This is a genomic window from Micromonospora sp. C31 (assembly GCF_018070575.1).
Classification (GTDB): Bacteria; Actinomycetota; Actinomycetes; order Mycobacteriales; family Micromonosporaceae; genus Micromonospora.
This window is the reverse complement of record NZ_JAGPXN010000002.1, coordinates 1-55,249: the sequence shown is the minus strand read 5'-3', so window position 1 is coordinate 55,249 and position 55,249 is coordinate 1. Positions and strand designations below refer to the sequence as shown.

54 protein-coding genes and 1 tRNA gene (1 of these 55 cut by a window edge) are annotated in these 55,249 nt (G+C 73.2%); 20 read left to right on the top strand and 35 right to left on the bottom strand.

Going from position 1 to position 55,249, the window contains the following annotated elements; translation table 11 throughout:
- Positions 1-344 carry the 3' portion of a putative glycolipid-binding domain-containing protein gene (locus tag KBX06_RS05100; protein ID WP_210833300.1) on the top strand. Its footprint begins 277 nt before the window's first position, so 344 of the gene's 621 nt are visible here — the last part of the coding sequence; its start codon lies beyond the left edge, outside the window; the stop codon is at positions 342-344.
- Between the two features lie 180 nt (positions 345-524).
- Here KBX06_RS05100 and KBX06_RS05095 read toward each other — a convergent pair whose 3' ends face one another.
- The 3 genes from KBX06_RS05095 to KBX06_RS05085 form a co-directional block, all read right to left on the bottom strand.
- Positions 525-1,616 carry a PLP-dependent cysteine synthase family protein gene (locus tag KBX06_RS05095; RefSeq protein WP_210833024.1) on the bottom strand — a complete coding sequence of 364 codons (1,092 nt, stop codon included), beginning with the start codon at positions 1,614-1,616 and terminating at the stop codon, positions 525-527.
- 22 nt (positions 1,617-1,638) lie between these two features.
- Positions 1,639-2,466, bottom strand: a complete 828-nt coding sequence (locus KBX06_RS05090; protein ID WP_210833023.1) for an SDR family oxidoreductase — start codon at positions 2,464-2,466, stop codon at positions 1,639-1,641.
- 104 nt (positions 2,467-2,570) lie between these two features.
- Entirely contained in the window at positions 2,571-3,029 is a 459-nt protein-coding gene (locus KBX06_RS05085; RefSeq protein ID WP_210833022.1) for an Lrp/AsnC family transcriptional regulator, read from the bottom strand.
- A 268-nt stretch (positions 3,030-3,297) separates the two neighbouring features.
- On the opposite strand from KBX06_RS05085, the gene KBX06_RS05080 reads away from it, so the two are divergent.
- On the top strand, positions 3,298-3,564 hold the full coding sequence (locus KBX06_RS05080) for a BldC family transcriptional regulator (protein WP_210833021.1): 267 nt from the start codon (positions 3,298-3,300) through the stop codon (positions 3,562-3,564).
- Positions 3,565-3,631: 67 nt separating this feature from the next.
- On the opposite strand, the gene KBX06_RS05075 is transcribed toward KBX06_RS05080, so the two are convergent.
- Entirely contained in the window at positions 3,632-4,261 is a 630-nt protein-coding gene (locus KBX06_RS05075; RefSeq protein WP_210833020.1) for a UbiX family flavin prenyltransferase, read from the bottom strand.
- Between the two features lie 192 nt (positions 4,262-4,453).
- Between KBX06_RS05075 and KBX06_RS05070 the strand changes: the two genes are divergently transcribed.
- A complete protein-coding gene (locus tag KBX06_RS05070; protein WP_210833019.1) occupies positions 4,454-5,458 on the top strand; it encodes a terpene synthase in 1,005 nt (334 codons plus the stop codon).
- 61 nt (positions 5,459-5,519) lie between these two features.
- Here the strand turns inward: KBX06_RS05070 and mqnP are convergent, their stop codons facing one another.
- Entirely contained in the window at positions 5,520-6,431 is a 912-nt protein-coding gene (mqnP, locus tag KBX06_RS05065) for a menaquinone biosynthesis prenyltransferase MqnP (protein WP_210833018.1), read from the bottom strand.
- Positions 6,431-7,891 carry a menaquinone biosynthesis decarboxylase gene (locus KBX06_RS05060; protein WP_210833017.1) on the bottom strand — a complete coding sequence of 487 codons (1,461 nt, stop codon included), beginning with the start codon at positions 7,889-7,891 and terminating at the stop codon, positions 6,431-6,433. The genes mqnP and KBX06_RS05060 overlap by 1 nt, the downstream gene beginning before the upstream one ends.
- Before the next feature lie 245 nt (positions 7,892-8,136).
- Here KBX06_RS05060 and KBX06_RS05055 point away from each other — a divergent pair, with 245 nt between their 5' ends.
- Positions 8,137-9,486 (top strand): hypothetical protein, encoded by a 1,350-nt coding sequence (locus KBX06_RS05055; protein WP_210833016.1) that lies wholly within the window; start codon positions 8,137-8,139, stop codon positions 9,484-9,486.
- A 141-nt stretch (positions 9,487-9,627) separates the two neighbouring features.
- Here the strand turns inward: KBX06_RS05055 and KBX06_RS05050 are convergent, their stop codons facing one another.
- The gene (locus KBX06_RS05050) at positions 9,628-10,197 is read right to left on the bottom strand and encodes a carboxymuconolactone decarboxylase family protein (RefSeq protein WP_210833015.1); all 570 of its coding nucleotides are present in this window, start codon (positions 10,195-10,197) and stop codon (positions 9,628-9,630) included.
- A gap of 102 nt (positions 10,198-10,299) precedes the next feature.
- On the opposite strand from KBX06_RS05050, the gene KBX06_RS05045 reads away from it, so the two are divergent.
- The 3 genes from KBX06_RS05045 (at position 10,300) to KBX06_RS05035 (ending at position 12,915) form a co-directional block, all read left to right on the top strand.
- Positions 10,300-10,776: a MarR family winged helix-turn-helix transcriptional regulator gene (locus KBX06_RS05045; RefSeq protein ID WP_210833014.1), complete on the top strand. Its 477-nt coding sequence runs from the start codon at positions 10,300-10,302 to the stop codon at positions 10,774-10,776.
- Positions 10,777-11,218: 442 nt separating this feature from the next.
- Positions 11,219-11,587, top strand: a complete 369-nt coding sequence (locus KBX06_RS05040) for a hypothetical protein (RefSeq protein ID WP_210833013.1) — start codon at positions 11,219-11,221, stop codon at positions 11,585-11,587.
- Positions 11,587-12,915: a hypothetical protein gene (locus KBX06_RS05035; RefSeq protein WP_210833012.1), complete on the top strand. Its 1,329-nt coding sequence runs from the start codon at positions 11,587-11,589 to the stop codon at positions 12,913-12,915. Before KBX06_RS05040 ends, KBX06_RS05035 begins: the two co-directional genes overlap by 1 nt.
- Before the next feature lie 48 nt (positions 12,916-12,963).
- Here the strand turns inward: KBX06_RS05035 and ccsB are convergent, their stop codons facing one another.
- The 6 genes from ccsB to hemL all read right to left on the bottom strand — a co-directional run bounded on the left by ccsB (position 12,964) and on the right by hemL (position 19,110).
- Positions 12,964-13,941, bottom strand: coding sequence for a c-type cytochrome biogenesis protein CcsB (ccsB, locus tag KBX06_RS05030; protein WP_210833011.1), 978 nt, complete (start codon positions 13,939-13,941; stop codon positions 12,964-12,966).
- Positions 13,941-15,596: a cytochrome c biogenesis protein ResB gene (locus tag KBX06_RS05025; protein ID WP_210833010.1), complete on the bottom strand. Its 1,656-nt coding sequence runs from the start codon at positions 15,594-15,596 to the stop codon at positions 13,941-13,943. Before KBX06_RS05025 ends, ccsB begins: the two co-directional genes overlap by 1 nt.
- Positions 15,596-16,486 (bottom strand): cytochrome c biogenesis CcdA family protein, encoded by an 891-nt coding sequence (locus KBX06_RS05020; protein ID WP_210833009.1) that lies wholly within the window; start codon positions 16,484-16,486, stop codon positions 15,596-15,598. Before KBX06_RS05020 ends, KBX06_RS05025 begins: the two co-directional genes overlap by 1 nt.
- Positions 16,486-17,061, bottom strand: a complete 576-nt coding sequence (locus tag KBX06_RS05015; protein ID WP_210833008.1) for a TlpA disulfide reductase family protein — start codon at positions 17,059-17,061, stop codon at positions 16,486-16,488. Before KBX06_RS05015 ends, KBX06_RS05020 begins: the two co-directional genes overlap by 1 nt.
- Positions 17,061-17,708: a histidine phosphatase family protein gene (locus KBX06_RS05010; RefSeq protein ID WP_210833007.1), complete on the bottom strand. Its 648-nt coding sequence runs from the start codon at positions 17,706-17,708 to the stop codon at positions 17,061-17,063. Before KBX06_RS05010 ends, KBX06_RS05015 begins: the two co-directional genes overlap by 1 nt.
- A gap of 64 nt (positions 17,709-17,772) precedes the next feature.
- Positions 17,773-19,110 carry a glutamate-1-semialdehyde 2,1-aminomutase gene (gene hemL, locus KBX06_RS05005; RefSeq protein ID WP_210833006.1) on the bottom strand — a complete coding sequence of 446 codons (1,338 nt, stop codon included), beginning with the start codon at positions 19,108-19,110 and terminating at the stop codon, positions 17,773-17,775.
- 324 nt (positions 19,111-19,434) lie between these two features.
- On the opposite strand from hemL, the gene KBX06_RS05000 reads away from it, so the two are divergent.
- Positions 19,435-19,770: an STAS domain-containing protein gene (locus tag KBX06_RS05000; RefSeq protein WP_210833005.1), complete on the top strand. Its 336-nt coding sequence runs from the start codon at positions 19,435-19,437 to the stop codon at positions 19,768-19,770.
- Positions 19,771-20,052: 282 nt separating this feature from the next.
- Here KBX06_RS05000 and KBX06_RS04995 read toward each other — a convergent pair whose 3' ends face one another.
- Together KBX06_RS04995 and KBX06_RS04990 are read right to left on the bottom strand one after the other, a co-directional pair.
- Positions 20,053-20,607, bottom strand: coding sequence for a two-component system response regulator (locus KBX06_RS04995; protein WP_210833004.1), 555 nt, complete (start codon positions 20,605-20,607; stop codon positions 20,053-20,055).
- The gene (locus tag KBX06_RS04990) at positions 20,604-24,971 is read right to left on the bottom strand and encodes a HAMP domain-containing protein (protein WP_210833003.1); all 4,368 of its coding nucleotides are present in this window, start codon (positions 24,969-24,971) and stop codon (positions 20,604-20,606) included. The genes KBX06_RS04995 and KBX06_RS04990 overlap by 4 nt, the downstream gene beginning before the upstream one ends.
- 298 nt (positions 24,972-25,269) lie before the next feature.
- On the opposite strand from KBX06_RS04990, the gene KBX06_RS04985 reads away from it, so the two are divergent.
- Positions 25,270-27,345: a SpoIIE family protein phosphatase gene (locus KBX06_RS04985; RefSeq protein WP_210833002.1), complete on the top strand. Its 2,076-nt coding sequence runs from the start codon at positions 25,270-25,272 to the stop codon at positions 27,343-27,345.
- Positions 27,346-27,409: 64 nt separating this feature from the next.
- On the opposite strand, the gene KBX06_RS04980 is transcribed toward KBX06_RS04985, so the two are convergent.
- The gene (locus KBX06_RS04980) at positions 27,410-28,759 is read right to left on the bottom strand and encodes an FAD-binding oxidoreductase (protein ID WP_210833001.1); all 1,350 of its coding nucleotides are present in this window, start codon (positions 28,757-28,759) and stop codon (positions 27,410-27,412) included.
- A 90-nt stretch (positions 28,760-28,849) separates the two neighbouring features.
- Here KBX06_RS04980 and KBX06_RS04975 point away from each other — a divergent pair, with 90 nt between their 5' ends.
- Positions 28,850-30,946 carry a S9 family peptidase gene (locus KBX06_RS04975; RefSeq protein ID WP_210833000.1) on the top strand — a complete coding sequence of 699 codons (2,097 nt, stop codon included), beginning with the start codon at positions 28,850-28,852 and terminating at the stop codon, positions 30,944-30,946.
- A 65-nt stretch (positions 30,947-31,011) separates the two neighbouring features.
- On the opposite strand, the gene KBX06_RS04970 is transcribed toward KBX06_RS04975, so the two are convergent.
- Entirely contained in the window at positions 31,012-31,953 is a 942-nt protein-coding gene (locus KBX06_RS04970) for a threonine/serine dehydratase (protein WP_210832999.1), read from the bottom strand.
- A gap of 105 nt (positions 31,954-32,058) precedes the next feature.
- Between KBX06_RS04970 and KBX06_RS04965 the strand changes: the two genes are divergently transcribed.
- Positions 32,059-32,247 (top strand): hypothetical protein, encoded by a 189-nt coding sequence (locus KBX06_RS04965; RefSeq protein ID WP_210833335.1) that lies wholly within the window; start codon positions 32,059-32,061, stop codon positions 32,245-32,247.
- A 49-nt stretch (positions 32,248-32,296) separates the two neighbouring features.
- Here KBX06_RS04965 and KBX06_RS04960 read toward each other — a convergent pair whose 3' ends face one another.
- The 10 genes from KBX06_RS04960 to KBX06_RS04915 all read right to left on the bottom strand — a co-directional run bounded on the left by KBX06_RS04960 (position 32,297) and on the right by KBX06_RS04915 (position 41,410).
- Positions 32,297-33,817, bottom strand: a complete 1,521-nt coding sequence (locus KBX06_RS04960) for an FtsX-like permease family protein (protein ID WP_210832998.1) — start codon at positions 33,815-33,817, stop codon at positions 32,297-32,299.
- Complete coding sequence (locus KBX06_RS04955; RefSeq protein WP_210832997.1) at positions 33,814-34,515, bottom strand: ABC transporter ATP-binding protein; 702 nt, start codon at positions 34,513-34,515, stop codon at positions 33,814-33,816. Before KBX06_RS04955 ends, KBX06_RS04960 begins: the two co-directional genes overlap by 4 nt.
- On the bottom strand, positions 34,512-35,048 hold the full coding sequence (locus KBX06_RS04950; RefSeq protein WP_210832996.1) for a PadR family transcriptional regulator: 537 nt from the start codon (positions 35,046-35,048) through the stop codon (positions 34,512-34,514). The genes KBX06_RS04955 and KBX06_RS04950 overlap by 4 nt, the downstream gene beginning before the upstream one ends.
- A 128-nt stretch (positions 35,049-35,176) precedes the next feature.
- Complete coding sequence (locus KBX06_RS04945) at positions 35,177-35,752, bottom strand: TIGR03086 family metal-binding protein (protein WP_210832995.1); 576 nt, start codon at positions 35,750-35,752, stop codon at positions 35,177-35,179.
- Positions 35,753-35,811: 59 nt separating this feature from the next.
- Positions 35,812-37,350: a SpoIIE family protein phosphatase gene (locus KBX06_RS04940; RefSeq protein WP_210832994.1), complete on the bottom strand. Its 1,539-nt coding sequence runs from the start codon at positions 37,348-37,350 to the stop codon at positions 35,812-35,814.
- A gap of 2 nt (positions 37,351-37,352) precedes the next feature.
- On the bottom strand, positions 37,353-38,717 hold the full coding sequence (locus tag KBX06_RS04935; RefSeq protein ID WP_247685257.1) for a sensor histidine kinase: 1,365 nt from the start codon (positions 38,715-38,717) through the stop codon (positions 37,353-37,355).
- Positions 38,708-39,736: a SpoIIE family protein phosphatase gene (locus KBX06_RS04930; RefSeq protein ID WP_374225571.1), complete on the bottom strand. Its 1,029-nt coding sequence runs from the start codon at positions 39,734-39,736 to the stop codon at positions 38,708-38,710. The genes KBX06_RS04935 and KBX06_RS04930 overlap by 10 nt, the downstream gene beginning before the upstream one ends.
- Positions 39,724-40,143, bottom strand: a complete 420-nt coding sequence (locus KBX06_RS04925; RefSeq protein WP_210832992.1) for an ATP-binding protein — start codon at positions 40,141-40,143, stop codon at positions 39,724-39,726. The genes KBX06_RS04930 and KBX06_RS04925 overlap by 13 nt, the downstream gene beginning before the upstream one ends.
- Positions 40,140-40,553: an STAS domain-containing protein gene (locus tag KBX06_RS04920; protein WP_210832991.1), complete on the bottom strand. Its 414-nt coding sequence runs from the start codon at positions 40,551-40,553 to the stop codon at positions 40,140-40,142. The genes KBX06_RS04925 and KBX06_RS04920 overlap by 4 nt, the downstream gene beginning before the upstream one ends.
- Positions 40,553-41,410 carry an STAS domain-containing protein gene (locus KBX06_RS04915; RefSeq protein WP_210832990.1) on the bottom strand — a complete coding sequence of 286 codons (858 nt, stop codon included), beginning with the start codon at positions 41,408-41,410 and terminating at the stop codon, positions 40,553-40,555. Before KBX06_RS04915 ends, KBX06_RS04920 begins: the two co-directional genes overlap by 1 nt.
- Before the next feature lie 162 nt (positions 41,411-41,572).
- Between KBX06_RS04915 and KBX06_RS04910 the strand changes: the two genes are divergently transcribed.
- Positions 41,573-41,929 carry an STAS domain-containing protein gene (locus KBX06_RS04910; protein ID WP_092381119.1) on the top strand — a complete coding sequence of 119 codons (357 nt, stop codon included), beginning with the start codon at positions 41,573-41,575 and terminating at the stop codon, positions 41,927-41,929.
- 10 nt (positions 41,930-41,939) lie between these two features.
- Here the strand turns inward: KBX06_RS04910 and KBX06_RS04905 are convergent, their stop codons facing one another.
- Complete coding sequence (locus tag KBX06_RS04905) at positions 41,940-43,277, bottom strand: MFS transporter (RefSeq protein WP_210832989.1); 1,338 nt, start codon at positions 43,275-43,277, stop codon at positions 41,940-41,942.
- A 50-nt stretch (positions 43,278-43,327) separates the two neighbouring features.
- Between KBX06_RS04905 and KBX06_RS04900 the strand changes: the two genes are divergently transcribed.
- From KBX06_RS04900 to KBX06_RS04885, 4 genes are all read left to right on the top strand, one after another.
- Complete coding sequence (locus KBX06_RS04900) at positions 43,328-44,011, top strand: FadR/GntR family transcriptional regulator (RefSeq protein ID WP_210832988.1); 684 nt, start codon at positions 43,328-43,330, stop codon at positions 44,009-44,011.
- A gap of 39 nt (positions 44,012-44,050) precedes the next feature.
- The gene (gene mscL / locus KBX06_RS04895; protein WP_210832987.1) at positions 44,051-44,524 is read left to right on the top strand and encodes a large conductance mechanosensitive channel protein MscL; all 474 of its coding nucleotides are present in this window, start codon (positions 44,051-44,053) and stop codon (positions 44,522-44,524) included.
- 81 nt (positions 44,525-44,605) lie between these two features.
- On the top strand, positions 44,606-44,848 hold the full coding sequence (locus KBX06_RS04890; protein WP_210832986.1) for a hypothetical protein: 243 nt from the start codon (positions 44,606-44,608) through the stop codon (positions 44,846-44,848).
- Between the two features lie 126 nt (positions 44,849-44,974).
- Positions 44,975-45,349, top strand: a complete 375-nt coding sequence (locus KBX06_RS04885) for a hypothetical protein (protein WP_210832985.1) — start codon at positions 44,975-44,977, stop codon at positions 45,347-45,349.
- Here the strand turns inward: KBX06_RS04885 and KBX06_RS04880 are convergent.
- Positions 45,291-46,577 (bottom strand): benzoate/H(+) symporter BenE family transporter, encoded by a 1,287-nt coding sequence (locus tag KBX06_RS04880; protein ID WP_210832984.1) that lies wholly within the window; start codon positions 46,575-46,577, stop codon positions 45,291-45,293. The genes KBX06_RS04885 and KBX06_RS04880 overlap by 59 nt on opposite strands.
- A 149-nt stretch (positions 46,578-46,726) precedes the next feature.
- Between KBX06_RS04880 and KBX06_RS04875 the strand changes: the two genes are divergently transcribed.
- The gene (locus tag KBX06_RS04875; RefSeq protein WP_247685256.1) at positions 46,727-47,194 is read left to right on the top strand and encodes a helix-turn-helix domain-containing protein; all 468 of its coding nucleotides are present in this window, start codon (positions 46,727-46,729) and stop codon (positions 47,192-47,194) included.
- A gap of 43 nt (positions 47,195-47,237) precedes the next feature.
- Here the strand turns inward: KBX06_RS04875 and KBX06_RS04870 are convergent, their stop codons facing one another.
- Positions 47,238-48,275 carry a LuxR family transcriptional regulator gene (locus tag KBX06_RS04870; protein ID WP_210832982.1) on the bottom strand — a complete coding sequence of 346 codons (1,038 nt, stop codon included), beginning with the start codon at positions 48,273-48,275 and terminating at the stop codon, positions 47,238-47,240.
- A 63-nt stretch (positions 48,276-48,338) separates the two neighbouring features.
- On the opposite strand from KBX06_RS04870, the gene KBX06_RS04865 reads away from it, so the two are divergent.
- Together KBX06_RS04865 and eis are read left to right on the top strand one after the other, a co-directional pair.
- Positions 48,339-49,058 carry a PP2C family serine/threonine-protein phosphatase gene (locus KBX06_RS04865; RefSeq protein WP_210832981.1) on the top strand — a complete coding sequence of 240 codons (720 nt, stop codon included), beginning with the start codon at positions 48,339-48,341 and terminating at the stop codon, positions 49,056-49,058.
- Between the two features lie 80 nt (positions 49,059-49,138).
- Positions 49,139-50,338 carry an enhanced intracellular survival protein Eis gene (gene eis, locus KBX06_RS04860; RefSeq protein ID WP_210832980.1) on the top strand — a complete coding sequence of 400 codons (1,200 nt, stop codon included), beginning with the start codon at positions 49,139-49,141 and terminating at the stop codon, positions 50,336-50,338.
- A gap of 27 nt (positions 50,339-50,365) precedes the next feature.
- On the opposite strand, the gene KBX06_RS04855 is transcribed toward eis, so the two are convergent.
- The 3 genes from KBX06_RS04855 to KBX06_RS04845 all read right to left on the bottom strand — a co-directional run bounded on the left by KBX06_RS04855 (position 50,366) and on the right by KBX06_RS04845 (position 52,585).
- Complete coding sequence (locus KBX06_RS04855; protein WP_210832979.1) at positions 50,366-51,448, bottom strand: NAD-dependent epimerase/dehydratase family protein; 1,083 nt, start codon at positions 51,446-51,448, stop codon at positions 50,366-50,368.
- A 129-nt stretch (positions 51,449-51,577) separates the two neighbouring features.
- On the bottom strand, positions 51,578-51,874 hold the full coding sequence (locus KBX06_RS04850; protein WP_247685255.1) for a hypothetical protein: 297 nt from the start codon (positions 51,872-51,874) through the stop codon (positions 51,578-51,580).
- A 219-nt stretch (positions 51,875-52,093) separates the two neighbouring features.
- Positions 52,094-52,585, bottom strand: a complete 492-nt coding sequence (locus KBX06_RS04845; protein WP_210832977.1) for a DUF1772 domain-containing protein — start codon at positions 52,583-52,585, stop codon at positions 52,094-52,096.
- A gap of 180 nt (positions 52,586-52,765) precedes the next feature.
- On the opposite strand from KBX06_RS04845, the gene KBX06_RS04840 reads away from it, so the two are divergent.
- Positions 52,766-52,837, top strand: a tRNA-Lys gene (locus KBX06_RS04840).
- Here KBX06_RS04840 and KBX06_RS04835 read toward each other — a convergent pair.
- Together KBX06_RS04835 and KBX06_RS04830 are read right to left on the bottom strand one after the other, a co-directional pair.
- Positions 52,812-54,449 carry a recombinase family protein gene (locus KBX06_RS04835; RefSeq protein ID WP_210832976.1) on the bottom strand — a complete coding sequence of 546 codons (1,638 nt, stop codon included), beginning with the start codon at positions 54,447-54,449 and terminating at the stop codon, positions 52,812-52,814. The two genes, KBX06_RS04840 and KBX06_RS04835, sit on opposite strands and share 26 nt — an antisense overlap.
- Positions 54,450-54,538: 89 nt before the next feature.
- Positions 54,539-54,787, bottom strand: a complete 249-nt coding sequence (locus tag KBX06_RS04830; protein ID WP_210832975.1) for a hypothetical protein — start codon at positions 54,785-54,787, stop codon at positions 54,539-54,541.
- Between the last annotated feature and the right edge of the window lie 462 nt (positions 54,788-55,249).

Sequence of the window (55,249 nt, the reverse complement as noted above, 5' to 3'; positions counted from 1 at the left end):
TGCGGGCGGCCGGCCACCCGCCGGTCGGGCTGCCCGGCGCCGACGACCCGGGCCGGCTGGCCGGGGCGGTGGACGTCGACCTCGGCGGCGCGGCGCTGTTCAACACGCTGCCGGTGCACCGGCTCGGGTTGACCCACGCCGCGGCCGACGTCCCGCACCGCATCGACGTCGCCTGGGTGCTGGTGCCCAGTCTGCTGGTGGTGCCCGCCGAGCAGGTCTACACCCCGCTCGGCCCGGGTCGGGTGCGCTTCACCAGCGACACCTTCACGGCCGACATCGACCTCGACGGCGACGGCTACGTGGTGCGCTACCCCGGGCTCGCCGAGCGCGTCGATCCGCGCTGACCGGGCGACGAGCGCCTGCCGGCGCCCCAGACCGGCCCGACGGCCCAGACCGGCCCAGACCGGTCCCACGCCCAGACCGGCCCAGACCGGCGACGGCATCGACCGGCCCGACGGCTCAGGTTGGTCCGCGACTCGGACCGCCCGAGGGCCCGGGCGCGACGGCTCGGACCGGCAGGCGGCTCAGGCCGGCCAGGCGCCGGTGGTGAGGAACCGCTCGACCGTCGCCAGGTGCGGAGTCGGGTCGAGCCCCTGTGCGGCCAGCCAGTCGTCGGCGTAGTAGGTGTCGGCGTAGCGGTCGCCGGCGTCGCAGATGAGGGTGACCACCGAGCCGGTGCGGCCCTCGGCGAGCATCTCCGCGATCAGCCCGAAGGCGCCCCACAGGTTCGTGCCGGTCGAGCCGCCCACCCGGCGGCCGAGCACGGCCGAGCCGGCGCGCATGGCGGCCAGCGAGGCGGCGTCGGGCACCTGGACCATGCGGTCCACCACCGACGGCAGGAACGACGCCTCCACGCTCGGCCGGCCGATCCCCTCGATGCGCGAGCCCCGCCCGGTGCGCACCGACCAGTCGGCGGCCTGCCAGGCGGGATAGAACGCGGAGTTCTCCGGGTCGACCACGCACAGCTTGGTGGGCAGCCGCTGGTAGCGGGCGTACCGGCCGATGGTGGCGCTGGTGCCGCCGGTGCCCGCGCCCACCACGACCCACGCCGGCACCGGGTGCCGCTCCAGGGCGAGCTGCGCGTAGATCGACTCGGCGATGTTGTTGTTGCCCCGCCAGTCGGTGGCCCGCTCGGCGTAGGTGAACTGGTCCATGAAGTGCCCGGCGGAGTCCTCCGCCAGCCAGCGGGCCTCGACGACCACCTTGGCCGGATCGTCGACGAGGTGGCAGCGACCGCCCTGGAACTCGATCTGGGCGATCTTCTCCGGCGAGGTGGAGGCGGGCATCACCGCGATGAACGGCAGCCCCAGCATCCGCGCGAAGTAGGCCTCGGAGACCGCCGTGGAGCCGGACGACGCCTCCACGATCGTGGTCTCCGGGCCGATCCAGCCGTTGCACAGCCCGTAGAGGAAGAGCGAGCGGGCCAGGCGGTGCTTCAGCGAGCCGGTCGGGTGCACCGACTCGTCCTTGAGGTAGAGGTCGATCCCCCACGACCGGGGCAGGGGGAAGGGCAGCAGGTGGGTGTCGGCGGAGCGGTTGGCGTCCGCCTCGACGGCGGCGATCGCCTCGGTCACCCAGCGCCGGCTGGCCTCGTCGCACCGGTCGAGATGAGTCACGTTCGAAACCTAGCAAGCCGCTTCACCACGGCTCGGCTCCGGTTCGGCGGCGCTGGCGGCGCTGACCGGCCCGGCCGGCCGCGAGGATCAGCGGGGCGAGCCGCACGGCGGCGCCGGGCAGCGCGTCGAGGAGCCGGACCTGCGCGCCGCGCCAGCGGGGGACACTGACCACCGGGCGGGGCCGCCGGGCCAGCCGCGCGGCCCGCCGGGCCACCCGCTCGGGGGTCAGCAGCGTCCCGGTGAAGGACGCCGCGGCGCCCGGGTCGTCGAGCCTGTCGTGCAGCATCGGCGTCCAGATCCCGTCCGGGCACAGGCACGACACGTGTACGCCCCGGTGCCCGGCCAGCCGCAGGTCGGCGAGGGTGCCGATGCTGAACGCGACCAGGGCGTGCTTGCTGGCCGCGTAGACGGTCTCGCCGGGCGCGGCCACCAGGCCGGCCAGCGACACGACGTTGACCACGTGCCCGTGCCCCTGCTCCCGCATCACGGCCAGCGCGGCGAGGGTGCCGTTCATCGCGCCGAGGGCGTTGACCTCGACCACCAGTCGGCGGGTGGCCGCGTCGTGCTCCCACGAGGGGCCGGTGACGAGGATCCCGGCGTTGTTCACCCAGAGGCCGAGCCCGCCCCGGCCGGCGGCCTCGGCGGCGACGGCGGCGCAGGCGTCGGAGTCGCGTACGTCCAGCGGGCGGGACCAGCCGCCCAGTGGCGCGGCGACGCCGGCCACCGCCCGGGCGTCGTGGTCGGTGAGGAGCACCGGCCAGCCGTCGGCGTGCAGCGCGGTGGCGATGGCGCGGCCGAGACCGCCGGCCGCGCCGGTGACCACCGCCGTTCCCGGGGCTGGCTTCGTCATCGGCGAACGCTATCGCCGCCCGGCGACCGGGCGCCAGAGCCGGCCGGGCACGGCTTCGCGGCGGCTGGCACGGCTACGCGGCGGGCGGGTGCCGGGGCGGCGGGTCAGGCGACGGGAGGTACCGGGGCCTGCGGCCGGTTCTCCCACTTCGTGGAGAGGGCGATGCCGGTGCGGGTGGAGGCGACGCCGGGGGTCCGGTTCAGCCGCACGATGAGCCGCTCCAGCTCGGCGATGGTGCCGACCCGGGCCTTGAGCATGAACGACTCGACGCCGGCCATGAAGTAGCAGGATTCGATCTCGGGCATCTCCCGGAACGCCTCCAGCACGTCGTCGGTGTCGCCGCCGGAGTCCTCGACGATCCCGATGAGCGCGGTGACGGCGAACCCGATCGCCTCGGGGTCCACCTCCGCCCGGTAGGCCCGGACCACGCCGCTGGACTCCAGCTTGCCGACCCGCTCGTGCACGGCCGGCGCGGACAGGCCGACCTGCCGGGCCAGCTCGGCGTAGGACAGGCGGGCGTTGCTGCGCAGCAGCTCCACGAGGCTCAGGTCGATGGCGTCCACGGACTGTGACCCTAGCGGTCCGGGCGTAACGTCGGGCATCCGGCGCGCGTTGGACATGACAGGGTGTAGTCGCTCACAAACTCCCAGCCAAAGGGGCCGTGCGCAGGTAATATTTCCTAACTTCCCACTCAGTGCGTTTTTCGCGTTTGGCGGACAGGCCAGGTCGCTGGTGCTGTAATTGCCATACGTCCCTCATGACGGCTCTGGGCTCGCACCGGCCGGGGGCAGTGTGTTCAGCCGGGGGCTTCGTCGACGCGAGGAGGGGGCTGTGGACACTGGAGATCGCCTGCTGACACCGGGTGAAGTTGCCGCGCTGTTTCGGGTTGACCCGAAGACTGTGACGCGATGGGCAGCGGCGGGCCGGATAGGCAGCATCCGGACTCCAGGCGGGCATCGCCGGTTTCGGGAATCCGAGGTGCGGGCCCTGCTTGAGGGGGAGGGCATGTTGGACGAGGCGGAAGACGTCGCCAAGCCGCGCAACGCGGGGCCGGCCGCCTCGACCGGGCCCGGCCCGGCCAACGCCGGCATGTACTGAATGGTGCGGATCATCGCGCGGGCCGGACGCAGGCTCCGGTCCGCGTCCCGGTGAGCCGGGGCCCGGGTCACTCCCGCGCCACGCCCAGCTCACCCGACCAACGACGGAACAGCGTGTGCGGTACGCCGAGGGCGTCCAGCACCTTGCCGGCCACGAAGTCGACGAGCTGCCCGGCGGAGGCCGACGCCCCGGCGCCGTAGAAGCCGGGACTGGCCGGCAGCACCACCGCCCCGGCGTCGTGCAGCGCGATCAGATGCTCCAGGTGGCTGCGGGTCACCGGCGTCTCCCGGGGCACCACCACCACCGGCCGGCGCTCCTTGAGGTTGACCTCGGCGGCCCGCTGCAACAGGTCCTTGGAGAGCCCGATCGCGATGCCGGCGCAGGCCGCCGTGCTCGCCGGGACCACCGCCATCCCGCGTACCCGGTAGGAGCCGCTGCTCGGGCCGGCGGCCAGGTCGCCGGCGGGCCAGTGCCGCACGTCGGCTCCGGTCAGGTCGCGGCCCAGCCAGGCGGCGAGGTCCTCGGCCCAGTGCCCGTCGCGGAACGGGCGACCGGTCTCGTCGAGGACGGTCAGCCGGGCGGCCCGGGAGACGATCAGGTCCACCGACTCGCCCGCGTCGAGCAGCGCCCGTACGACGGCGGCCGCGTACGGCGTGCCGGACGCCCCGGAGACTCCGACCACCCATGGTTCACGCATGCCCTCCAGCCTGCCTGGTCGCCTCCTTCCGGCGCCGGCCACCCCCGCCCGGAGCGTCCGTGATGTCCCCCTCGGGTGTCGGTTGTCCCCCGGCGGGCACGATGTCGGCCGGGAGCGCGCCCATCCCGGCGGCCTGACATGCTGCCGGTGCGATTCGCACGTGAAGCGGGTCGCACCCGGGAGGAATCGGTGATGACCGGCGAGGTCCTCTGGGCGCTGCGGTCCGAGTGCCCCGTCCCGCCCCGGCTCTCGCCGTACGCCGACCGGGTTCAGGAGTGGCTGGTCGGCGACCTGCTGCCGAGCCTGGGCCTGGCGGCTGACGACGCGGCTGCGCGAGGGCTGGCGCACGCCGACGTCGCCCGGTACGCCGGCCGGCTCTACCCCCGGGCCACCGAGACCGATCTGCGGGTGTTGACGGCTCTGTTCAGCTGGTTCTTCCTGGTCGACGACGCGTGCGACGGACCGGGCCGGCTCGGCACCGACCGGATCCGGGCGCTGCGCGACGGGGCGCTGACCCTGCTGCACGCCGGCCCCCGGCTCCGGCACGCCGGCCTGACCGGGCCGCTGCGGCGGCTGCTCGTGCACGGGTGGCGGGAGCCGCGCCGGCGGATGCCGGCCCGCTGGCGGCTGCGCTTCGCCGAGGCCGTCGCCGACCACCTCGACGGCACGTGCCGGGAGGCGGCGAACAAGGCGGCCGGGCGCCACCCCGGCGTCACCGAGTACGTGGCGCTGCGGCGCGTCACCTCCGCCGCGTACGTGTCGTATCCGCTGGTGGAGTTCGTCACCGGGCGTCCGCTGCCCGAGCCGGTCCACCACCACCCGCTGCTGCGCGAGATCGGCGACACCGGCAACGACCTGCTCTCCTGGTACAACGACCTCGCCTCGCTGGAGCGCGACGAGGCCACCTCCGGCGGGCACAACCTGGTGCTCGCGACGGCGGCCGAGCAGCGGGTGCCGGTGGCGGCCGCGGTCGCGCTGACTGCCGAGCGCTGGCGGGCGTCGATGCGGCGCTTCGTCGAGTTGCGCGCGGCGGTGCCGTCGTTCGGCCCGGCGCTGGACCGGGCGGTGGCCGACCACCTCGACGGGGTGGCGAACGCCGTGCGGGCCACCGTCGACTGGACCCTGGAGAGCACCCGCTACGGCGGTAAGGAAGGGCACCTTGTTAACGCCTCCGGTAGAGGAAGGGGCCCTTCCTAACGGGCTGGCCCGGACGCAGCCGCCGACAGCCGACGCCCGCAGGGCGAGCAACGGCCCAGGGTCAGGGGCGCAGGCTGAGGCGGACCACCAGATCGAGCAGGGCGAAGACGAACAGGGCGATGCCGACGAAGCCGTTCGCGGTGAAGAAGGCCCGGTTGACCTTGCTCAGGTCGGTCGGGCTGATCACCAGGTGCTGGTAGCCGAAGGCGAGCGCCGTGAGCCCCAGCCCGATCCACCAGAGCCAGCCGAAGCCGACCAGCGCCCCGAACCAGATGAACAGCGCGAACGTCACCACGTGCGCCACGGTGGAGGCGTGCAGCGCGAACGGCAGCCCGTAGCGGGCCGGCACGCTGTGCACGCCGATCCGCCGGTCCACCTCGGCGTCCTGGCAGGCGTAGATCAGGTCGAACCCGCCAATCCAGAGGCCGACGGCCACGCCGAGCAGCCACGCCGGCCAGGAGCCGTCGAGGGTGCCGGTGACGCCCAGCCAGGCGCCGACCGGCCCGACGGCCTGGGCGACGGCCAGGATGGCGTGCGGCCAGTTGGTGAACCGCTTGCCGTACGGGTAGACGACCAGCGGCACCACGGCGAGCGGCGCGAGCATCAGGCAGAGCGGGTTGAGCAGGGCGGCGGCACCGAGGAAGACCACGAGCGCGACCGCCGCGCCGGTCCAGGCCGTCCGCACGCTGACCGCCCCGGTGACCAGTTCCCGCGCGGCGGTACGCGGATTCCGCGCGTCGATCCGGCGGTCCAGGATCCGGTTCGCGGCCATCGCGAACGTCCGCGCGCCGACCATCGCCACGGTGATCAGTAGCAGGTCCAGCCACCGGACCCGCCCCCCGTGCACCTGCATGGCGGTGAGCGCCGACAGGTACGCGAACGGCAGCGCGAACACGGAGTGCTCGATCGCCACCAGCTTGAGGAAGGACTTCACCCGGCCCGGCCGTGCCACCGGTTCGACGGCGGTGGCCATCAGATGCCGTACTCCTTCCAGCGCTTGTCGACCAGGGAGACGACCTCGGGGGCCATCCGCATCTCCTCCGGCCAGCCCCGCGTGTAGCCCTCCTCGGGCAGCTTGCGGGTCGCGTCGACGCCCGCCTTGCCGCCCCAGAACTGCTGGTAGGAGGCGTGGTCCAGGTGGTCCACGGGGCCCTCGGTGAGCAGCAGGTCCCGGGCGTAGTCGACGTTGCCGAAGGCGCGGAAGGCGACCTCGTTGTAGTCGTGCACGTCGCAGTCCTCGTCGACGATCACGATCAGCTTGGTCAGCGACATCATGTGCGCGCCCCAGATGGCGTTCATCACCTTCTGCGCGTGCTTCGGGTAGCGCTTGCGGATCGACACGATCGCGCAGTTGTGGAAGACCCCGGCGGCGGGCAGGTCGTAGTCGACGATGTCGGGAATCAGGAAGCGCAGCAGCGGCGCGAAGATCCGCTCGGTGGCCTTGCCGAGGCCGTGGTCCTCCTGGGGCGGCTGGGACGTGACGATCGTGTGGTAGACCGGGTCGCGCTGCATGGTCATGCACTCGACGTGCATCACGGGGAAGGGCTCCACCGGCGTGTAGAAGCCGGTGTGGTCGCCGAACGGGCCCTCCGGGAGCCGCTCGCCCGGCTCGAGGTAGCCCTCCAGGACGATCTGCGCGTGCGCCGGGACCTGCAACGGGACGGTCAGGCAGTCGACCATCTCGACCCGCTCACCGCGCAGGTAGCCGGCGAAGAGGTATTCGTCGATGTCGGCGGGGAGTGGCGCGCTGGCCGAGTAGGCGACCGCGGGGTCGGCGCCGATGGCGATCGCCACCGGCAGCCGCTGCCCGAGCCGCTCGGCGACCGCGTGGTGCGCCGTGGAGTTCTTGTGGATCTGCCAGTGCATGCCGATGCTGTTCTGCGAGTGCTGCTGCAACCGGTAGAGCCCCAGGTTGCGCTTGCCGGTCTCCGGGTGCTTCGTGTGGGTCAGCCCGAAGTTGTGGAAGATCCCGCCGTCGCCCGGCCAGACCTGCAACCCCGGCAGCCGGTTCAGGTCGACGTCGTCGCCCCGGTAGACCACCTGCTGGCAGGGGGCGGTCCTGACCTTCTTCGGCGGCATCGACTTGAGCTGCATGACCTTGCCGAGGCCGTCCATCATGCCGGAGAGTCCCATCGGCAGCTCCGGCTTGAGCATGTCGCCGAGCCGCGCGCCGATCTCGTCCAGCGACTCGACGCCGAGCGCCATCGCCATCCGCTTCTCGGTGCCGAAGAGGTTGACCACCACCGGCATCTCGCCGCGCGTCGGCCGCTCGAAGAGCAGCGCCGGGCCGCCCGCGCGGACCGTCCGGGTGACGATCTCGCTGATCTCCAGGGTGGGATCGACAGGGGCGCTCACCCGCCGCAGTTCGCCCGCGCGCTCCAGCGCCGCGAGGAAGTCCTTGAGATCGGTGTACGGGAAGCCACGAGCCGCCATGCCTGCCAGTCTCCCGCACCGACGGTGGCGGCGACCACGCCGGGTGGTGTGACACCGGCGATCCGCCCGTACGGCGGCGCGGGAACGAGTCCGACCGCGTCGACCGGCGGCGGTGTGCGGCCGCCGGGGTGGCGCTTCGACGGGCCGGACCGGACGGCCGGTGATCACTAGGATCAGGCCGGCCGATCGGACCGGCGGTGACGCCGCCGCGGCGCTGCGGGCCGGCCCACCCACGAAGGAGATCGATGACAACTGTGCGCATCACGCGTGGCAGGGCACTGCGCGCCCTGACCGTGCTGGCCGTGGTCACGGCGGCGACCGGCACGGCAGCGGGTCCGGCGGCGGCGACGACCGACCCCGGCTGGGTCAGCGGCTGGTTCAACGACGTCACCGTCGGCGCGGCCGGCGCGCCCGGCCGGACAGCGCCGCTGGAGCTGAGCAGCACCGGCGCGACCGCCCCCCGGGTCACCGTCGACCTGGCCGGTCTCACCGGCGTCGCCACCGCCAGCTTCCCCGACTGGTGCGTCACCGAGGGCACCTCGGTGACCTGCCCGATGCCGCCGGGGGCGACCCCGGACGAGTACGGCACCGTCAACGGCACGGTGCCGGTGGTGTTCCGCGCCGCCCCCGGCGCCGTCGACGGCGCGACCGGCACACTGGGCTACACGGTGCGGGCCGAAGGGCTGGAGCCGTACGCCCAACAGGCGACCGTCAGCGTGCGGTCCGGTCCCGACCTGCTCGACCTCGTCGACGAGTACGTCTCGGGCGTCCAGGTCGGTGACGTCCGCGACGTGCCGGTGGCCGTGGTGAACGCCGGTGACCAACCGGCCGTGGATCTCAGGGTGACCCTGCGCTTTCCGGTGGGCCTGCGGCCCGCCAGCTATCGCAACTGCCGGTACGGCACCGATCCCGTGCTCGCCACGGTGGTGGTCTGCACCGTGCGGGGCACCTTCGCGCCGGGGATCCGGCACGAGCTGCGACACGGCTTCACCACCACGGTCGGTCCGGCCGCCCTCGGCGACAAGCGCATCAGCCAGTTCGTGGAGCCGCTGGCCACCGCCGGGCCGCTCCCCGGCAACGTGTCGCTGACCCGGCGGGAGGCCGACCGCGCGCTCCGGCTGCGGCCGGTCGGCGAGCCGCTGGACCCGATCGCCGCCGGCGGTGCCGGCGGCGGGACCTATCTACGCGACATCCACGGCGCGTTCGACGTCGTCGCCGTGGGCGCCACCGTCACCGGTGCCGTCGGTGACACCGTGCGGGTGACCGTGGGGATCCGCAACGACGGTCCGGGGGTGCCGGACAACACCGTCTCCGGCGGCAGCACCAGTGCGTTGATCTTCACCCCACCAGCCGGAGTGACCGTGCTGGAAACCCCGCCCGGCTGCGGGTCGACCCAGGACGAGGAGGGCGGCGCTCCGACGGCCTGGATCTGCTGGCAGGGGGGCGTGTTCCCGGCCGGGCAGAGCCTCACGGTTCCGTTCGACCTGCGGATCGACGGGCCGACGGGCACTCCCGGCGAGGTCCGGGTGTACTACAACCACCCGCGTCCGGACGACGATCCGGCCAACGACGCCGCCCCGGTCACCCTCGGCTGACCCCGACCCGGCCCTCCTCGACCGGAACAGGGCCGAGCGGGAGAGGCCGGCCACGGGCGTACGTGGCCGGCCTTCCCGCTCGGCTGCCCGGGTCCGACCCGCCGCCGAGGGGCTGGTCCAGGTTGGTCCGGGAGGGATTGATCAACGAGCAGCGGGACAGCCGGCGGGCTGCCAGGCGTACGCGGCCAGAGGCGCATCGAGCGGGGCGTTGGTGAGCCGGTTGGCCAGCGTGGAGATGGTGTACGTGCCGATGCCGAGCACCACGTCCAGGGCGTGCCGGCGCTGGTAGCCGGCCGCCAGGAAGGCGGTGATCCCGTCCTCGGCAACCGCGCCCCGCTGGTCGAGCACGGCGAGGGTGAAGCGTCGCAGCGCCTCCAGCCGGTCGTCGGGCAGGGGCGTGCCGGCGCGCAGCGCGCCGATCAGCTCGGGCGTGGCACCGTGCCGGGTGAGGGTGGCGGTGTGCATGGCGACGCAGAGGTGGCACTCGTTGCGGGTGGCCACCGTCAGGACGACGACCTCCCGTTCGACCGGGTCGAGGGCGCACTTCTCGAAGATGCCGTTGACGGTGAGGAATCCGGTGAGCAGTTCCGGGGACTCGGCCATCAGGCCGACCGCGGCGGGCAGGTGCCCGAGCCTGCGGCGTACGCCCTCGATGGTCGGCCGGGCGGCGGCGGGGGCGGTGTCGGCGGTGTGCGCGGTGAACGGAGGCACGGGGACCTGCTCTCGGGTCAGGGGCGGGGACGGTCGGCGAGCGCCGCGCGTGGCGTAGAATCGTCAACGTGGTTGTCGAAATAGTAAACCGGGTTGTCGAACGTGGCAACGGCTGAACCCGACCGGCCCGGCTTCCTGCTGCCCCTGCTGCTGCTGGCCGGCTTCCGTACGCTCATCGACGACCTGCACACGGAACTGGCCCGGCAGGGGCACCCGGAGCTGCGGCCGCTGCACGGCTTCGTCCTCCAGGCCGTCGGTCCCGAGGGCACCACCGCCACGGAGCTCGGTCAGCGCCTCGGCGTCTCCAAGCAGGCGGCCGGAAAGACCGTGGACCGGCTGGTGGCCCTCGGCTATCTGGAGCGCGCCGACGACCCGCGCGACGCCCGGCGCAAACTGGTCCGGACGACCCCGCACGGACTGGACGGCCTGCGCCGCTCGGCGGCAGTCTTCGACCAACTGCGGCAGCAGTGGGCGGCCACCCTCGGCCCCGACCGGGTCGCCGCCCTGGAGGACGACCTGCGCGCGGTCACCCCGGCCAATCCGTTCCGCCTCGACGTGCCCGGCTGGTTCGGCGGCTGACCCGTCCCGGGGCATCCGCGGCCGCCCGCGCGTGCCATCCGCGCCGGGCGTGGAGCCCGCCGGGACCGTGGGCGCGCGGGCGTCCGGCGAGGGCCGCACCAGCACCGCCGCCCGCCGTCAAGACCCCCGGTCACCGTCGGCCGAACGGGCGAAGCCCGAACGGAGCCCGCCGCACGGCCCCACGACCGGCACCGGTCGACCCGGCGACCGGTGCCCCTCCCGGGACGCCTGAGTCGGTCATAGGCCTTTCGGACACCCGGTAACACACCGCCCCCGAACCCGACCAGCACCCGCCATGCGGATTTCCCGGACGTTCGGTCGGGTTCCGCCGGAGCCACCCGGATACGTAAATCTTCCGACATTGCCCGCAGACGATTCCAATGGTTCCGTCACCACCATCAGAAACAGTTTCCATCGAAAAAGATGGGGGTGACGGTTGGCTATGGCAACCTTTCATCAGGACCACCAGCACGTGCACCAGAACCAGCTCAACGCGGACACCATCGATCTCCGGAACAGCACGTTCGAACGTCTCCCCGACACCGCCGGGCAGGCGGAGGTCGTCCGCCGCCTGGAGCTCGTCCTGAGTGCGGTGGAGCAGGCCGCCGCCAGCGGCACCCTCGACCCGCAGACCGCCCGGTCGGTCGCCGGCGAGCTGCGCGGTGCCGTCCGGAGCCTGGCGGACGACGACCACGCGGACGCCTCGGAGCGGACGCGCACAGCCATCGAGGTGTTGCAGGCGGCGGCACCGCTCGCGGCGATCGGCGGGGCGCTGGCGACCATCTGGAGCGCGGTGGGCGGGGGCTCCTGATGACCGCCTTCGACCAGCGGCACCAACGCGTCTTCGGCAACCAGATCAACGCCGACGCCGTGCACATCAACCCCTCCGACGGGCCGGCGGAGCTGATGGGCTACGGACGGCGGGCCGTCGCCGAACGGCTGTACAAGAGGGCGGCCGAGTACTTCACCGAGGCGATCGCCAAGGGGGCGGAGGGCTCCGACCCCCACTACTACCTCGCTCTCGCGCTGCTCGGCGGTCGACGGCCCAGCCGGATGGGCCGCGAGGCGCAGCAGGTGGTGGCCCGGGTCGAGGAACACCTGGGCCGGGCACTCCAGGCCGACCCCGCCGCGGCGCACGTCCGCGCGCTCTGGGCCGCCGTCAAGCGCGACCACTACGCCGACCGCCACGACCCGGGCCCGCCCGTCGGTGACCTGGAGGCCGGGGCCGGCGAGATCGATCCGGTGCACGCGGCAGAGATCGCCCCCTTCCTCGGCAACCGCGAGAACCGCCTGTGGAAGGCGACCGTCGCCGTGGCGCAGGCCGGCATCGAGCAACGAAAGCCGAACGTACGCAAGTACTTCGTCCGTACCCCCGTGCCGCCCGCCCTCGGCGGCCCGCAGGCCATGATGATCGTCGGTGGGGTGGGGCTGGCCGTCGCGCTGATCTTCATGATCGCGTCGTTGTCGGAGACGGGCTACCTCTGCCTCGCGGTACTGGCGGGCACGGGCGGCGTCGTCCTGCTGGTGAAGGGGTTCGCCCGTTACAACACGCTCACGTCGAGGTACGAGCGCGACCTGGCGGCGGCCGAGCCGAAGCCGAGCGACGAGCAGATGGACATGTGGCTGCACTTCGACAAGTTCGGCGTGCTCGATCATGCCCTCCGGCACCTCGACCGCGAGTTGGATGACCTGATCTGCGAGCCGCAACTCGTCATCGGCCCCGCCTCACCCACCGAACAGGCGGTGGGCAGGGACGGCATCCGGCGGTTCTCGCGATACAAGTTCGTCATCCTGCTCCTCGGACCGACCCGCATCTCGGTCTTCTCCTGCGAGTGGGACTTCGTCACGTGCATCGTGTCGAACGCCGACGCCTTCGACTTCCGCTACAAGGACATCACCGGCCTGCGGATGCGGCAGTCGTACGAGGCGACCCAGGGCAACCGGCTGGTGATCACCGATCACGACGGCAAGGAGATGGAGGTACGGTTCGCCAAGGTGTTCGAGATGATCATCGCGGGTACGGACCGGATCGCGGTGACCATCGACGTCCAGGCGCAGAACGCCGGCGCCGGGCTGCAACCGACGGGCGCCACCGCCACGGAGCGGCTCGTCCGGCGACAGCTGGACGACGGGGCCTGACCGGGGCCCTGCGGTGGGCGGTTCGGCGGGCCGCCCACCGTGGGGTGATCAGTCCAGGCCGCCGTAGGAGTGCAGTCCCTCGAAGAAGATGTTCACGCCGAACAGGTTCATCAGCATGGTGAGGAAGCCTGCGATGGCCAGCCAGGTCGCCACGTTCCGCCGCACGCTCGGGGTGGCCCGGGCGTGCAGGTATCCGGCGTAGATCACCCAGGAGATGAACGACCAGGTCTCCTTCGGGTCCCAGCCCCACGGCCGCCCCCACGCCGCCTCGGCCCAGATCGCCCCGGCGATCACCGCGAAGGTGAAGACCGGGAACGCGAAGGCGTGCAGCACGAAGGTCAGCCGCTCCAGCGCAGCCGCCGCCGGCAGCCGCTTCGCCAGGGTGTACGGAAAGCTGCGCCTGCCCCGCTCGTAGCCGGAACGCATCAGGAACGCCACCGCCGGCACCGCGCCCAGCAGGAAGATGCCGGAGGCGAAGACGATCGTCGAGACGTGGATGACGAACCAGTACGAGTTGAGCGCCGGCACCAGCGGCACGATCGGGGTGTAGAGCACCAGCTCGGCGGTCGCCACCAGCAGCACCATCACCAGCGACAGGAACAGCCCGAGGCGGCGGAGCTGCGGCCGCTGCCAGAGGACCACCAGCCAGCCGGCGGCCCCGATCCAGGTACCCGTGAGCACGAACTCGTACATGTTGCCCCAGGGCATCCGGTCGGCGGCGAGACCGCGCGTGACCAGCGCCCCGAGGTGCAGCAACGCCCCGAGCACGGTGGCCGCGACGGCGATCAGGCCCCCCAGCCGGGCCCGCCGGGCGGTGCGATCGGCCGCCGACGGGCCGGTCGCGGCGCGTACGCCCGGGGTGCCGCCCCCGACCGCGCCGACACCGGCGCCGACCAGCTCACGGGCGGGCGCGGCGGTCACCCGGGCACGGGCGTTGCCCAGCGCGTACTCGACGGCGTGGCTGATCATCGCGATCAGGTACGCCAGGATCGCGAGCGACACCAGCTGGTCGGAGAGTGCGGACATCACTCGGCTCCTTCTCGCGCTGCGGCCCGGTCGTCGCCGTCGCGGTCGACGCCGGCCTCCTCGCCCGGCCGCCCGTCGCCGCCGATCGCGGCCACGAGCTGCGCGAACTCGTCGGCGAACCCGGGATGGTCGGTGCGCGGCAGGCCACCGGCCTCGACCAAACTACTACCGCTCGTCGGAGATCCACTCGTCGGGTCGGCCGGCAGCACCCGGAAGAAGACCCGGCGACGCCGCCCGAACAGCGAGCCCATCAGCCCGACCAGCAGGACGGCGGAGCTGACCAGCAGCAGCGTCGCGCCGGGGTCGTACCGGACCGACAGGGTGACGTACGGCACGGTGTCCAGGAACTCGACCGTGGTGCCGTCGTCCAACTTCCAGGTCTCGCCCTTGCGCAGCAGCTTCGTGCCGACCTCCTTGACCTTGCCGGCGCGTACCTGTCGCTGGTCCAGCTCGTAGACCGAGCCGGGGATGCCGGCGTCCATGCCCAGGTTGCCCCGGTACGCGACGAGGTTCAGCGCGGGATTCCGCTCGGTGGGGTACTCGGAGCGGGTGAACGGCGCGGCGGCCGGTGCGGTCGGCAGGTAGAGGCCGGAGAACGCCACCTGGAGGTTCGGGTCGCGGGTGCCCGTCGCCGGGTCGACGTTGACGTCCGGGAAGGCCGCCAGGCCCTCGCTGGTCAGCCCGATGTCGCGGGTGGTCAGGAACGGGAAGTTGCTGGTCTGGCTCTTGCCGAACCGGTCGGTGTAGCGGATCACCGGGGCGTAGCCGTGGCCCAGCAGGTAGACGTTCGCGCCGTCGAGGCGCAGCGGGGAGTTGACCGAGAATCCGGCCGGCCGCCGCTCGCCGTCGACCTCGTCCACGGTCACCCTGGCCTCGTAGAACTCCGGCTGGCCGGACTCCAGGAACCGGGCCTCGAAGTCGTCGAGCCGGATGCAGAAGCCCGGCAGGTCGGCGCTGCTGACGCGCGGGCCGAGCTTGCTCTCGGCGTACTGCTGGCGGGTGTTGCAGAACGCGTTGTCCTCGCCGGCCACCAGCAGCTTGTTGCCGCTCCAGCCGTACCAGGAGCCGAGCGCGACGCCGACCAGCACGAGCACCAACGAGCTGTGGAAGAGCAGGTTGCCGGTCTCCTTCAGGTAGCCCTTCTCGGCGGAGACCTCGTCGCCGCGCACCACCACCCGCCAGCGCCGCCGGCGCAGCGCCGCCGCGACCGCCGCCGCGCCCCCCTCGGGCGCGGGCAGCACGGCGTGCTGGGGCAGCCGGTCCAGCCGCCTCGGCGCGGCCGGCGGCTTCGACCGCAGCGCCCGCACGTGGTCGCGCAGCCGGGGCGTGATGCAGCCGATCAGCGAGGTGAAGAGCAGCAGGTAGATGGCCGAGAACCAGACCGAGCTGAACGCCTCGAAGGCCCCGATCCGGTCCAGCACCGGAGCCAGGTCGGGGTACGCGACGAAGTAGTCCCGTACGTCCTCCGGGTTGACCCCGCGCTGCGGCAGCACCGAGCCGGGGATGGCGGCCACCGCGAGCAGGAAGAGCAGCACCAGGGCCGTACGCATGCTGGTGAGCTGCCGCCACGAGTTGCGCAGCAGGGCCAGCAGGCGGTTGGGCCGGTGCCGGGGGGCCTCGACCGGCGGTGCCGGCCGCTCGTCGACGGCGGTCATCAGATGCTCACCTCGCCCACCCCGACGGTGGTCTGCAACCAGATCACGAAGTTCGTCCAGCCGCCGGTGACCAGCGCGAGGCCGATCAGGATCAGCAGCGCACCGCCCACCCGGGTGACCCAGCGGCTGTTGCGCCGGACGGCGCGGAACACCCCGAGCAGACGCTCGAAGCCGAGCCCGAAGACGACGAACGGCAGCCCCAGCCCCACGCAGTACGCCAGGGCGAGCACCACTGCCCGGTCGGTCTGCCCGCCGACGGCGGCCATGCCCATCACCGCGCCGAGGGTCGGGCCGGCGCAGGGCACCCAACTGAGCGCGAAGACCGCGCCGAACACCGGCGCGCCGAGCAGCCCGGCGGCGGGCAGCCGCTGGATCCGGAACTCCCGCTGCAACCCGGGCAGCAGCCCGACGTAGCTCAGCCCGAGCACGACGATCAGCGCGCCGATGACGATCTCCAGCGTCCGCTCGTACTCGAAGAAGACCCGGCCGACGCTGGCGAAGAGGATCGCGGTGGCGGTGAAGACGACGGTGAACCCGGCGACGAACAGCAGCGTGCCGGCCAGCACCCGGCCCTTGACCACGGCCTTCGGCGGCTCGGTGCGCTCCCGCACCGCCACCACGCCGCCGCTGCCTTCGCCGCCGGTGCTGGCGCTGTCGGTGTTAGGAGGGGGCCCTTCCTCTACCGAATCCGTTAACGGGGGGCCCTTCCTAACCTGCGGGCGGCGGGTCTCCAGGTCGGCGCCGGCGAGGCCGGTGACGTACGACAGGTAGCCCGGCACCAGCGGGAGCACGCACGGGGAGAGGAAGCTGACCAGCCCGGCGAGCGCCGCCGCGCCGATGGCGAACAGCAGCGGACCCGACCGGGCGAGTTCGGAGAACGTCTCGCCCATCAGCGGGAACCGTTGGGGGCGGGCTGCTCGGCCGCGATCCGCTCGACGATGGGCTGGAGGCCCTCCTGCTTCACGGCCGCCCGGATCACCACGGCGACCCGGCCGTCGCGGTCCAGCACGACGGTGGCCGGGATGGTGTTCGGCGGGATGTCCAGGGCGAGCGCCAGCCGGCTCGGCGGGTCGAAGAGACTCGGGTAGGTGACCTTGAAGCTCTCCTCGAAGGCGAGCGCCTTGTCCCGCTGGTCCTGGATGTTGATGCCCAGGAACGTCACCCCGGAGCCCTTGGTGGCCTGGTAGGTGCTCTCCAGGTCGTCCGCCTCGGCCCGGCACGGCGCGCACCACGAACCCCAGAAGTTGACCACGACGACCTGGCCACGGTCCTTCGCCACGTCGTAGCTGCCGCCGGTGAGCAGGTCACCGGCGAGCTTAGGGGCGGCCGAACGCTGGTCGGGGGCGCACTCGATGATGCCGCCGGAGTTGTCGCAGGCATCCTCCCCGTCGCGCGACGAGCAGCCGGCGAGCGCCACCGTCGCGACGGCGGCGAGCAGACCCGCGGTCCACCTCCGGGCGTTCATCAGGCCCCCTTGGCCGTCCTGGCGGTCGGCGACATCGCGATCAGGTGGGCGGCCGGCTCCGAGTAGCCGATGCCGACGACCTTGGCGCCGTCGAAGTGGAAGGAGGTGAGGCTGGCCAGCCCGCACTGGCGCTTGCGCGGGTCGTGCCAGAGCCGCTTGCGCTCCACGTACCGGCGCAGCGTCCAGATCGGGAGTTGGTGGGAGACCAGCACCGCCTCGCGCCCCTCGGCGGCCACCCGGGCGGCGTGCAGGGCGCCGAACATCCGTTCCGCGATGGCGCGGTACGCCTCGCCCCAGGACGGGGTGACCGGGTCCCGCAGCACCCACCAGTTGCGCGGGTCGCGGAACGAGCCGTCGCCGGGGGAGACCTTCTTGCCCTCGAACCAGTTGGCGCTCTCGATGAGCCGCTCGTCCACACCGACCGGCAGCCCGAACTGCCCGGCGATCGGCTCGGCCGTCTGCTGGGCGCGTTCCAGCGGGCTGGCCACCACGTGCACGACCTTCCGCTCGGCCAGCCCCTGCGCGGCGGCCTTGGCCATCTGCACCCCCAGCTCGGAGAGCCGGAAGCCCGGCAGCCGACCGTAGAGGATGCCGTCCGGGTTGTGCACCTCGCCGTGCCGCAGCACGTGGACCACCGTCTTGCTCACCGCTGCGCCCCCTTCGCTCGCGACTGCGGGGCTCGCAGACCCGGCTCACTCCTCGCGCTCACCGTCACCCCCCGTGATCTGCCGCTGCCGCAGCGTTGGCCGCCGTCGGCAGGGCGGCGGCGATCTGCTCCAGAGCGGCGTCGTCCAGCGCCGCAGACACGAACCACGCCTCGAATGCGCTCGGCGGCAGGTAGACGCCGCCGGCGAGCATCGCGTGGAAGAACGCCTTGAACGCCGGCACCCGCTGGGTGCGGGCGCTGTCGTAGTCGAACACGTCGGCGTCGGTGAAGAAGATCGAGAACATGTTTCCCGCGTACGACAGCCGGTGCGGGACCCCGGCGGCGGCGAGCGCATCGGCGGCGAGCCGGCCCACGACGGCGGCCGTGTCGTCCAGCTTGCGGTAGAGCGCGTCGTCGGCGAGCCGCAGGGTGGCCAGGCCGGCGGCGCAGGCCAGCGGGTTACCGGAGAGCGTGCCGGCCTGGTAGACCGGGCCGGCGGGGGCCAGTCGCCCCATGATCTCCGCGCGCCCGCCGAACGCCGCGGCCGGCAGCCCGCCACCCATGACCTTGCCGTACGTCCACAGGTCGGCGTCGGAGGGGTCGAGGCCGTGCCAACCGGCGCGGGAGACCCGGAACCCGGTCATCACCTCGTCGACGATGAGCAGCGCGCCGTGCGCGTGCGCGATCCGGGCGAGCTGGGAGTTGAAACCGTCGCGCGGGGCGACCACGCCCATGTTGCCGGCAGCGGCCTCGGTGATGATCGCCGCGATGTGCTGACCCTCGGCGGCGAACGCCTGCTCCACGGCGGCCAGGTCGTTGTACGGCAGCACGATCGTGTCGCCCGCCGCCGCACCGGTCACCCCCGGCGAGTCGGGCAGGCCGAGGGTCGCCACCCCGGAGCCGGCGGCGGCCAGCAAACCGTCGGAGTGCCCGTGGTAGCAGCCGGAGAACTTGATGATCCGGGAACGGCCGGTGAATCCACGCGCCAGTCGGATCGCCGACATGGTGGCCTCGGTGCCGGAGTTGACCAGCCGGACCTGCTCGACCGGGGTCCGGTCGACGATCTCGGCGGCCAGCTCGACCTCGCCCGGGGTGGGGGTGCCGAAGCTCGTGCCCCGGGTCGCAGCCGACCTGATCGCCTCCACGACCTCCGGGTGGGCATGGCCGAGGATCAGCGGGCCCCAGGAGGAGACCAGGTCGACGTAGCGCCGGTCGTCGGCGTCGTAGAGCCAGGGTCCCTCCCCCCGGACCATGAAGCGCGGCGTGCCGCCCACGGCACGGAACGCGCGCACGGGGGAGTTCACCCCGCCGGGCACGATGGCCTTGGCGCGGTCGAACAGGGCCTCGGAGGCCGGCGCGTCGGCCGGGTAGCGGCCAGATCCGGCGGGAAACATATCGGTCACGATGCCGCCATTGTGTCAGCGTCGGGCGGAGAATCGGCAGGCACCCCGCGCCGGGGTTACCAGGCTCACCCGGACCGGCCTCCCACCGCCGCCTGACGGAGGCCCGCTTCCGCTCCAGGGGTTGCCGACTCCCGGTCCGCCGGAACGTCTCCGCTGCGACACCTCAGGAGCGTCGCCGCGGCCGATCCGCGGGGTGGGTCGTCGTCGGCGTTCTGGCGCCGCGAAGGGATGCTCACGCTGCCGGGAGCGGGGTCGGGGGCCTCGGCTGGCTCGGTCGCCACGGCTCGGCGGGCCGGGTGGCTCGGATCGCGCTAGGCTGGCCCGGTGGATCGTGCCGAACTGTCCATCACGCTACACCGGACGGGCGACGAAGTTGTGCTTCGCCTGGCCGGTGAGATCGACATGCTCACGGCCGCCCAGCTGTCGACCGTCGTCAACGAGGTCCTCGCCGAGCCGCCGCCGCGGATCGTCCTCGACCTGGCGGGGGTCACCTTCTGCGACTCGCAGGGCCTCGGCACCCTCGTCGTGCTCAGCCGCAAGGCCAGCCACGCGCAGAGCCTGCTGATCCTGACCAACGTCGGTGACTTCCTGCTGCGCGTCCTGGACATCACCGGCCTGCGCAGCGCCCTGATGATCCGCAACGACCAGACCACCGGCTGACTCCCCGCCCGACCCACGCGTCGACTTCCCGTGGCGGGCAGGCGATCTTGGCAGGAGACGGCCCCCACCAGCTACCACGATCTCGCTGTGGCGTCCTGCCCGGTGTCGATGATGACGTCAGCCCGGACGATCGGACCATTCCCGCCGGCTGACCTCATCGTCGACGGGCGAGGCCGGGACCCGGGTCCGACCCGCGGAGAGGGCTGGAGGTCCCGGGCCTGCGGGCAGGCCGGGACCCCGGGCGCCGGGCGGGGGCCGGAGGCTGTGGACCGGACGGGTGAGTCAGGAGGTGTTGCCCCAGCGCGCCTCTTCGAGGAGCTGCACCGCGCGGTCGCGGCCGTCCGGATCGTCCAGGCGCAGCACCGTGGTGGCCTCGTCGACCGCGTCCGTAAGGACCCGCAACTGCGCGTCGCGCTCCCGCACCAGGTCGGACTGGGCCGCGAGCTGCCGGGTCTTCACCCACAGCTCGACGAAGACCGACACCTTGGCGCGCAGCACCCACGGGTCGAACGGCTTGGTCAGGTAGTCGACCGCGCCGACCGCGTACCCGCGCAGCGCGAGCTGGGCGTCCCGGTCGGCGGCGGTGAGGAAGATGATCGGCACGTGCCGCGTACGCTCACGCCGCTTGATGTGGCTGGCCGTCTCGAAGCCGTCCATGTCCGGCATCTGGGCGTCCAGCAGGATCACCGCGAAGTCGTCGACCAGCAGCTGCTTCAGGGCCGCCTCGCCGCTCTCGACGGCGACGGACTGCACCGGCAGGCCCTGGAGAATCGCCTCCAGTGCCATCAGGTTCTCCCGGCGGTCGTCCACCAGCAGCGCCTTTGCCATCTGGGTCACGAACTCTCCTCGGTTCGGCTGCCGCTGATCCAGGACGACATGAGTTCGATCAACTCGTCCAGGTCGACGGGCTTGGTGATGTAGTCACTTCCTCCGGCCGCCAGCGCCGACTCGCGGTCGCCGGGCATGGCCTTCGCGGTCAGGAAGACGATCGGCAGGTCGGCGAACCGGTGGTTGCGCCTGATCTGTCGGGTCGTCTCGTACCCGTCCTGATCGGGCATCATCGCATCCATCAGGACGATGTCCACCTCCGGATGCTCGGCCAGCAGGCGGACTCCGTCCGCCCCGTTGTCCGAGTACAACACGGTCAGGCCGTGCAGTTCCAACGCGCTGGTCAGCGCGAAGACGTTGCGCACGTCGTCGTCGACGATCAGCACGGTGGCTCCCTCCAGCCGCCGGGTGGCCGGCGTGGAGGCCGGCTCGGGCAGCTCCGGCGGCGGCATGAGCAGCGAGGAGGGCAGCCCGGCCCGCGCCGGTGACGGCGGCAGCGGCGCGACCACCGCGTCCGGCGCGAGCACGTCCGGCACGAAGAGGGTGAACGTCGAGCCCTGGCCGGGCGCCGACGCCACGACGATGCTGCCGCCCAGCAGCCGGGCCAGGTCCCGGCTGATCGACAGCCCCAACCCCGTACCGCCGTAGCGGCGGCTGGTGGTGCCGTCGGCCTGCTGGAACGCCTCGAAGATCAGCGACAGCTTGTCGTCGGAGATGCCGATGCCGGTGTCGACCACGGTGAACGCGACGACCTGCCGCGCGTTGGTCAGGGCCGGCACGTCGAAGACCACGCTGTCGGGTGCCGGGGCGATCCGCAGCGTCACCGCCCCGTCGTCGGTGAACTTGACCGCGTTGGAGAGCAGGTTGCGCAGGATCTGCTGGAGTCGCTGGGCGTCGGTGACCAGCGCCTCCGGCAGGTCCCTGCTGATCCGGACCTGGAAGTCCAGGCCCTTCTCCTCGGCCTGCGGCGCGAACGCCTGCTCCACGTAGCCGCGGATCTCGTCGAACCGGACCGCCGTGGGCTCGACGTCCATCCGCCCCGCCTCGATCTTGGACAGGTCCAGGATGTCGTCGATCAGCGACAGCAGGTCGGAGCCGGCGCCGTGGATCGTACGGGCGAACTCGATCTGCTTCGGCGTGAGGTTCTGCTCCGAGTTCTCGGCCAGCAGCCGGGCGAGCAGCAGCAGCGAGTTCAGCGGCGTACGCAGCTCGTGGCTCATGTTGGCCAGGAACTCGGACTTGTACGCCGACGCCCTCGTGAGCTGCTGGGCCTTCTCCTCCAGGCCGAGCCGGGCCAGCTCGATCTCCCGGTTCTTCGTCTCGATGTTGCCCTTCTGCTCCGAGAGCAGCTGCGCCTTGTCCTCCAACTCCGCGTTGGTGCGCTGGAGTTCCGCCGACTGCTCCTGCAACTCGTGGGCGAGCCGCTGGGACTGCGCGAGCAGTTCCTCCGTACGCCGGTTGGCCTGGATGGTGTTGACGGCGATGCCGGTGGTGAGCACGAGCCGCTCCAGGAACGACAGGTGCAGCTCGGAGAAGGCCGCCACGCTGGCGAACTCGATGACCCCCAGCAGCTCGCCCTCGAAGAGCACGGGCAGCACGACCAGGTCGGCCGGCGGGGTCTCGGCGAGCCCGGAGCGGAGCATCAGCCTGCCGTCGGGCGCACCGCCCATCCGGATGGTGCGGCGGGACAGGGCGGCCTGGCCGACCAGCCCCTCGCCGGGGCCGAAGGTGACCTCGTGTCCCCGCGCGACGTAGCCGTAGGAGGCGGTCAACCGCAGCCGCATCACGCCCTCGGAGTTGTCCGACAGGAAGAACGCGCCGAGCTGCGCGTCGACCAGCGGGGTCACCTCCATCATGATCATCCGACAGACCTCGCCCAGGTCGCGCTGCCCCTGGAGCAGGCCGCCGATCCGGGCCAGGTTCGAGTCGAGCCAGCCCTGCTCGGCGTTCTTCTTGGTCGTCTCCCGAAGGGTGACGATCATCTGGTTGATGTTGTCCTTCAGCTCGGCGACCTCGCCCTGCGCCTTGACCGCGATCCGCTGGGTCAGGTCGCCACGGGTCACCGAGGTGGAGACCTGCGCGATGGCGCGTAGCTGGGTGGTGAGGGTCGAGGCGAGCTGGTTGACGTTCTCGGTGAGGTCCCGCCACGTGCCGGAGACGCCCTTGACCTGGGCCTGACCGCCCAGCTTGCCCTCCGAGCCCACCTCGCGCGCGACCCGGGTCACCTCGTCGGCGAACGACGACAACTGGTCCACCATCGTGTTCACCGTCGACTTCAGCTCCAGGATCTCACCCTGGGCGTCGACCGTGATCTTCTGCGACAGGTCGCCCTTCGCCACCGCCGTGGTGACCGAGGCGATGTTGCGCACCTGCGACGTCAGGTTCGACGCCATCGAGTTCACGTTGTCGGTCAGGTCCCGCCACGTACCCGAGACGCCCTTGACCTGCGCCTGACCACCCAGCTTGCCCTCGGTGCCCACCTCACGGGCCACCCGGGTCACCTCGTCGGCGAACGACGACAACTGGTCCACCATCGTGTTCACCGTCGACTTCAGCTCCAGGATCTCACCCCGGGCATCCACGGTGATCTTCTGCGACAGGTCGCCCTTCGCCACCGCGGTGGAGACCTGGGCGATGTTACGCACCTGGGCGGTCAGGTTCGACGCCATCGAGTTCACGTTGTCGGTCAGGTCCCGCCAGGTGCCGGCGACACCCCGCACCTGGGCCTGACCGCCCAGCTTGCCCTCGGTGCCCACCTCACGGGCCACCCGGGTCACCTCGTCGGCGAACGACGACAACTGGTCCACCATCGTGTTCACCGTCGACTTCAGCTCCAGGATCTCACCCCGGGCATCCACGGTGATCTTCTGCGACAGGTCGCCCTTCGCCACCGCCGTGGTGACCGAGGCGATGTTGCGCACCTGCGACGTCAGGTTCGACGCCATCGAGTTCACGTTGTCGGTCAGGTCCCGCCACGTGCCCGAGACGCCCTTGACCTGCGCCTGACCACCCAGCTTGCCCTCGGTGCCCACCTCACGGGCCACCCGGGTCACCTCGTCGGCGAACGACGACAACTGGTCCACCATCGTGTTGACGGTGTTCTTCAGCTCCAGGATCTCGCCCTGAGCGTCGACCGTGATCTTCTGCGACAGGTCGCCCTTCGCCACGGCGGTGGAGACCTGGGAGATGTTGCGTACCTGGCTGGTCAGGTTGCCGGCGAGCTGGTTGACGTTCTCGGTCAGGTCACGCCAGGTGCCGGAGACGCCGCGCACCTGGGCCTGGCCCCCGAGCTTGCCCTCGATGCCCACCTCGCGCGCGACCCGGGTCACCTCGTCGGCGAACGACGACAACTGGTCCACCATCGTGTTGACGGTGTCCTTCAGCTCCAGGATCTCGCCCTGCGCCGCCACGGTGATCTTCTGCGACAGGTCACCCCGGGCCACCGCCGTGGAGACCTGGGCGATGTTGCGCACCTGCGACGTCAGGTTCGACGCCATCGAGTTGACGCTGTCGGTCAGGTCCTTCCACGTGCCGGCCACGTTCGGCACGTCGGCCTGCCCGCCGAGCTTGCCCTCGGTGCCCACCTCCCGGGCCACCCGGGTGACCTGCTCGGCGAAGAGACGCAGGGTGTCGGTCAGGTAGTTCATGGTGTCGGCCAGCTCGGCGACCTCGCCGCGCGCGCTGACCGTGATCTTCTGCGACAGGTCGCCCTTGGCCACCGCCGTCGCCACCTGGGAGATCGACCGCACCTGGCCGGTCAGGTTCGACGCCATGGTGTTCACCGAGTCGGTGAGGTCCTTCCAGGTGCCGGCGACGCCGCGTACGTCGGCCTGGCCGCCGAGCTTGCCCTCGGTGCCCACCTCCCGGGCCACCCGGGTGACCTCGTTCGAGAAGGACGAGAGCTGGTCGACCATCGTGTTGACCGTGCGGCCGATCCGCAGGTACTCACCGCGCAGCGGCCGGCCGTCGATCTCCAGGGCCATGTGCTGGGAGAGGTCGCCGTCGGCCACCGCGACGATGACCCGGGCGATCTCGGTGGTCGGTCGGCCCAGGTCGTCGATCAGCGAGTTGACCGCCCGCTGCCCCTCCGCCCAGGAGCCGTCCAGTCCCTCGTCGTCCAGGCGCTCGGTGAGCCGACCGTCCCGGCCGACGATCCGGCTGATCCGCCGCAGGTCGAGGTACTGCCGCTCCTGGAGCGACACGACCTCGTTGAAGGCGTCCGCGACCTCACCGGCCCGGCCCGCCCGGCGGGGCAGCCGGACCTTCAGGTCACCCCGACCGACCCGCCGCAGTGCCTCGGTCAGCTCGCCGAGCAGCGCCTCGTGGTCGGGCGCGGACGAGTCCGCGGTCGCCGACTGTCTCGTGGTCATCATTCCTCGCTCAGCTCGGGGGCCACCGGCTCCTGCCGACGCCGGCCATCCCATCATTGTGCCCGCGAGCTCCCTCATGCCACGCCCACGCGCCCACCCCACCCTCCCCCACCCCACCTGCCCGCTCTCTCCCGCCCCACCCGCCCGACGGTCGATCGCGCGGTCGTGGCGCTCCCGAAACGGGCGAAAGGTCAGTAACGGGCCGCAGGGATGCTCGATCGACGAGGTGGGAGGGCGGGGCCCGGGCGCCCGTACGGGCATCGGCTTGGCACCTACGCGGGTGGCGGTGGAGGATACGGGGATGTCAGCGGAGGCGGGGCCCGCGGCGACCGGGGGCCGAGACGAGCACGTCCGGCGGGTCAGGCTTCCCGCAGACCGGCGTACGCCCGCCGCCGCGCGGGCCCTCGTGCGCTCCGTCCTCACCGAGGCCCACCTGGACGCACTCGCCAACGAGGCCATGCTGCTCACCACCGAGCTCTCCACCAACGCCGTGGAGCACGCCCGCACCGAACTGGACATCGAGGTGGTCGCCGACCCGGTCGGAATCACCGTCACCGTGTCCGACTTCGCAGCCGGCCCCGTGGAGGAGCTGATCGTCGGGGTCCGCAACGACGCCACCGACATCGACGAGGTCTCCGAGCGCGGCCGGGGGCTGCTGCTGGTCGACCACTTCGCCAGTCGCTGGGGCACCACCTACCTGCCCACCGGCAAGGGGGTCTGGTTCCGGCTGGACCTGCCCGGCCCGGCCGCCCGTGACGAGGCAGCGGGGCGGCCCGGCGCGGCGACCGCCGGGGGCGGCACGCCGACCACCCCGGAGAGTTCCGCGCCGAGCGCCAGCGCCATGAGCGAACTGATGCAGACCACCCCCGACCCGTACGCCGAGGATCCCCTGCCCGACTTCGCGACCGGCCTGCTCACCCGGGTGGCGGAGATGGTCGGCGCGGCGGGCGGGGTCGTGCGGCTGGACCGGGGCGACGGGCAGGGCATCCAGGTGCTGGCCCGCTACGGCCGCCAACCCCGGCCCGGCAACGAGCTGCTGCGGGTGCCGCTGGCCGTGCACCGGCCGTACGCCGGCGAACTGGAGCTGGACGCGGCCCCGTCGGCGTACGCGCGACCGCTCGCCGTGCTGATGGCCGAGCGGCTCTCGCTGCACCTGGAGAACGACCGGCTGCGCCGGGCGGACGTCCGCCGGCAGGCCTGGCTGACCTTCCTCGCCGAGGCCAGCGAGCTGCTCGCGCAGTCGCTCGACGTCGAGTTGACCATGGCGCTGATCCCCCAGCTCGTGGTGCCCCGGCTCGGGCAGTGGTGCGCGGTGCACACGACCGACGAGTGGGGCCGGCTCCGCCTCGCGGCGGCCAGCCACGCCGACGAGTCGGTACTGCCCCAGCTGCACCAGGTGCTCGATGAGACCGGCCCGGACTCGGTCCAGGCCCGGCTGCGCGAGGCGTCGCGCAACGGCACCCAGATGCCGCTCGGCGCCCCGATGGAGGGCTTCGCCGTCCCGCTGATCGCGCGCGGTCAGCGGCTCGGCACGCTGGCTGTCGGCCGGCACCAGCGGCACCGGCACGACCCGGACGAGGTCGCCGTGCTGGAGGACGTCGCCCGCCGGTCGGCCCTGGCCATCGAGAACGCCCGGATCCACGCCGAGCGCCGGCGCGTCGCGCACACGCTCCAGCAGTCGCTGCTGCCGCCGGTGCTGCCCGTGGTCGAGGGCATCGGCTTCGCCGCCGAGTACGTCCCGACGGGCGGCGACGTCGACGTGGGCGGCGACTTCTACGACGTGGTGCCCCTGCCGGACGGACGCTGGCTGGTGGTGATCGGCGACGTCTCGGGCAAGGGGGTGCAGGCCGCGACGGTCACCGGGCTGGTCCGCGACGTGATCCGGGTGCTGGTGGGTGACGGCAAGCCGCTGCCGGAGGCGCTGGCCCGGGTCAACGAGACGCTGTTCGATCGGGGCGGCGGGCGCTACTGCACGCTGGCCCTGGCGGCGGTCGGCCCCGGCGACGGCGACCAGCTCGACGTCTCCCTGCACCTCGCCGGCCACGACCGGCCGGTGCTGCTGCCCGCCAAGGGCGGGGCACGTTTCGTCGGCACCGGGGGCACCGCCCTCGGCCTGCTCGACTCGATCGCCTCCCCGACGGCGGAGGTGCCGCTCGATCCGGGCGACTCGCTGATCTTCTACACCGACGGGGTCACCGAGCGGCGGCGCGGCCGGGAGCTGTTCGGCACCGACCGGCTGCGCGAGGCCGCCGCTCCGCTGGCCGGCTACTCGGCCGACGTGGTCGCGGCCCGGCTCCGCTCGACGGCGATCGGCTTCTCGGCCGAGGCGCCCCGCGACGACATCGCCATCCTGGTGCTGCGCAACGACGCCAGCTGAGGCCCGCGTGGCAGGACCGGCCCGGCCGTCGCGGTCGGACCGGTCCGCTCCCACCCCCGCGCTCTCACAGGCCGCCGGGGAGGCGGCCCGGGGCGAGGCGGCGGTGGGGGTCGAGGTGCGCCTTGGCCGCGCGCAGCCGGGCCAGCCCGGCCAGCTCGCCCCACAGGTCGACGGCCCGCCGGACGGCTGCCGGCGCGGAGACCACCACGCACCGGCCCTGCCGGGCGAGGAGCACGCCGCGGACGGCGGCCAGGATCGACGCCACCCGGTCGGGGGACATGGCGCCGGGCAGGGCCGCGTGCACCACGCCGAGGCCGGCGGAGCCGCGCACGGGGACGGGGCCGCCGGCCGCGTCCCGCAGCGCGTAGACGGCGGCGTGCAGGTCGGCGATGGGCACCTCGATCCGCAGCGCCGTGTCGCCCGGGCCGAACGGGTAGCGCCGCCACCACTCGGGTGCGGCGTGGCTGGCGACCGTGCCCGGGCCGAGGAGCGCGACGAGCCGGTCCGTGCGCTCGGCGACGTCGGCCGGGCCGCCCTCGAGCAGCACCACCAGCCGCCCGGCGCCGGCCGGGCCGCCGCCGGCACGCCCCGTCATGGACGGGTGAGCGGCCATCGCGGCGGCCCGGCTGCCCTGGCGCGGCCGGGGTCCCGCGCCGGCCGGCAGGTCGATCTCGACCGCCGCCGGGTCGAGGCGTGCGGCGAGCACGGTGCGGACCAGGTCGTGCACCTCGAGCGGGGTCCACACGGGTCGGCTGACCCAGATCCGGCCGGCCGGGACGGCCTGCACCCGGAGGGTCGCGGAGACCAGCACGCCGAGCGCCCCCTGCGAGCCGCAGAGCAGGCGGGCCAGTTCCAGCCCGGCCGCGCCGCCCCCGGCGTCGACCAGTTCGCCGTCGGCGTCGAGGTAGCGCACCCGGACCAGTTGGTCGCAGGGGCTGCCGTGGCGGTGCCGCAGGGGCCCCGCCTCGCCGGTGGCGAGCACGCCGCCGAGGGTGGCCCCGGCCGAGGGGGCGTCGAGCGCCAGGCGCTGCCCGGTGCGCTCCAGAGTGGACTGGACCGCGCGCAGCGGGGTGCCCGCACCGACCTCCGTGGTGGGCGAGCCGACCGGCTCGTGGCCGATCCCGGCGAGCCGACCGGTGTCGAGCATGATGTCGACCCGGTCGGGAGCGGCACCCCAGTCGATCTTCGTGCCGGCGCCGCGTGGCACCACCTTCAGGTCGTGCCGGGCGGCGAGCCGCAGCACCTCGGCCGCGGCGTGCGCCCCGCCCGGGACGGCGACCCAACGGGCCGGGCGGCCGGCCACCTCGTCGGCGGGGCCGGCGAAGCGGGCGAACGGCGGGCCGCAGATCGCCGTCAGCCGCCGGGTGATGTCGAGGGCTCCGGGCCGGTCGGTGGAACTCGCTGCAGCCGCCATGCCGGCCATCGTACACATGTTCGAAGAATGTGGCGGCGGGTCGCCGACGAGGCCGCGCGGCGGACGGTGCGCGGCCGGTAACGTGGCGCCGTGACCACCGAGACCCCCGTGCCCACGGCGAAGCGGGTACCCAGCGAGCGCACCCACCACGGCGACACCGTCGTCGACGAGTACGCCTGGCTCACCGCCAAGGACGACCCGGAGACGATCGCCTACCTGACCGCCGAGAACGCGTACACCGAGGCCCGGACGGCGCATCTCGAAGGGCTGCGCGCCGACCTGTTCGAGGAGATCCGCCGGCGCACCCAGGAGACCGACCTGTCGGTGCCCAGCCGCAAGGGCGGCTACTGGTACTACACCCGCACGGTCGAGGGCCAGCAGTACGGCGTGCAGTGCCGCCGGGCGATCCGCGACGGCGAGACCGAGCCGCCGGTCAGCGTGGACGGCGCTCCGCTCGACGGCGAGGAGGTGCTGCTCGACGGCAACGTGCTCGCCGAGGGGCACGACTTCTTCGCGCTCGGCGCGTTCGACGTCAGCCCCGACGGGCGGTGGCTGGCCTACTCCACGGACTTCTCCGGCGACGAGCGGTTCACGCTGCGGGTCAAGGACCTCACCACCGGCGAGCTGCTGCCCGACGAGGTGCCCGACTCGTTCTACGGCACCGCCTGGTCCACCGACGCCTCGGTGCTGTTCTACGTGACGGTGGACGAGACGTGGCGTCCCAACCGGGTCTGGCGGCACACCCTGGGCACCGCGTCCAGCGAGGACACGGTGGTCTACCAGGAGGACGACGAACGGTTCTGGGTCGGCGTGGAGCTGAGCCGCTCGGAGCGGTTCATCCTCATCGACGTGCACAGCAAGATCACCAGCGAGGTGCTGGTGATCCCGGCCGGCAACCCGACCGGCGCACCGGCGTCCGTGGCGCCCCGCCGGCAGGGCGTGGAATACACCGTCGAGCACCATGGGCACCGCTTCCTGATCCTGCACAACGACGGCGCGGAGGACTTCGCGCTGGCCTACACCTCGGCGGACGCGCCGGGCGACTGGGTGCCGCTGATCGAGCACTCGCCCGGCACCCGGCTGGAGGCGGTCGACGCCTTCGCCGACCACCTGGTCGTCTCGCTGCGCACCAACGGGCTGACCGGCCTACGGGTGCTGCCCGTCGGCGGCGGCGACGCGTACGACATCGACTTCCCGGAGCCGCTCTACAGTGTCGGCCTCCAGGGCAACCCGGAGTACCGCACCAGGCAGATCCGGCTGGGCTACACCTCGCTGGTCACGCCCGACTCGGTCTACGACTACGACCTGGTCACCCGGCAGATGGTGCTGCGCCGACAGAAGCCGGTGCAGCCGGGGCCGGACGGGCGGGCGTACGACCCGGCCGACTACGAGCAGCACCGCGACTGGGCGCTCGCCGACGACGGGACCCGGGTGCCGATCTCGCTGGTCTGCCGGGCCGACACCCCGCGGGACGGCTCCGCCCCGTGCGTGATCTACGGCTACGGCTCGTACGAGGCGAGCATGGACCCGTGGTTCTCCGTCGCCCGGCTCTCCCTGCTGGACCGGGGCGTCATCTTCGCCGTCGCGCACGTCCGGGGCGGCGGGGAGCTGGGCCGAGGCTGGTACGAACAGGGCAAGCTGCTGGCCAAGAAGAACACCTTCACCGACTTCGTCGCCTGCGCGCGGCACCTGGTCGAGGCGGGCTGGACGACGAGCGACCGGCTCGTCGCCCGGGGCGCCTCGGCGGGCGGGCTGCTGATGGGCGCGGTCGCCAACATCGCCCCGGACGCGTTCGCCGGGATCGTCGCGCAGGTGCCCTTCGTGGACGCGCTCACCTCGATCCTCGACCCGTCGTTGCCGCTGACCGTCACCGAGTGGGAGGAGTGGGGCAACCCGCTGGCCGACCCTGAGGTCTACGCGTACATGAAGTCCTACACGCCCTACGAGAACGTGCGGGCGGTGGACTACCCGGCGATCCTCGCGGTGACCAGCCTCAACGACACCCGGGTGCTCTACCACGAGCCGGCGAGGTGGGTCGCCCGGCTGCGGGCGGTCGCCCCGCAGGGCGAATACCTGCTCAAGACCGAGATGGGCGCCGGCCACGGCGGCCCCAGCGGCCGTTACGACTCCTGGCGCGAGGAGGCGTTCGTCAACGCCTGGATCCTCGACCGCCTCGGCCGCGCCTGAGCGGGGCGTTAGGAAGGGCCCCTTGTTATCGGATCCTGTATAGGAAGGGGCCCTTCCTTACAAGTTCAGCCGAGGATGCCGGCCAGCACCGCCGGGTCGACGTTGCCGCCGGTGACCACCGCGACCGTACGACCCGGCGGCAGCTCGCCGGCGTGGAACAGCCGGGCGGCCACGGCCACCGCGCCGCTGGGCTCCACCACCAGGCGGGCGTCGAGGACCAGCCGGCCCATCGCGGCCCGGATCTCCTCCTCGGTCACCGTGACGATGCGGTCGAGCCGGGCCCGCAGGTGGGCGAGGGTCAGCTCGGACGGCGGCAGGCGCAGCCCGTCGGCCATCGTCCGGTAGGTGCGTTCCTCGCCCCAGACCACCACCGAGCCGGCCGCCAGCGAGTCCCGGGCGTCGGCGGCGAGTTCCGGCTCGACGCCGATCACCGTCGCCGCCGGGCGCAACGCGGTGACGGCGGTCGCGACGCCGGAGGAGAGCCCACCGCCGCCCACGGGCACCAGCACCACGTCGACGTCGGGCAGGTCCTCGACGATCTCCAGCCCGACCGTGCCCTGCCCGGCGACGATCCGCCGGTCGTCGAAGGGCGGGACCAGCACCGCGCCCGTCGTGGCGGCGATCCGCTCCGCCTCCGGGCCGCGTCGCGGGGGCGGCACCAGCAGCACCTCGACGCCCAGCGCCCGGATCCGGTCCACCTTCGCCGCCGGGGCGCCCTCGGGCACCACGATCCGGCACGGCACGCAGGCCGCCCGGGCCGCGTACGCCAGGGCCAGGCCGTGGTTGCCCGAGGAGTGGGTGACCACGCCGCGTGCCCGCTCCTCGGGCGTCAGCCGGGCGACCGCGTGGGTCGCGCCGCGCAGCTTGAAGGACCCTACCGGTTGCAGGCTCTCCGGCTTGAGCCACAGCTCCGCGTCCCATCCGGTCCGCAGCAACGGGGTACGCAGCACGGTGCCCGCGAGGTCGGCGGCGGCGGTACGGACGTCGGTGATCGAGACCAGCTCCATCGCCCCATCCTGCCCGAGCCGGGGGGATGCCGACCGTACCGTGTCGTTCCGGCAGAGACGGCGGGAACGGCAGAGACGGCGGGAACGGCCACCTAGACTGCCGGGGTGACCGGGGGCGACGGGGTGGACGACGACGAGCCGGCCGGGGACGGACCGGCGCCGGGCTGGCGGGCGGCGGCGCGCGACCGGCGCGTCTGGGCGATCCTCGCGGTGGTCGCGTTCCTGCTGGTGTGCTGCTGTTCCGCCGCCGCCGGGACGCTGCTCGCGCTCTCCGCCGGCCTGTTCGCCGCCTGATGCGGCCCGGCGCCGGCCAACGGCCCGCCGCCGCCGGAGGACGGCGGGCTCAGGTCGCCCGCAGCTCCTCCACGGCCGTGCCCGCGCGCAGGAAGAGCAGGCCGACGCCGACCGTCACCAGCACCGCCGCCAGGGCGCCGGCCCCGAGCATCGCGAGCTGCTCCAGGGGCACGCCGATCGGCACGGTCACCTCCGGCATCGTCACGACCCGGATGTAGCGCTCCCGGGTCGCGGGGTCGGCGCAGAGCTGCGCGGTGGCGTCGCAGACCTCGTCGTAGTGCAGGGCGGTCGGCGCACGGAAGAGCCCCCGGGCCAGCAGCAGGCCCACGGTTAGGGCCACGGCCACCGCCGGCACGGCCGGGGCCAGCGACTGCCAGGCGACGGAGCGGCCGAGCGCGGGTCGGGGCACCCCGGTCGCCACCAGGGCCGCGTACGTCCGCCGCCGGGCGGTGATCCCCTCCACCACCGCGACGACCAGCCCGCCCGCGGCGACCAGCATGGCCACCGCCACCGCCAGGTCGACCAGGTCCATGGTCCGCAGGTAGAAGTCGCCGCCGGCCAGTCCGGCGCCGGTCCGCCGGCTCAGCTCGTCCGCCGCGACGAAGTACTCCCGGAGCCCGGCCGCGCCCGCGCCGAGGAGCACCGCCGCCAGCAGTGCGGCGAAGGTGCGGCTGCCCGCCCACGGGTCGGCCATCAGCCGGCGGGCGGCGAGCAGCGCGGCCGGCCCCCGGGCGTGGCGGTGCAGCAGCCGGCCGGCGGTCCAGGAGATCCAGCCGGTGCCGACGACCACCCCGATCATGGCGGCCAGCCCGCCGGCGACCAGCAGTACCGGCACCAGCCACGACGGCACGTCGGAGTCGCGCCGGCCGTACCAACTGGTGACGGGTTCGACGGCGACGAAGGCGGTCAGCCCGGCGACGATGAGGACGCCCGCCCAGGGCCGGGGGCCGCGTTCCCGGCGGTGCGTACGCAGCACGCCGAACGGAGTAGTGGTCACCCGGCGCAGCATCAGCGCGGTGGCCAGCGCCGCCACGACCGGCAGCCCCGCCAGCACGGCCGCCAGCACGCCCGGGGCGGGCAGCACGTCGGTGGGGAGGGCGAGCCGGCCTTCGGCGTCGGGACGGTCCCACAGCTCCCGGCCGGCGAAGTGGACCGACGCGCCGGCCAGCGTGCCGAGCAGGCTCGCCAGGCCGGTCTCCAGCACGGCGATCCCGGTGACCTGGCCCGGAGTGGCGCCGGCCAGCCGGAACGCGGCCAGCCGGCGGTCCCGCGCCGGGGCCCCGAGCCGGGCGCACTGCCCGGCCAGCGCCAGCACGGGGATCATGAGCAGCAGCAGGGCGAAGGCGGTGCCACCGCGCAGCCCCGGCTCGACGAGCAGCTGGTTGGAGTAGTGCTCAGACCAGCGGTTGGCGTTGCCGTCGGTGGCGGGTGGGGTGGGGATCGCCAGGACGGTGAGCGCGGCCAGGGCGGCGAGGGTGGCCAGGGCGGCGCTGATCGCGGTCAGCACCACCCGGGCGGTGTCCGTGCGGGTGCCGGCCAGGGCGAGGCGGACCACGGTCGACGGCCTCACCGGCGCCCGCCCGGCAGCGGCGTGTCGAGGCCGAGCCCGGTGTGGTCGACCATGCCGTCGCGGAGGATGACCTCGCGGTCGGCGTACGCGGCGATCTGCGGCTCGTGGGTGACCAGGACGACCGTGGTCCGCTGCTCGCGGGCGAGCCGGACGAGCTGGGTGAGCACCTGCTCGCCGGTGAGCGTGTCCAGCGCGCCGGTCGGTTCGTCGGCGAAGAGCACCCTGGGCTCGGTGACCAGGGCCCGCGCCATGGCGCAGCGCTGCTGCTGCCCGCCGGACATCTCGCCCGGCCGGGTGTCGGCCAGCTCGGCCACGCCGAGGCGGTCCATCCACGACAGGGCAGCCGTCCGCGCCGCTCGCCGCCCGGTGCCGGCGAGGAGCAGCGGAAGGGCGACGTTCTCGGCGGCGGTCAGCTCGGCGACGAGCTGCCCGAACTGGAGGAGCACCCCGAACTCGGTGCGCCGCAGCCGGGACCGCGCCGCCTCGGACCAGGTGTCGATCCGGTGCCCGTTCCAGCTCACCTCGCCGGCGTCCGGGCGCAGGATGCCGGCGAGGCAGTGCAGCAGGGTGGACTTGCCACAGCCGCTCGGGCCGGTGACGGCGACGATCTCCCCTTCGGTGACGTCGAGGGTGACGCCGCGCAGCGCGGGTGTGCGCCCGTAGGCCTTGACCACGCCGCGAGCCTGAAGTTGCGTCACGAGTGCACCTCCCGGTGCCAGTCGGCGACGCGGTCCAGGGTGGTCCGCAGCCACCGCAGGTCCGCGTCGAGATGGGCGATGGCGAAGTCGGCCGCCACGATGTCGTCGAGGCTGGCCGAGGGCGCCGTCTTCACCGCGGTCAGCTCGCGCAGCCGCTCGGTGTGTGCCTGCCGCTGGGCGACGAGATAGTCGCGGGCCCGGTCCGCGTCGGCCACCAGCAGCGCCACGACCACCTTCGCGAAGAGGGTGCTGGCGACGTACGGCATCGGCGGCTCGACCTCGGCGAGCCACCGCTCCAGCGCGGCCCGGCCGTCGGCCGTCAGCGCGTACGCGGTGCGCTCCGGGCCACCCTCGCGTTCCTGCCCGGACGGTGCCACCAGGCCGTCGCGCTGCAACCGGCCGAGCGTCGAGTAGACCTGCCCGAACGCCAGTGGCCGGGCGCGGGGCAGGCGCTCGTCGTGGGCCCGCTTCAGCTCGTAGCCGTGCCGGCTGCCGGCGGCCAGCAGCCCGAGCAACACGTGCGGTGTGGACACGCCGCCACTATTCACCGGGTGAATAGTCGCTGTCAAGAAGGCCCGCGCGGCGGGGAATGCCACGCGGGCCCATGGTCAGGGTGTTGCGGACCGCGCCCTGGAACAGCGGACCGCCCGGGAGGTCGGGCTCAGCCGACCGCCGACCAGCCCGGGTCCCGGCCGGTCAGGGCGAGCAGGCGGTCCATCTCCGGAGCGTCCGACGACGACGTCCGCACCGGCGCCGCGAACACGCCCCGCTCCCGGGCCATCGGCCCCATCTGCTCGGTCAGGGCGTACAGCGGGGGCAGCACCTCGGGCGCGGGCCGGAACGGCTGCCCGGTGGCGACGGCCAGGTCCCAGGCGTGCACGGTCAGGTCCAGCAGCACCATGGTGCCGACCGTCTCCTGCGGCAGCCCCATCCCGGGCGACACCCCGTCCAGCGCGGCCGGATCCGACCACGCCTCGACCAGCTTCGCGGCCTCCGCCTCGAACCGGTCCCGCCAGCCCTCGGTCAGGTGGTCGGGCTTCTCCGCCCACTCGGGCTGCCGCTTGGCCGCGAGGGCCTGGAAGTTGACCACCACGGCGTAGAGGTGGTTGAGCAGGTCGCGCACCGCGTAGTCGCTGCACGGGGTCGGCAGGTCCAGCTGGTCGTCCGAGACCCCCCGGACCACCGCGACGGCACTGGGCGCGGCGACTGCCAGCAGATCACTCGTCTTTGTGGGCATGGGGGTCAGGGTACGAGGGCGGTTCCGGCCGAACGCGGCGGAGGGCGACCAGACGCCGGTCAGTTGCGGCGCAGGACGACCACGGCGACGTCGTCGTGGATCTCCGGCGGGGCCAGCTCGGCCAGGAGCCGCTCGCAGAACCGGTCCAGGTCGTCGTCGACCCAGGCGGCGGAGACGGCCAGGGCGGCCAGCCCGTCGTCGATCGTGGTGTCCCGCCGCTCGATCAGGCCGTCGGTGTAGAACACCAGCGTCGCCCCGGCCGGCAGCACGAACTCCAGGTCGGGCGGCCGTTGCGCGCGGACCCCGAGCAGCGGCGCCGATTGCTGCACGAACTCCACCTTGCCGTCCAGGCTGAGCAGCGGCGGCAGGTGACCGGCGCTGGCCAGCCGGACCCGCCCGCTGGGCGGATGCAGCAGCAGCACACAGATCGTGGCCAGCTCGTCGGGCAGCAGGGTGCGCATGAGTTCGTTGACCCGGTGCAGGATCTCGCCCGGCTGGTGCCCCTCCACCGCGTACGCCCGCACCGCGTGCCGCAGCTCGGCCATCACCGTCGCCGCGTGCAGCGAGTGGCCGGCCACGTCACCGATCGCCAGCAGCAGGTGGCCGTCGAGCATCACCAGCTCGTAGAAGTCGCCGCCCACCTCGGTCTGCGCGCTCGCCGGCTCGTAACGGACGGCCATGTCGAGCCCGTTGACCTGCGGTATCCGGCGCGGCAGCAGGCTGCGCTGGAGGGTCACCGCGATGCGGTGCTCCTCGTCGAAGGAGCGCTGCGCCTCCACCGCCGCCGCCACCGCCTGGGCGAGCTGCCGCAGCACGGGGGTACGCGCGGTCTGCGTGGCGGTGGGCACGACGACGTAGAGCGGCGCCCGGTCCTCGCGCAGCCGGGCGGCGGCGACCGTGACCGTGTCGTCCGCCGGCCAGTCGACCAGGCCCCAGGCTGCCGGCTCGTCCACCCGGACCGTCGTCCCGGTCGGCACCCCGGTGTCGTCGACGATCCAGGGGACGACCGTGGCCGGGTCACCGGGGCCGGCCACGATCCCGGCGAGACAGTCGCCGTCGAACGTCTCGGCGATCACGGCGGCCGGGCTCTTGAAGATCTGCGCGGCGCCGGCCGCCGCCGCCTCCAACAGCCGCGCGAAGTTCGGGGCGGAGTGCACCGCCACGGTGGTGTCGGCCAGCCCGAGCAGCCGTTCGGCGAGCAGTTCCGCGCGCTGCCGGGCCCGGTAGTAGCGCAGCACCGCGTGCGACGTGGCGACCAGTTCCTCCGGCTCGATCGGCTCGGCCAGGTACGCGTCCGCCCCCCGGGTCAGCCCCTGCGCCCGGTCCGCCACGTCCACCGCGTGCGCGGACACGTGGATCACCGGCATCGCCGGGTGCGCCGCCTTGATCCGTTCACAGACCTCGAACCCGTTGAGGTCGGGCAGCCGCACGTCGAGCACCACGAGGTCGATCGCGTCCACCCCGACCCGGGCCAGCGCCTCGCTGCCCGTCTCGGCCTCCAGCACGGCGAAGCCCGCCCGGGAGAGCCAGCTGACCAGGAGGTAGCGCTTGGTGGGGCTGTCGTCGACCACCAGCACCGTCGCCGGGCCACCCTCCACGGTCACGCTCCTCCCACGGGCAGGGTGACCGTGAACGTGCTGCCCCGGCCCGGCTCGCTGGACACCGCCAGGGCCCCGCCGAGCAGGGTCACCAGCCGCCGCGCGTACGGCAGGCCGAGGCCGGTGCCACCGATCCGGGTCGCGCCGGGGACCTGGTAGAACTCCTCGAAGATCCGCTCGTGCAGCTCCGGAGGGATACCCGCGCCGGTGTCGGACACGCTGAGCGACCACTGGTCGTCCCGCCGCTCCGCCCGCAGCCGCACCTCCCCGCGCTCGGTGAACTTGAGCCCGTTGTGCAGCAGGTTGCGCAGGACCTGGGCGAGCAGCACCTCGTCGGTACGCAGCGTCGCCGGAACGGGCGGCTCCTCCACCACCAGTTCGACGTCGGGCCGGGTGGCCAGGGCCCGCAGCGTGCCGCGCAACTGACCGAAGACCGGCCGCAGGTCGACCTCGCTCCAGTCGGGCTCGATCCGGCCCGACTCTGCCTTGGCCAGGTCGAGCAGCTCGTTGACCAGCGTGAGGAGGTCACCCGCCGACGAGCGGATCAGCCCGACCTGGCGGGCCTGCTCGGCGGTGAGCGGGTCGGAGGCGGAGTCGCCCAGTAGCCGGCCCAGCCCCATGATCGCGGTGACGGGTGCCCGCAGCTCGTGGCTGACGTTCGCCAGAAACCGGCTCTTCGACTCGCTCGCCGCGCGCAACTGGGCGGATTTCTCGTCCAGTTCGGCGTAGAGGGCCACCACGCCACGGTTGGTCTCCTCCAGCTCCTCGGTGAGCTGGTTGTAGAGCGCCACCACGCCACGGTTGGTCTCGGCCAGTTCCTCGTTCAGGACGGCCAGCTCGTCGCGCTGGCTGCGTACCTCGTCGAGGGCGGCGATCAGTTGCGCGTTCTGGGCGGCCAACTCGTCCAGGGCACTGCCCGGGGCATTCCGCTCGAGCTCGGACCGGAGCTCGGCGAGACGCTCGGGAGTCGACACCTCTGCGGTGGCCGGAACACGTCGGGACATCCTCACGACCGTATCCCCCTCGCCTGTCACCACGCCCAACTTGTCCACCAACCGCGCCACCGCGCCGGACTGCGGCTCGTACCGCCCGCCGGGCAGCGGACGCACCGGGAGGAGGTCCACCCGGAGGTGCCGCCTGCCGTCGGCGTCGTCGACGAGTACGAACGTCACCTGCGCCCCGCCGACCGAGTGCAGCAGGTCCCGGGCGACCTCGCTGAGCGCCGTGGCGATGCGTACCTGGTCCTGGTGCTCCAGCCCCACCGCGGCGGCGACCTCGCGGCCCCGCTGCCGCACGACGAAGATGTCGTGTTCGACCCGCAGAGCCATCGTCAGCAGGGGTACCCCGGCGGGTCCGGTCACGACCATCCCCGGACGACCAGGACGCACGCGTCGTCGCGACGCGTGCCGGCGTCGCGCAGCACCGTCGCGGCCACCACCAGGGGCGACCGGTCGACGAGACCGGGATAGTCGGCGAGCTGCCAGCGGTCGACCACCCCGTCACTGTGCATGACCAGCCGGGCGTCGGCCTCGAAGGGGTAGTCGTACTCCCGGACCGAGGGACGCTGGTGCCCGGCGATGCCGGGCAGCGAGACCAGGCCCCGCCGTCTGCCGTCGGCACCGATGACGGCGGCGGAGATGTTGCCCAGCCCCGAGTAGCGCAGCGTCCCGGCCGACGGGTCCGGCTCGGCCACGGCCAGCGCCGCGCCCCGGGTGTGCGACATCGAGCGGTGCAGGTGCGCCACGACCGCCGACGGCGTGCCCACCGGCGCCCTGCGGAACGCGTCGAGCGCGGCGTCGGTGGCGGCGGAGGCGAGCGGCCCGTGCCCCAGGCCGTCGCAGACCAGCACCTGGTGCCGGCCCTCGACGACCCGCCACGCGTACCCGTCGCCGCTGACCGACTCCCCGGCCAGCGGCCGGCTGAGCGCCCCGACCCAGGGTCGCTCGTGCCCGCCGTCGCGGTTCGGCCAGATCTGGACGGCGAGGACCGTGCCGCGCTCCGCCCGGGAGTAGCCGTCGAACCAGCTGGCCTGCCGGGCGATCGCGCCGAGGCCGATGCCGAGCGTCCCGGCGGTGGAGTGCCCGTCCTGCGAGGAGGCGGTGAGGTCGGCCATCCCTGGCCCGGCGTCGATGGCGATCAGCTCCACGCCGGCCTCCCCGTCGCGCCGCACCGGCCGCAGCAGCAGGACACCGTCGTCGGCGTGTTTGACCAGGTTGCTGGTCAGCTCGGCGGCGACGATGGCCAGGTCGGCGGTGCGGGCGGCGTCCAGGTCGAGCTGGGCGGCGAGCCGTTCGGCGGCCCGCCGCACCGTGCTGGCCGCGCTGCCGCTCTCGACCCGGAACCAGATTCCGCGGTCGGGGACCGCGTCGTCGTTCACCGGGACCACTTGGTGACCGTGATCCGGGTCCCCTCACCGACGGCGGTCTGGATGTCGAACTCGTCGACCAGCCGGCGTGCGCCGCTGAGCCCGAGGCCGAGCCCGCCGCCGGTGGTGTAGCCGTCGGTCAGCGCCAGGTCGAGGTCGACGATGCCCGGGCCGGAGTCGGCGAAGACGATCCGTACGCCCCGCCGCCGGCCGTTGTCCACCGTGGCCACCTCGACCATGCCGCCGCCGCCGTACACCAGGGTGTTGCGGGCCAGCTCGCTCGCCGCGGTGACGACCTTGGTCTGGTCGACCAGCGAGAGCTTGACGGCCACCGACACCGTACGCACCAACTGCCGGACCCGCACCACGTCCTCGTCGCTGCGGATCGCCTGCGCCTGCGGCTGGCCCAGGTCGACTCCGGCGGTCATGACGACGCCGTCGTCTCGGTGTCCGGTTCGTCCTCGAACGCGAGCTCGCGCTCGTCGGCGTGGGCCGCCGCGATCAGTTCCATGCCCCGCTCGACGTTGAGCGCCGTCCGGATGCCGTTGAGCGACAGGCCCAGCTCGACCAGGGTGATGGCGACGGCGGGACGCATCCCGACCACGACCGTCTCCGCGTCGAGCACCTTGGAGATCGAGGCGATGGTCGACAGCATCCGCCCGACGAAGGAGTCGACGATGTCCAGGGCGGTGATGTCGATGATCACGCCGTGGCAGCCGGTGGCGACGATCCGCTCCGCGAGGTCGTCCTGGAGCTGGACCGCCGTCTGGTCGGACATGTCGACCTGGATGGAGACCAGCAGGATGTCACCGATCTTGAGGATCGGCACCCGTTCCATCAGGCCTCCCGGCGCTGGCGGCGGCCGGTCTCGACCCCGGTGAGCCGGAGCACGTGCCGCAACGCGTCGGCGAGGCTGGCCTTGGTGGCGATGTCGCCGAACTCGATGCCCAGGGCCACGATGGTCTGGGCGATCTGCGGCCGGATGCCGGAGATGATGCAGTCGGCGCCCATCAGCCGGGCGGCCACCACGGTCTTGAGGATGTGCTGGGCGACCTGGGTGTCCACCGCCGGTACGCCGGTGATGTCGATGATCGCGTAGGGCGAACCGGTGTCGACCAGGGTCTGCAGCAGCCGCTCCATCACCACCTGGGCCCGGGCCGAGTCGAGGGTGCCGACCAGCGGCACGGCGACCACGCCCTCCCAGAGCTTGACCACGGGGGTGGACAGCTCCAGCAGCTGCTCCGCCTGGTCGGCGATGAGGCTCTCGCGGGTACGCACGAAGCTCTCGAAGGTGAACAGACCCATCTGGTCGATCAGCCCGGAGAAGGCGACGTAGTCGCGGAGCGTGTGTGGGCCGTCCTCGTCCTCCATCAACTCCAGCAGCACCTCCTTCAGCGCGAACACGCTGACGGCGGTCTCGGAGGCGGAGAAGCCCTGCCGGGCGCGCCCCCGGGACAGCTCGGAGAGCACGGCGCGCAGCTCCGTGGCCTGCTCGGAGTCGAGGTCGACGGCGCCCTGCTCACCGGCGGTGATCATGCTAGAGTGCAGCTCCTGCACCTGCCGGCGCAGCTCGCCCTGGCTGAGCCGCCCGCGCAGGGACGCGGCGACGATCTCCGTCCAGCGCTGCATGACCCGCTCGGCGTGACCGGTCAGCAGGCCGGCCAGCCGGTTGCCTTCCTCCGTGCTCAACGCCATGGTGAACCCCCTTCGACCTCGACGGCGGACTCTATCACCGGAGGCCGGAGCGCTAGTTGCCGCAGGGCAAACGAATGAGCGCGGCCACCGGATACCGGCTCCCGTTCTGCGTACCACCCCGATCGTGGGATACCGTTTCCCCGATAACAGGAGGTCTGGCGAATGTCCTTGACGGTGCATACGGAACAGCGCGGCGACGTCGTCGTCGTGTCGGTCGCGGGCGAGCTGGACATGGCGACAGCACCGCAGTTGCAGGACCAGATCACCGACCTGCTCGACAAGGGCCGTAGCCGCCTCGTCTTCGACCTGGCGAACGTCTCGTTCTGCGACTCCACCGGGCTGTCGGTGTTCGTCCGGGCCAAGAACAGCTGCGACGAGGCGGGCGGCGTGGTGCGCCTGGCCGCTCCGCAGCGGGGCGTGCTCCGCATCCTCGAGGTGAGCGGTCTCGTCGAGGTGCTGCACACCTACCCGACGGTCGACCAGGCCGTGGCCGGCGATCCGACGCCGGCCTCCTCCTGACGGTCCCCCCTCACGCCTCGTCCTCGATGTGTCGGGGACGGGCGATCACCATGCCCGCTCCGGTCTGCACGGCGAGCGCCGCCAACAGGAACCCGATCGGGACGGTCCACCCGCCGGTCGTGCCGTAGAGGATGCCCACCAGCAGTGGCCCCAGCGCGGCGATGAGGTAGCCGACGCTCTGGCTGAACGCGGAGAGCGCCACGGTCCCCTCGGCGGTCCGCGCGCGTAGCCCGATGGTGGCCAGGATCATCGGGAAGGCACTCTGCCCGACCGCGAGCAGCACCACCCAGAGCAGCGCCCCGTCGTGCGGCGCGACGGCCATCCCGACGTAGGCGAGGGCCATCGCGGCGGAGAGCGTGAGCACCAGCGGGTGCAGGGTGCGCAGCCGCCCGGCCAGGGTCGGCATCAGCAGCGCGATCGGCACGCCCAGTGCGGTCACGCCGGCGAGCAGCAGGCCCGCGTCCTGCGGCCGGTAGCCGGCGTCGCGGAAGAGCTGGGCCAGCCAGCCCATGATCGCGTAGGCGCCCAGCGACTGCGTCCCGAAGTAGACCGCCATCGCCCACCCGAGCCGGGTCCGCCCCGGCCGGATCCGCCGGGGGCGGGGCGCCACCGCCGCCGGGGTCGCCGCCCGTCGGGCCGCGCGCGCCCGCAGCGCCAGCGGCACCCACGGGAGTACGGCCACCAGGGCCAGCCCGGCCCAGACGGCGAGCCCGGCCCGCCAGGTGCCGAAGAGGTGCGCCACGGGCACCGCCGCCGCGGCGGCCACCGTCGCGCCCACCGTCAACGTCATCGAGTACGCCCCGGTGACCAGCCCGATGCGGTGCGGGAAGTACTGCTTGACCAGGAGCGGCAGCAGGACGTTGGCCACCGCGATCCCGGCGAGCGCCAGGGCGCTGCCGGCGATGAAGACCAGCGCGGAGCCCGTGCCGACCCGGACGAGCTGCCCCGCGGCGAGGATCAGCATCGCCACCACCAGCACGCGGGCCGGGGAGTGTCGCCGGACCAGCCGGGGGGTGAGCGACCCGAAGACGGCGAAGGCCACCGCGGGCAGGGTGGTCACGACCCCGGCCAGCGCACCGGAGAGGGCCAGGCCGCCGCGTACCTCGTCGAGCAGGGCGCCGAGGCTGGTGATCGCGGCCCGCAGGTTGAGCGCCACCAGCAGCATGCCGACGAGCACGAGCAGCCCACCGGCGACCGGGCCGGCCGGCGCGGGGGTGGGGCCGACAGCACCGGCGGCGGGGGCCGTCACATCCGCCGGTGCGGGCACGTCGTGGGGCCCGGCGATCGTCTCCCGCGCGGAACGCGGCGGGGTTCCGGCGCCGACGGCGGCGGTGGTTGGCGGGGTCATGCGTCCGAACCTACAATCATGGGATGAATTCCGGGCGGGTGTTGTAACCAGTGCCACCGTCGGTAGATTCCGCCGCCGCGCCGCCCCGGGGGCACCGGGTGCGGCAGACCATCGCGCAGCTCAGGGCGCGGATCCTCGGGGGCGAGTGGCCGGTCGGTGGGCGGATCCCCACCGAGCCGCAACTGGTCGCCGCGCTCGGCGTGGGACGCAACACGGTCCGCGAGGCGGTGCGGGCGCTGGTGCACGCCGGGGTGCTGGAGTGCCGGCAGGGCTCCGGGACGTACGTGGTGTCGACCGACGAGCTGGCCCCGGTGGTGGCCCGCCGGCTCACCGCCGACCGGATGGCCGAGGTGGTCGAGGTGCGCCGCGCCTTCGAGGTGGAGGCCGCCCGGCTCGCCGCGCTACGGCGTACGGCCGAGGACCTGGCGGCCCTGGACGGCGCGCTCGCCGCCCGCGAGGCGGCCTGGCGCGACGGCCGGTTCGACGAGTTCGTGGTGGCCGACGCGGCGCTGCACACCGCCGTGGTCGCGGCGGCGCACAACGGCATGCTCGCCGAGCTGTACGCCTCGGTCGGCACGGCGCTGCACAGCACGATCGCCCAGTCGATGGGCGGCGCGCTGGAGCCGGAGCGCTACGCCGACCACTCCCGGCTGGTGGAGGCGATCCGGGCCGGCGACCCGGACCGCGCGGCGATCGAGGCCGGCGCTTTTCTGGAGCCCGCACCCGGGGCATAGGTTGTGCCGGACGGAAGACCGGACACCTCGGGAGTACGGATGCTCAAGGGCTTCAAAGACTTCATCATGCGCGGAAACGTCGTCGACCTGGCGGTCGGTGTCGTCATCGGCGCCGCGTTCACGGGCGTGGTCACCCAGCTCACCAAGTCGTTCCTGGAACCGCTGATCCGGGTCTTCGTGCTGCTCATCACCGGCAGCGACAAGGGGCTGGCCGGCACCGCGCCGACGTTCCGCGGCATCGCCTTCGACTGGATCGCGTTCGTCAACGCGCTGATCACCTTCCTGCTGACGGCGGCGGCGCTGTACTTCCTCGTGGTGTTTCCGATGAACAGGCTGGCGGAGCGGCGCAGGCGGGGCGAGGAGCCGCCGCCGAAGGCGCCGAGTGAGGAGGTCAAGCTGCTCACCGAGATCCGCGACGCCCTGGTCGCCGCCGGCCACACCACCCCCGGGCAGCAGCGCGGCGCGCTCGACGACGTGCTCGGCCGCCGGGAGGAACCGCCCACCGGGCGCTGAACCCGACGCACGCACAGCGGCCCCTGCGGGAATCCCGCAGGGGCCGCAGCTTTTCGTACGCCTGTTCGATAGAGTCCCGCCATGGAACAGCGGAGGCACTGGTGGAACGGGAAATGGGGACGACTGGCCCGGCGCGACGTCTTCCTCAGGGTGGACGGCGACCGGTGGCACGTCGAGCAGCGCGCCGGCGGCTCCGAGGGCGTCTCCCGCTTCTACGAGCACGACACCGCCGACGAGGCCGAGGAGACGGTCCGGGCGCTGCTCCAGGGCACCGACACCTGGCGCGAACTCTCCCCCCGCCCCCCGACCGCCTGGTCCCCGTAACCGTGAGGAGGCCCCCGACGAGATCTTGGACAGTTGCCGTTCGGACCGGGCTGTTCGGACCGGGCGACAACTGTCCAAGATCTCGACGATGGTTTAGCCGGAGCGGGGGCCGGGAACCGCGCCAGGATGGAGCAGCAGGGCACCGAGCGGCAGGGGACAGTTTCCCGGGTGACCACGGGCATGCGGGTGATCGACGTCGACGGCACCGAGTTCGGCACCGTCGACCTCGTCCAGCGGGGCGACCCGAACGCGGTGACCGTACAGGCCCCGACCGTCGACCCGGGCAGCAGCCTGGACGAGCTGATCGAGTCGACGGCCGTCGAGGAGCCGGACGTGCCGGCCGACCTGGCGGCCCGGCTGCTGCACAGCGGCTACCTGAAGGTCTCCACCGACCTCGTGCGCACGGGCGCGGTCTACGTGCTCGCCGAGCAGATCGCCGCCGTCACCGACGACCAGGTACGCCTCGACGTCCCGGCCCGCCACCTGCCACCTGAGGAGTGAGCGCCGGTTCGGCCGCATCCGGTCCCGGCGGTGCGGTCGCTGGTCCGGGTGCCGACCCGGGCGCGGCCGGCCCGTCGGAGCGGTGGCGGAAGAGCAGGAGCATCACCCCGCCGGCGACCAGGCCCCAGAACGCGCCGCCCACGCCGAGCAGGGTCACCCCGGAGGCGGTCACCACGAAGGTGACCACCGCGGCCTCCCGGGCCGCCGGCTCCGCCAGCGCCGAGGTGAGCGCGGTGGCCAGCGCGCCGAGCAGCGCCAGCCCGGCGACCGCCTCGATCAGCACCGGCGGGGCCAGCGCGACCAGCGCGGTGGCCGCCCCGGCGCCCAGCCCCAGCAGGGCGAGCCCGATCCCGGCGGTGACCGAGGCGATCCAGCGACGGTCCGGGTCCGGGTGGGCGTCCGGGCCGGCGGCCAGCGCGGCGGTGATCGCGGCCAGGTTGACCGCGTGCCCGCCGGCGGACGCCGCGACCACGGTGGTCAGCCCCGTGGCGCGCAGCGCGGCGCCGAAGGGCGGCCGGTAGCCGTAACCGACCAGCACCGCCATCCCCGGTACGTTCTGCGCGGCCATGGTGACCAGGAAGAGCGGCAACGCCAGGCCGATCATCGCGGAGACGTTCCAGGCCGGGGCGGTCAGTTCGAGCACGGGCAGCAGCCGCGCGCCACCGAGCCCGGAGACCGGGGTGGTCAGCGCGATCGCCGCCACCGCGACGACCAGCGCGCCCGGCACCGCCCACCGGCGGGCGAAACGGTGCAGCAGCAGCCAGGCGAGCACCACGGGGACGGCCAGCCGGGGCACTTCGACCAGCGCGCGGACGGGAGCCGTGCAGAGCGGCAGCAGGACCCCGGCGAGCATCGCGCCCGCGACCGGCCGGGGGATCGCCGCGACGGCCCGCCCGAGCGCGGGGAACAGCCCGGCGGCCACGATCAGCGCGCCCGAGACCAGGAACGCCCCGACGGCGACGGGCCATCCGCCGGGCACCGCGCCCGTGGCGACCAGCAGCGCCGCGCCCGGGGTGGACCAGGCGACGCTCATCGGGATCCGGTGCCGCAGGCCCAGCCACACGGCGGAGACCCCGGAGGCCACGCACACCGCCAGCAGCCCGGAGGCGGCCTGCGCGTCCGACGCGCCGACGGCCCGCAGGCCGGCCAGCACCACCGTGAACGAACTGGCGAACCCGACCAGCGCGGTCACCACGCCTGCCAGCACCGGTTGCGACCGTCCCGCCATCCCGCCTCCCCCGACTGTTCCGTTTACGGAACAATGACCTGTAGCACCATAGCGGGGTGCCGCAGACGTCACCAGTCCACCGATCGGCCCCCGACCCGGGCGCCGAGGCCGTCGGTCGCCGGGTCCGCGCCCTGCGCGAGGAACGGGGGATGTCGCTGTCCACCCTCGCCCGGCTCGCCGGGGTGGGAAAGGCGACCCTCTCCGGCCTGGAGAACGGCACCCGCAACCCGACCCTGGAGACGCTCTACGCGATCACCGCGCAGCTCGGCGTACCGCTGACGGCCGTGCTCTCCGGCCCGGCCTCCGGACCGACCGTCCGCGGCGCTGCGGTCAGCGCCATCCTGCTGGAGGTCTTCGAGGACACCGACGCCACCTACGAGCTGTACCGGATGCTGGTCGCCCCCGGCCCCGAGCAGCTCTCCCCCGCGCACCAGCGGGGCGTCACCGAGCACGTCACCGTCTTCTCGGGCGTGCTGCGCGCCGGCCCGGTCGACGCGCCGCTGACCGCCACGGCCGGCGGGCACCTGCGCTGGACCTCGGACGTGCCGCACGTCTACGCCGCCGTCGGCGACGAGGCGGTCGCCGCCAGCCTCCTGCTCCGCTACCCCCGCCCCTGAGGAACCCCAGGTCACGATGCCCGGCCGCCGCCCCTGAGCGGGCTCAGCCGTCGACCGGCGTCGGCACCGGCAGCCGCCGCTGCACCGCCCAGATCGCCGCCTCGGTACGCGACGCCGACCCGGTCTTGCGCAGCAGGTTCGACACGTGCACGGTGACCGTCCGCACCGAGATGCCGAGGGCCCGCGCCGCCTGCTTGTTGGACATCCCGGCGACCAGGCAGCCCAGCACCTCGATCTCCCGCCCGGTCAGCTCGGCGTCGACCGGGTCGGCGGGCCGTCGCGGCGCCACCCTCAGTGGGCGCGGGACTGGCGGTGGCCGCAGCAGCTCCTCCGGCCCCCGGCCGGCGTGGGCGGCGAGCAGCTCCGTCAGCGCGTACGGGTTGCCGCCGGTGCGCTGCCAGACGGCGCGCACCAGCCGGCCGGACGGGCGCGGGTCCGCGTACACCTGGGTCAGCACCTCGGCGACCTCGGCCGGGAGCAGCGGTCCGAGGTGTTGGCGGACGGCGCCCCGGACGCCGCAGAGCCGGGCCAGGGCGCGGACCGCGAGGTCCGGCGCGACGGCGTCCTCGGCGGGGCGGCTCGCCACCACCAACAGCGCCGGCAGATCGGCGGCGGTCGCCAGCTCGCCCACCAGGTTCAGGCTGGCCGGGTCGAGGGCGTGCAGGTCCTCCACCACCAGCACGGCCGGGCCGGCACCGACGAGCAGCCGGACGACCCGCACCGCGACCCGGAGCAGGGTGCCCGGCGCGTAGCGCTCGCGCGGGGCGGTGGGCTGCTGGGCGAGCCAGGCCAGCGCGTCGCGCGGCACGTCGAGCCGGCTCGTGTCCCGGCCCGTGAGGACGGCGGCCAGCCAGTCGTACGGGGCGGGACCGTGCACCCGGGCGGCGCCGGAGAGCACCACCGCCGGCCGGGGGGCGAACCCCTCCAGGGCGGCCGCGACCAGCAGGGACTTGCCCACCCCGGCGGCACCGGTGAGCACCGCCACGGCCGGCGCGGGCCGCCGGGAGGCGGCCACCGTGGACCACGCCCGGTCGAGCTCGGCCAGCTCACCGGCACGCCCGACCATGGACACCGGCATCATTCCCCAACCCTACGCAGTAGTGCGTAGAGACGGCGGCAGGGTGTTCTTGGCAAGCTTGACCCCATGACGCTGATCCTCCGCTCGGCCATCATCAACGACATCGGCCTGGTCCGCACCAACAACGAGGACTCCGCCCTCGCCGGTGACCGCCTCGTCGCGGTCGCGGACGGCATGGGCGGCCTGCCCGCGGGCGAGGTGGCGAGCGAGATCGTCATCCGAATCCTGGACGAGCTGAACCCGCCGACCACCCCCGACGAGGCGGCCGGAGCGCTGCGGGCCGTGGTGAGCACCGCGAACCGGCGCATCCACGCCGCCATCACGGTCGACCCGGCGCGCGACGGCATGGGTACGACGCTGACCGCCGCCCTGCTCGCCGGGGACGCGCTGGTGCTGGCCCAGGTGGGTGACTCCCGCTGCTACCTGCTGCGCGACGGGGAGCTGACCCAGCTCACCCGCGACGACACCTTCGTGCAGGCGCTGGTCGACCAGGGGGCGCTCTCGCCCGAGCAGGCGCGACACCACCCGCAGCGGTCCCTGGTGACCCGGGCGGTGCAGGGCTCGGACACGCCCCCGGCGATCGGGGTGCTCACGGTGGTCGCCGGCGACCGGCTGCTGCTGTGCAGCGACGGGCTCTCCGACTACGTCGAGGACGGCACGATCGCCGCCGCGCTGAGCACGTACGGCGACCGCCACCAGTGCGGCGAGCAGCTCGTCAAGCTCGCCCACCAGGCCGGCGCACCGGACAACGTGACCGTCGTGGTCTCGGACGTCGTCGCCCTCTGAACCGACCGTGGTCGACGCGCGCCGCCCCGCCACCGGCGATTGCGGTTGCGGGGAGCGCCGGGCCGGGATGGGATGGGCGGATGACCGTCCGCCGGGTGAACGCCGAGGAAAGACTGTCCACCAGCTTCGCGCTCGGCGCGTACGCCTTCGAGGCCTCCCCTCGCAGCGCGGCCCGGGCGGAGGAGTTCCGCGGCTACCTGCCCTACAACGAGGGCAACAGGACGCTGGTCGTCGAGGAGGGCCGCGTCGCGCTCGCCGCCGCCTCGGCGATCCCGATGCGGCAGAACCTGCGCGGCGAGGTGCTGCCGATGGCCGGTGTCGCCGGGGTCGCCACCCATCCGCTGGCCCGCCGGCGCGGGCACGTGCGCACCCTGCTGCACCGCCTCCTCGACGAGATGCGCGACGAGGGGCACCAGCTCAGCGCGCTCTACCCGTTCCGGCCGTCGTTCTACGCCCGGTTCGGCTACGTGGGGCTGCCGAAGCCGCGTACGGTCACGTTCTCGCCCGCCGACCTGGGCGAGCTGCTCGGCGCCGACCTGCCGGGCGAGGTGCGCTGGCAACGGATCGGCGAGGGCTACCAGGACTGGCGCACGTTCACCGAGCGGTGCCTGGGCGAGCGACACGGCTTCGCGATCTTCCCCGGCTACCGGGACGTGGGGTTGCGCGACCGCGACGAGCACTGGCTGCTGACGGCCCGCACGGGTGGCACGGTCACCGGCGCGGTGATCTACCGGATCGACGACCACGGCGGCACGCTCGCCGCCGGCGACCTGCTCGCCGCCGATCCGGTCGCGCGGGCGCTGCTGTTGCAGTTCTTCGGCCGGCACGTCGACCAGGTGGAGCGGGTCACCGTCCAGGTGCCCGTCGACGAGGTGCCGGAGCTGTGGCTGACCGACCTGGCCGTGCACGTCGAGGCGCGGGTGACCCGGCCGGGTACCTCCGCGCCGATGGCCCGGCTGCTGTCCGTCGACGCGTTGGCCGGGCTGCCCGTCGGGCCGGGCCGGGTGCGGGTGGAGCTGACCGGGGACCGGTGGCTGGCCGGGTCGTACCTGCTGGACGGCACGACCGGCACGCTGGAGCTGGTCACCGGCGCCGCCGCCACCGCCGGCTCGCCGCCGACCAGCACGCTGACCGCCGCCGGCATCTCCGCCCTGGCGTACGGGGTGCTGGACCCGGTGGAGGTGGGCCTGCGCGGGCTGGGCGACGTGTCGCCGGAGGCGGCGGCGGAGCTGCGCCGCCTCTTCCCCCGCCAACACCCGTACCTCTTCGCCGACTTCTGACCCCCGCCCCTCGCTCGGGCGGCGTGGTCAGTAGGGGTTGCCGTGGCCGGCGGGGCGACCGCGCAGCAGGGCGGCGGGGCGGCCCGGGAGGTCGCCGGCCGCCGACATCGGCGGGCTGGCGGTGTGCGCGCCGTCGGCCATGCCGGCGAAGAGCTCCCGCAGCGCGCTGAGCGCGTCGTGGCGCGGGTGCCAGCCCAGCTCGGTCTCGGCGCGCTCGCTCGACATCAGCGGCACGTGCAGCGCCAGGTCCACCCAGCCGGCGTCGACCGGTTGCAGCCGCGCCCGCCAGGTCAGCGCGGCGGCGGCGCGCAGCACCGGGGCGGCGACGGGCACCGTCCAGCCGTGGAAGTGCCGGGCCACCAGCTCCGGGGTCAGCACCGGGTCCGCGGCGACGTTGAACGCGCCGCGCGCGTCACCCAGTGCCGCCCGGGCGTACGCGTCGGCCACGTCGTCGGTGTGCACCGCCTGCATCCGCAGCCGCCGGTTCGTCGGCACCAGCGGGATCCGGCCGAAGCGCAGCAGCCGGACGGGCGCGAACGGACCGAGGAAGTAGCGGGTGATCTCGGTGGCCGCCGCCCGCTGGAAGTTCAGGCCGGGCCGCAGCCGCACCACCCGCAGCCCCGGGTGCTCCCGCTCCGCCCGGTCGAGCAGCGCCTCCACCTCGACCTTGTCCCGGCTGTACGACGAGCCGGGCACCCCGGTCGCCGGCCAGCGCTCGGAGACCGGGTGGTCCTTCGGGCCGGACGCGTACACGCCGACCGACGACGCGAACACCAGGGCCGGCACGCCGGCGCGCACCACGGCGTCGATCACGGCCGCGCTGCCGCCCACGTTGGTCCGGTGCAGCACCCGCTGGTCGTGGCTGGGCTGGATCTGCCAGGCCAGGTGCACCACCGCGTCGGCCCCGGCGAAGACCTCGGCGAGCTGGTCGGCGGCACCGGGCAGGCCGACGTCGCAGGAGTGCCACTCCACCTGGTCGTACGGCTCGCCGCAGTCCGGCCCGGGCAGCCGGCGCGCCACCCCGGCGAGATCCACTCCGCGTTCCCGCCGCAGCCGGCGCAACAGGGCGGTGCCCGCGTTGCCGGTCGCCCCCACCACCACGATCCGCATGCCCCTCCCGTACCCGGTCAGCCGCGGGTCAATCGCGCTGCGTGTCGACTGTCAGGGCTGGATGTCAGGGCTGGATGTCAGGGCTGGATGTCAGGGCTGGATGTCAGGGCTGGATGTCAGGGCTGTTTGTCAGGGCCGGGGCGAGTGGCGGACCCAGTTCCTCTGACCGCCCCGGCGCCGACCGTCCGAGGCGGCCAGGCAGCGCGGGCAGATCCGGCCGACCGGGTCCGCCTCGGTGAGCACGTCCGTGGAGTCGTACGCGAACCGCACGTGCGGGAAGCGGCGCAGCCGGGTCCGGCTGAGCGGAAGCCCGCAGACGGTCTGGTTCTGCCCCGGCAGCCAACCGTGCACCTCGCCGGCCGGCTCCCGTACGCCGTCGGGGCCCGTCTCCTCGCTGGAGGCCGCCACGGCCGGGGTGCTGCTCATCCTCATGCGGGTACGGTTCCCCACGCCGACCCGCCCATGCCTGCCGCTCCTGCGGCGACGACGGCACGGCTGTCCCACCTGGCACCGCTCGGCCGGACCGATCGCACCGCTCGGCCGGACCGGTCGCGCCGGGGTCGTCCCGCAGGGCTCGCGGTGGTGACGTCAGCAGGGCCGGGTCAGCCGGTCGGCGGTCAGCCGTGCCGGTCAGGCGGTCGGCGGTCAGCCGTGCCGGGTCAGGAGAGCGGCGATCAGGCAGGCGAACGCGGCCACCGAGGAGATCGTGCGGACGAGGTTCCCGCGCACCCAGGTCGCCTCGAACCAGGCCCGCACCTCGCCCAGGTCGGCAATCCGGTCCACCGGGCCGGCGGCCTCCAGCCGGTTGTTGAGCGGCACGTTGAGACCGACGGTGACGCCGAAGGTGACCAGGTGGCAGGCCAGCGCGGCGACGGTCCAGAGCAGGACCGGCCCGCCCCGGGTGAAGTGCGTGGCGACGGCTGCGGCGAGCAGCGGCAGCGCGCCGAGGAAGGCACTCAGGAACCAGCCGTTGAGGATCTTCCGGTTGATCGACTGCATCGTGCCGACCAGCGTCCGGTCGTCGGTGGCGGCCAGCCCCGGCATCACCGCGCAGGTGAACGCGAAGAACAGCCCCGCCACCAGCCCGGTCGTCAGGGTCGCCCCGAACAGGACGGCGGTACGGATGGCCTCGATCATCGGTGGTCCTCCCCCGTCGTCCTCCCACCAGTCAACCGGACGGCACCCCTCCCTCCATGACCGCCCCGCGCCCTGATTTCCGCATCGCCGCCCCCTCGCGGTCGTCGCGGTCTGCCGGCTCCGCCCACGGCGGGAAAGCCGAGAGTCGCAACCGGCCGCCTTCCGGTAACCTGAGCGCGCGGGCCGCTAGCTCAATGGCAGAGCTGTGGACTTTTAATCCATAGGTTCAGGGTTCGAGTCCCTGGCGGCCCACCGACCGCACCATTGTGCGAACCGGTGGTTCTTCTGAGGTGCCCCCGTCCTTTTCGGGCGGGGGCATTGTCGTGTCGGTGGGGATCTTGAACACGGGTACGACTCCCTGGTCGGTGAGTTGGACTTTGGCGATGAGGGTCTCGATGGCGGCTTTGCGTTCGGTGGCGGTGCCACTGGTCATGATGGTGCTGAGGTGGTCACGGATGCGGGCGACGGTGCCGGGCGGCGGGGGCGCGGGCTGGACCGTCAGACCGGCGTCGAGTTCGGTGTGCCGGGCCTGGAGTTGGGCCAGCCGTTGGCGGAGTTCCCGGATGCGGGGCCCGGCGGTGGCGTCGTCCATGGTGCCGTTCTCGAACGCCGTGTGGTAGCGGTCGATCGCGTTCTCGGTGGTGGTGATCTGGTTGGCGGTGGCGGTGAGTTCGGCTCGTCGGTCGTCGGTGGTGGTGTCGTGTTGAGCGTGGGCGCGTTCGATCATGGCGGCGAGGACGGGTTCGGCGGTGGTGTAGAAGTCGAGTAGGGCTTTCAGGATCATCTGGTCGAGGTCGTCGGCGGGGAGCCGGGGGGCGGTGCAGGTGGCGTGCTTGCCGTAGCGGGTGCGGGTGAAACAGGTGTAGTAGCGGTAGCGGCGAGTCCGGCCCTTGGCGGACGTGCCGATGTAGCGCTGTCCGCACCGCGGACATGTCAGTAGGCCGGTGAGGTAGTAGTCCGAGTCGGACATCGCCCGCTGTGTTTGGACGTCACCACGCGCGGAGGCGATGTCCTGGGCACGGCGGAAGGTGTCCCGATCGATGAGCGCCGGGTGGGCGTCGGGGACATAGACGTCGCGGTAGGCGATGTCCCCGAGGTAGGCGGGGTTGTCCAGGATCCGGTTGATGGTGTGTCCGGACCACTTCTTGCCGGTGCGGTTCGGGACGCCACGGGCGTTGAGGTCGGTGGCGATGGCGCGGGTGCCGAGTCGGTCGCGGGTGTAGAGGCGGAAGATGTCGCGCAGGATGGGTGCTTCGTCGGGGTTGGGGACGAGACGTTGGGTGTCGGGGTTGACGAGGTAGCCGTAGGGGCGGGTGCCGCCGGCCCATTGGCCTTTGCTGGCTTTTGCGGTCATGCCGCTTTTCACTCGGTCGATGATCATGTTTCGTTCGTATTCGGCGAAGACGGCGAGGAATTGCAGCATCATGCGGCCGACTGCGCCGCCGGTGTCGACGGGTTCGGTGGCGGATGCGACGCGGACGTTGGCGGCGTCGAGGGTGGCGGCGAGGTCGACGAAGTGGGCGAGGCTGCGGCTGAATCGGTCGACTCGGTAGACGAGGAGGACGTCGTAGAGGCCGGCTTTCGCCGCGTCGAGTGCTTTCTTGAGGCCGGGGCGTTCGGTGGTGGCGCCGGAGGCGTCGTCTTCGAATTCGCAGACGATGACCCAGCCGGGGTTGTTGTCGACGTACCGTCGCAGGGCGGTGCGTTGGGCGAGGAGGCTGAAGGGTTGGTGTTCGTCGTCGGTGGAGCGTCGGATGTAGATGCACACCCGGCACGGTCCGGTCGACGTGTCCGGCTGGGTGGTGGTGGGGGCGCGTCGGCCGCGCCGCTTAGGTGGGCTGGTGGGGGTGGGCTTGCCTGCCATGAGGTGGTTCCTCCGTGCGGGGGTGGGGCGGGGTCGGCCGGCGGCGGCCCACGCCCAAGTGGGCTGCCGCCGACGTTGGGCGAGGGGGTTCAGGCGGCGAGGTCGGGGTGCTCGCGCCAGAAGTGGTTGAGCAGGACGGCGAGGGCTTCGGCGGCGTTGTCGAGGTCTTTTGCGGTCATGGGAATGGTGTCGACACGTGCGATACGCATCGGAATCGTCGTTCCCCCTTCGTTGGTGGGGATGTGTTTCGCACCGCCGTTATTGGCGGCGGTACCGGGATGCGGTTCGTCAGGATAGCTCCGGACGGCGTTTTCGTCGTCATACGGCGCGGTGGCCACGGTCCTCCGAAAAGCGTGTGCAGCTGCGGGGGTCGGAGTCCTTGGTTCATGTGGTTTCCTTTCCTGCGCGGATTCGCGCGATCGATCCGATTGATGCGGAAGAGGCGACTCGTGACGGGTCGCTCTGCCTTGCGTGAGGGGCGGGGACGATACCTCGGCGCGCTGTCACCGGGAGGCGATGCGGACTGTCAGCGACTCACGGAAACTCACACAGGGCGCCAGAGAGCGGCTGACAGTTTCGAAGCGTTGCTGTCACGGCGTGAGCAGAGGTATCGCCCGCACCCCGTCGGGCGGGAGAGGCGTGGCTGCGACTATCGCTGGCCGCGCTTTGCCGGCCGGAACGTGTCAAGGATTTGAGGCCAGCGGGAGTTATGCGGCCTGAGGTTCCGGCTCTGGCTTGTTGATCCACACGTGGTCGGGTAGATCGAGGATCTTCGGCAGGAGCCGGCTGGTGCCGAAGCG

What these genes read in the sequence shown, in the direction of transcription:
- KBX06_RS05055 (WP_210833016.1), top strand. Translation starts at nt 8,137, where the DNA reads ATGACAACTGTGCGCATCACGCGTGGCAGGGCACTGCGCGCCCTGACC.
- KBX06_RS05015 (WP_210833008.1), bottom strand. Translation starts at nt 17,061, where the DNA reads ATGAACGCCCGGAGGTGGACCGCGGGTCTGCTCGCCGCCGTCGCGACG.
- KBX06_RS04905 (WP_210832989.1), bottom strand. Translation starts at nt 43,277, where the DNA reads ATGACCCCGCCAACCACCGCCGCCGTCGGCGCCGGAACCCCGCCGCGT.
- eis (WP_210832980.1), top strand. Translation starts at nt 49,139, where the DNA reads ATGACCGTCCGCCGGGTGAACGCCGAGGAAAGACTGTCCACCAGCTTC.
- KBX06_RS04980 (WP_210833001.1), bottom strand. Translation starts at nt 28,759, where the DNA reads ATGGCGGCTGCAGCGAGTTCCACCGACCGGCCCGGAGCCCTCGACATC.
- KBX06_RS04850 (WP_247685255.1), bottom strand. Translation starts at nt 51,874, where the DNA reads ATGAGCAGCACCCCGGCCGTGGCGGCCTCCAGCGAGGAGACGGGCCCC.
- KBX06_RS04925 (WP_210832992.1), bottom strand. Translation starts at nt 40,143, where the DNA reads ATGACCGCCGGAGTCGACCTGGGCCAGCCGCAGGCGCAGGCGATCCGC.
- KBX06_RS04875 (WP_247685256.1), top strand. Translation starts at nt 46,727, where the DNA reads ATGTCGCTGTCCACCCTCGCCCGGCTCGCCGGGGTGGGAAAGGCGACC.
- KBX06_RS05075 (WP_210833020.1), bottom strand. Translation starts at nt 4,261, where the DNA reads ATGCGTGAACCATGGGTGGTCGGAGTCTCCGGGGCGTCCGGCACGCCG.
- KBX06_RS05090 (WP_210833023.1), bottom strand. Translation starts at nt 2,466, where the DNA reads ATGACGAAGCCAGCCCCGGGAACGGCGGTGGTCACCGGCGCGGCCGGC.
- KBX06_RS04890 (WP_210832986.1), top strand. Translation starts at nt 44,606, where the DNA reads ATGGAACAGCGGAGGCACTGGTGGAACGGGAAATGGGGACGACTGGCC.
- KBX06_RS04910 (WP_092381119.1), top strand. Translation starts at nt 41,573, where the DNA reads ATGTCCTTGACGGTGCATACGGAACAGCGCGGCGACGTCGTCGTCGTG.
- KBX06_RS04935 (WP_247685257.1), bottom strand. Translation starts at nt 38,717, where the DNA reads ATGGTCGTGACCGGACCCGCCGGGGTACCCCTGCTGACGATGGCTCTG.
- KBX06_RS04880 (WP_210832984.1), bottom strand. Translation starts at nt 46,577, where the DNA reads ATGGCGGGACGGTCGCAACCGGTGCTGGCAGGCGTGGTGACCGCGCTG.
- KBX06_RS05040 (WP_210833013.1), top strand. Translation starts at nt 11,219, where the DNA reads ATGGCAACCTTTCATCAGGACCACCAGCACGTGCACCAGAACCAGCTC.
- KBX06_RS04855 (WP_210832979.1), bottom strand. Translation starts at nt 51,448, where the DNA reads ATGCGGATCGTGGTGGTGGGGGCGACCGGCAACGCGGGCACCGCCCTG.
- KBX06_RS04945 (WP_210832995.1), bottom strand. Translation starts at nt 35,752, where the DNA reads ATGCCCACAAAGACGAGTGATCTGCTGGCAGTCGCCGCGCCCAGTGCC.
- KBX06_RS04835 (WP_210832976.1), bottom strand. Translation starts at nt 54,449, where the DNA reads ATGGCAGGCAAGCCCACCCCCACCAGCCCACCTAAGCGGCGCGGCCGA.
- KBX06_RS05070 (WP_210833019.1), top strand. Translation starts at nt 4,454, where the DNA reads ATGACCGGCGAGGTCCTCTGGGCGCTGCGGTCCGAGTGCCCCGTCCCG.
- KBX06_RS04870 (WP_210832982.1), bottom strand. Translation starts at nt 48,275, where the DNA reads ATGATGCCGGTGTCCATGGTCGGGCGTGCCGGTGAGCTGGCCGAGCTC.
- KBX06_RS05035 (WP_210833012.1), top strand. Translation starts at nt 11,587, where the DNA reads ATGACCGCCTTCGACCAGCGGCACCAACGCGTCTTCGGCAACCAGATC.
- KBX06_RS04885 (WP_210832985.1), top strand. Translation starts at nt 44,975, where the DNA reads ATGGAGCAGCAGGGCACCGAGCGGCAGGGGACAGTTTCCCGGGTGACC.
- mqnP (WP_210833018.1), bottom strand. Translation starts at nt 6,431, where the DNA reads ATGGCCACCGCCGTCGAACCGGTGGCACGGCCGGGCCGGGTGAAGTCC.
- KBX06_RS04915 (WP_210832990.1), bottom strand. Translation starts at nt 41,410, where the DNA reads ATGGCGTTGAGCACGGAGGAAGGCAACCGGCTGGCCGGCCTGCTGACC.
- KBX06_RS04845 (WP_210832977.1), bottom strand. Translation starts at nt 52,585, where the DNA reads ATGATCGAGGCCATCCGTACCGCCGTCCTGTTCGGGGCGACCCTGACG.
- ccsB (WP_210833011.1), bottom strand. Translation starts at nt 13,941, where the DNA reads ATGTCCGCACTCTCCGACCAGCTGGTGTCGCTCGCGATCCTGGCGTAC.
- KBX06_RS04970 (WP_210832999.1), bottom strand. Translation starts at nt 31,953, where the DNA reads ATGGAGCTGGTCTCGATCACCGACGTCCGTACCGCCGCCGCCGACCTC.
- KBX06_RS05060 (WP_210833017.1), bottom strand. Translation starts at nt 7,891, where the DNA reads ATGGCGGCTCGTGGCTTCCCGTACACCGATCTCAAGGACTTCCTCGCG.
- KBX06_RS05020 (WP_210833009.1), bottom strand. Translation starts at nt 16,486, where the DNA reads ATGGGCGAGACGTTCTCCGAACTCGCCCGGTCGGGTCCGCTGCTGTTC.
- KBX06_RS04990 (WP_210833003.1), bottom strand. Translation starts at nt 24,971, where the DNA reads ATGATGACCACGAGACAGTCGGCGACCGCGGACTCGTCCGCGCCCGAC.
- KBX06_RS04865 (WP_210832981.1), top strand. Translation starts at nt 48,339, where the DNA reads ATGACGCTGATCCTCCGCTCGGCCATCATCAACGACATCGGCCTGGTC.
- mscL (WP_210832987.1), top strand. Translation starts at nt 44,051, where the DNA reads ATGCTCAAGGGCTTCAAAGACTTCATCATGCGCGGAAACGTCGTCGAC.
- KBX06_RS05025 (WP_210833010.1), bottom strand. Translation starts at nt 15,596, where the DNA reads ATGACCGCCGTCGACGAGCGGCCGGCACCGCCGGTCGAGGCCCCCCGG.
- KBX06_RS04920 (WP_210832991.1), bottom strand. Translation starts at nt 40,553, where the DNA reads ATGGAACGGGTGCCGATCCTCAAGATCGGTGACATCCTGCTGGTCTCC.
- KBX06_RS04985 (WP_210833002.1), top strand. Translation starts at nt 25,270, where the DNA reads ATGTCAGCGGAGGCGGGGCCCGCGGCGACCGGGGGCCGAGACGAGCAC.